Raw genomic sequence first — 56,402 nt, forward strand, 5'->3', positions numbered from 1 at the left:
TCGGGTGTCCCACTCCCGGGCCCGGTAGCCGTTGCGCTGGTTCGTCCGCTCGCTGCTGCGCTCGCCATAGCCGGCCCCGCACTGCTGATCGGCCTGCGACGACATCAACGCGTTCGCCATCGTCGCGATCATCGTCTGCAACAGATCCGGCGACACACCCGCCGAGGCGAGCTCCTCGACAAGCTGGGCAGGGTCCACACTGTGTGGTGCGGCCATCGTGGTGGTCCTTCCTGGAGTTCCTTGGTCGGTACTCGAGAAAGATCACGCGGTGGCCGTCTCACGTCACGACGCCACGCCGCTCACCAGCGACGAACCCGTACACCACCTCCGCGGACGTAACCGGACTGTCCCGGACCTTCGACAGCCGCTCACCTGTGGCTACCAGGACAGCTACTCGGTCGGGCCAGGATTTTGGTTCCGATGGTCCAGGTTCGAATCCTGGCGGCGGAGCAACGTGTCGCGTCCCCGCCGGGGGCTGGAAGCGGGCTCGGCAGCTCCGGGTCAGAGACCGGCGAGGATGTCGAAGTCGGCGCCGTCGGCGGTCGCCAGGTACATGCTCTGCTCCGCGCGCGCCCCACCGAACAGCACCGGGCCGCGCGGGCCCTCGTAGCGGTAGCGCTCCGCGGTCGCCGACAGCCGCCGGACGTCGGCGGACCCGGTCCGGTTCACCAGCCCCGCCAGCATCCGCAGGCCCTCGTAGCAGGACTCACCGGGCCCGTTGAGCACCGGGGCGGCGGGCCCGAAGCGCCGCACGTAGCGGGCGCCGAAGTCGAGGCTCGCCGCGGTGGGCAGCGCCTCGAAGTAACCGGACGCGACGAACACGTCCCGGGAGGACTCGGTGCCGAGCACCCGCAGCGCGCTCTCGTCCATCAGCGTGGAGAACCGCGCGCACTGGTCCTCCAGGCCGTACCGGGCGAACTGCCGGTTGAACTCGACCAGGTCCTGGCCCACCAGGAACATCAGCACGCCGTCGCAGTCGCTGCGCTCGATCCGGCCCAGCACCGCGTCGAAGTCCAGCGTGCCGAGCCCCACGAACTCCCCGACGTCGACGCCGACGTCGTCGCGGTCGCGCAGGAACTCCCGGACCTGCGCGGTGGAGCGGCGCGGCCACACGTAGTCGTTGCCGACCACGAACCAGCGCCGCACGCCGATCTCGTCGGCCATCCAGGTCAGGGCCGGCCACAGCTGCAGCTCCGGGGTCTCGCCGATCGCGAACACCCCGGGCGTGGCCTCGCCGCCCTCGTACAGCGCGGTGTAGACGTACGGGACCCGTCCCCGGGTGCGCGGCGCGATCCGCTGGCGCACCGCCGAGAGGTGCCAGCCCACCACCGCGTCGACGTGCCCGCCGGACACCAGCCGGTCCACCTCGGCGGCCACCCGCTCCGGGGGCGCGCCCCCGTCGACGATCCGCAGGGTGACCGGCCGGGCGAGCACCCCGCCCTCCTCGGTGATCTCCTCGGCGGCGAGCCGGGCGCACAGCACGCAGGACGGCCCGTAGAGCGCCTCCGGACCCTGCAGCGGGACGACCACGGCCACCCGGAACGCCCCGGGAGCACGCGCCGTCACGGCCGTGCCGCCGGGCGTCGGGCCGACGGAGTGCGCATGGTCACGTGAACCCCACGTCCTCCTGCCGCATTCCCCCGATCGGTGCGCTCAGCTCTCGAGCGCGGCGTCCAGCGAGATCTCGACACCGGTGAGCGCCTTGGAGACCGGGCAGCCCTCCTTGGCGGCCTGCGCGGCCCGGGCGAAGCCGTCCGCGTCCAGCCCGGAGACCTCGCCGCGCACCGTCAGCGTGATGCCGGTGAGCTTGAACCCGCCGGCGTCCTTGTCCGGGCCCAGCGACACCTCCGCGGACACCTCCAGCGCGTCCGGGCTGCCACCCGCCTCGGCGACGTTGGCCGAGAGCTGCATCGCGAAGCAGGCCGAGTGGGCCGCGGCGATGAGCTCCTCGGGTGAGGTGTTGCCGCCGGGGTCGTCGGCCGAGCGCGTCGGGAAGCTGACCTGATAGGTGCCGATCTTCGAGCTGCTCAGCTCGACCTGCCCGGAACCCTGCTCGAGGGTGCCGTTCCAGGCGGTGCGGGCGCTGCGTGTGGGCATCGATCCTCCAGTGAGCGACGACGTAGGCCGTGGGACGAGATCGGTTGTGCACTACCGGAATGCCCGATCCTGCCCCGCGCCGGGTCTTCCCGGTGCCGCTGCGCACGAAACGACGCCGAAACGACACCGCGCCGCGGCGAGCGGTACCGCGGGGGCCCGCGCGTCCGCGACGGGCCGAGGCGGGCCCGACCGCGCCCCGTACGATGCCGTACCGGCGCGGGCGATCGGCGCACGTCGACCCGCCTCGTACGCCGAGTGCACGGGCCGCCCGCGCGGCCGCGGTGACCCCAGCAGGAGGACCGAACATGCCCGAGCCCCACCAGGGCGGCACCGGCGGACCCCCCGTCCCCGGTCACGGAGGGGTCGCCGCGGGCGTGGTGCTCGCCGCCGGCGCCGGCACCCGGATGCGCTCGGCGACGCCCAAGGTCCTGCACGACCTCGGCGGCCGCACGATGCTCGGCCACGCCCTGCACGCGGCCTCCGGCGTGCGCCCGGAGCACCTCGTGGCCGTGGTCGGGCACGAGCGCGAACGGGTCACCGAGGCCGTCGCCGGGATCGCCGGGGAACTGGGCCGCGAGGTGGCGACGGCGGTCCAGCACCAGCGGCTGGGCACCGGCGACGCCGTCCGCTGCGGGCTGTCGGCGCTGCCGGCGGAGCTGACCGGCACCGTGCTGGTCACCTACGGCGACGTCCCGCTGCTCGACACCGCGACGCTGGCCGCGCTGGTCGGCGAGCACGAGGCGGCCGGGGCCGCGGTCACCCTGCTCACCGGCGAGCCCGCCGACCCCACCGGCTACGGGCGGATCGTGCGCGACGAGGCCGACCCCGCCCGGCCGGTGACCGCGATCGTCGAGCACGCGGACGCGACCGCCGCGCAGCGCGCCATCACCGAGGTCAACTCCGGCGTCTACGCCTTCGACGCGGCGTTCCTGCGCACGGGCATCGGCGGGCTGGCCGCGCACAACGAGCAGCAGGAGCTCTACCTCACCGACCTGGTCGAGGCCGCCGTGCGCGCCGGACGCACGGTGCACGCGCTGCGCTGCGACGACGAGTGGCTGCTGCGCGGCATCAACGACCGGGTGCAGCTGGCCGAGCTGCGCGCCGAGCTCAACCGGCGGCTGCTGCGGCGCTGGATGCTCGACGGCGTCACCGTCGTCGACCCGGCCACGACCTGGGTGGACGTCCAGGTGGAGCTCGGGACCGACGTCGTGCTGCGCCCGGGCACGCAGCTGCACGGCGCCTGCACGGTCGGCGACGGCGCCGAGATCGGTCCGGACACCACGCTGACCGCCTGCGTCGTCGGGGCCGGCGCGAGCGTCGTGCGCACCCACGGTTCGGAGTCCGAGATCGGCGAGCGCGCCTCGGTCGGCCCGTTCGCCTACCTGCGCCCGAACGCGCGGCTGGGCGCGCAGGGCAAGATCGGCACCTTCGTCGAGGTGAAGAACGCCGAGATCGGCCCGGGCAGCAAGGTCCCGCACCTGACCTACGTCGGGGACGCGACGATCGGCGAGATGAGCAACATCGGTGCGTCCTCGGTGTTCGTGAACTACGACGGCGTCCGCAAGCAGCGCACCGTCGTCGGCTCGCACGTCCGCACCGGTTCGGACACCATGTTCATCGCCCCGGTCACCGTCGGCGACGGGGCCTACACCGGCGCCGGCACCGTGCTCCGCGAGGACGTCCCGCCGGGGGCGCTCGCGGTGTCGGGTGGGACACAGCGCACCATCGAGGGCTGGGTGCCCCGCAAGCGCCCGGGCACCCCGGCCGCCGAGGCGGCCGAACGGGCGGGCTCCGGTCCGTCCGGCAACGGCACCCGCAACACCGTCGACCCCGTCGACACCAGCGGCGCCGCCGACAGCGGCGGCTCCGACACCGGGAACACCAGAGACCTCAGCCGAGGAGGCACCGCACGGTGAGCGCGATCGCAGGCACGCCGAAGAAGAACATGATGCTCTTCTCGGGGAGGGCGCACCCGGAGCTGGCCGACCACGTGGCCAAGGAACTCGACGTCACGGTCACCCCGCAGTCCGCGTACTCCTTCGCGAACGGGGAGATCTTCTGCCGCTTCGAGGAGTCCGTCCGCGGCAGCGACGCGTTCGTGATCCAGGCGCACTCCGCGCCGATCAACGACGCCGTCATGGAGCAGCTGATCATGGTCGACGCGCTCAAACGCGGCTCGGCCAAGCGGATCACCGCGGTCATGCCGTTCTGGGGCTACGCCCGCCAGGACAAGAAGCACCGCGGCCGCGAGCCCATCTCGGCCCGCCTGATCGCCGACATGTTCAAGACCGCGGGCGCGGACCGGATCCTGACCGTGGACCTGCACACCTCGCAGATCCAGGGCTTCTTCGACGGCCCGGTGGACCACCTGTTCGCCCTGCCGGTGCTGGCCCAGCACATCAAGAACACCCGCCCGGACGAGAACTTCGCGGTCGTCTCCCCCGACTCGGGCCGCGTGCGGCTCGCCGAGCGCTGGGCGGACACCCTGGGTGGCACCCCGCTGGCGTTCATCCACAAGACCCGCGACCCGGACAAGCCGAACGAGGCCGTCGCGAACCGGGTGGTCGGTGACATCGAGGGCCGCTGCTGCGTCGTCATCGACGACATGATCGACACCGGTGGCACCGTGGCGAAGGCGGTCGACGTGCTGCTCAAGGAGGGCGCCGCGAAGGTGCTCGTCGCCGCGACCCACGGCGTGCTCTCCGGCCCCGCCACCGAGCGGCTGGCCAACTGCGGCGCCGACGAGGTGATCTTCACCGACTCGCTGCCGATCTCGTCGGAGAAGCGCTTCGACAAGATGACCGTGCTGCCGATCGCCCCGCTGCTGGCCGAGGCGATCCACCAGGTCTTCGAGGACGGCTCGGTGACCAGCCTGTTCGACGGCAACGCCTGACGGGCGTTCCTGCTGCGACTGGACTACCCGCCGAGGGACGCGTGACACTCGGTCTCGACCTGCCGGAACACTCGTCACGGCTTGTCGCCCGCGGTCACGCGCGCCCCGGCCCACCACTGCCCAGGACAGTCCGCACCGGACACGGAGCCCACCTCTCCTGCTGATCAGCCGCGCTCGCCACGAAGGCGGGCCCGGAACACGACGTTGTGAACGTCTACCCGGCCCTGGATCAGCGGGCCGACCCGTGAGCAATGTCCCCCCCGGCGAGCCCCGGGCTCGCACGAGCCGGAGCGGATCGTGGGCTACTCCATCGAGCTGGTCCTCAGCAGGGTCGCCGGTGATCATGTCGGCGAGGCCGCGGATCCTACGGTTGTGCCGCCGGGAGACAGCGAGCAAGGACGCACACGCATCCTCCAGCCGGTCGTGACGAGGTTGCCGGCTCGTTCGTGCCCGGTCGACGGCGGCGGCTACGTCCGGTCCTCCTGGGCGGGCGGGCCGGACCAGATCTCTGCAGCGCTGGAGCGCTTGCGCGCCTGGGTCTGAGCCCTGCGGCGCCGGACGAAGGCCTCCTGCTTGTTCACCGCACCGCAGGCAGCCATCGAGCACCAGACCCCGGAGCCGTTGCGCGAATAGTCGTGGAACGCGGTCCGGCAGCGCGGATCCCGGCACACCTTGAGTCGGGCCCAGACCTTCGGGCCCACCAGTACCGGCCCGGCCAGCACCGTCGCGAGCGCGCCGCGCACGCCCTGCGCGACCGGGGCCAGCCCGGGCGGCTCGGTGACGGCGACCTGCAGGGTCAGCTCGGGAATGACCGCGGCCAGCCGCTCCAGCGCTCTCGCGTCCTCCGGGCGGACCGCGTCGTTGTGCGGGGCCAGCCAGGCCCGCACGCCCTCGCGCACCGTGTGCGCCAGCGCCAGCTGGGGGCCGGTCACATCGGCGTCCTCGACAGCGGAACCGTGCGCCCGGCACCAGGCGACGAGGTCGGCAGGAGTGGCCAGGTGTTCCTCCCCGCCGCCATCGATACGGCCGAACCAGGTGTTGATCAAGTCCTGGGCCGGCACGAGCGCATCCGGCGCGGGCGGCGGGCGATGGGGGATGCTCACACCACCGACGTTACCGGCAAAGGACGTTGACAGGTAACACCTGTGACCGGCAATCTGTGTTCACCGGTCACGAACGTCGTGACCCCGCCACCGGGAGACCTGCGATGTTCCGTGGATTCGCCACCCTCAACCTCTACGCCGACGACGTGATCGCCGCCCGCACCTGGTACGCCGAGGTGTTCGGCGTCGAGGCCTACTACGCCTACCCGACCGAGAACCCGGCCTACGTCGAGTTCCGGATCGGCGACGACGCCGACGAGATCGGCGTGATCGACCGCCGCTATGCCCCGGCCGGCGGCACGGCGCCGGCCGGTGCGGTGATGCACTGGCATGTCGACGACCTGCCCGGCACACTCGCCCGGCTGATCGCGCTGGGGGCCGGCGAATATCAGCCGCTGACCGAGCACGGCGACGGTTCCGGATTCGCGACGGCGGCGGTCGTCGACCCGTTCGGCAACGTCCTGGGGATCATGCACAACCCGCACTGGCTGGCCCGGCACGAACCCGTGGCCGCCGGGGCGACGGCGTGACCGTCGTCGAGGTGGCCGACCCGCGGGAGTGGCGGGCCTGGCTGGACGCGCACTCCGGCACTGCCGACGAGGCATGGCTGGTGATTCCGCACGCCCGCTCCGGGCGGCCGGGACCCACCCATCGCGAGGCCGTCGAGGAAGCGCTGTGCGTCGGCTGGATCGACGGTCTCAGCCGCCGACACGACCCGACGTCCCGGCTGCAGCGGTTCACCCGGCGCCGACCGCGCAGCGCATGGAGCAGCGTGAACCGTGGGCTGGTGGACCAGCTCGTCGAGGACGGTCGGATGGGCCCCGGCGGGCTGGCCGCCGTCGCGACCGCGAAGGCGAACGGGATGTGGACGTTGCTGGCCGACGCCCAGGCCGGGACCGTACCCGACGACCTTCGAGCCGCCCTCGACGCCGACCCGGCCGCAGCCGCCGGCTGGGAGCGACTGACAGCGTCGGCCCGCCGGATGCGGCTGGAGGCACTGGCCCGGGCGACGCGGCCGGACACCCGGCAGCGGCGAATCGCCGCGGCGGTCGCCGCCGGCGGCCCGGACCCATCCGGGGTCAGAGCACCAGCTCCGAGTCGACCGGTGCGGGGTCCGCTGTCAGCGCTCTGACTGTTCATCACTCGATCGACGAGCGCCGCGCAGGACCAGTTCGGTAGCGGTCACCACGGCATCCGCCGGGACCCCGTCCGGATCGAGTGCGCGTCGGATGGCCAGCCCGTCCTCCAGTGCATGCACCACGAGAGCGGGGCAGGACGCCTCCGTGGCATCGATCCCCAACTCGTAGAACATCGCCGAGCTCGGCCCACTACGGATGCTCCACACAGCGGACAGCACCGAGATCCGATGAACCGCTCGACCCGCGGAACCGTGTTGCCAACCGCACGCTCCTGTGGAAGGACGACGGCATGGCAACCATCACGTACGAGGTCGGGCCGGGCGCCTACGGCATGGCGATCGACCCGGCGGGGCGGGCGTGGACCACGCTCGTCGAACGCGGTGAGCTGGCCCGTGTCGACACCGATGGAGCCCTCGACCGGTTCCCGCTCGAGGACCGGAACGCCCGGCCGATGGTGCTGGCGGCCGGCCCCGACGACGCGGTCTGGTTCAGCTGTGGCGACGGGAATCTGGGCCGGGTGGACACCACCGACACGATCTCGATGCGGTCGGTGGCCACCCCGCAGGACTCGCCGTACGGCCTCTGCACCGGCCCCGACGACGCGTTGTGGTTCACCCTGTTGTCCGCCGATCGCGTCGGGCGCCTGGTGCCCGACGGCACGGTGGAGGAGTTCCCGCTGGCGAAGGGCGCCATGCCCTCCCTGATCACCACCGGTCCCGACGGCGCGGTCTGGTTCACCCTCAACCAGGCCGACGCCCTGGGCCGGATCGACCCCGCCGGGCAGATCACGACCTACCCGCTGCCCACCACCGGTGCGGCGCCCGTCGGGATCCACGGCGGGCCGGACGCGGTGTGGTTCGCCGAGATCGGTGCCGGCCGAATCGGACGCATCGAACCGGACGGTCGGATCGAGGAGTTCCCGTTGCCCGACCCGGCCTGCCGCCCGCACGCCGTCGCGGCCACGGTCGACGGCGGGTGCTGGGCGACGTTGTGGGCCACCGGCTCGGTCGTCCGGCTCGACCGCGACGGCCGGATCTCGGCCCAGGAGACATTCGGGCACGGAGCCGAACCGCACGGCCTGGCGGTGGCCGCCGACGGCTCGGTCCGGGTGGCGCTGCAGTCCGGTCAGGTGGCGCACGTCGTCGCCGACTGATCCGAGGGCACGGCCGGCATTGCCCGACGGCAACGACGGCGGCTCGTCCCAGAAACACGATCGTCTGCCGACGCCCGTCCGCCGGCGGTGAACATCAGTGCGAAAGCGCCCACCCGGTCTCTAGCGTCCGCTGTCATGACAGAGGTGACGACACGCTCGGTCGAGTACCCGGCCGACGGCCTGACGATGGTGGGGCATCTCGCGCGGCCGGCCGGTGTCGGCCGCCGGCCCGCGGTCCTGGTCGGCCCCGAGGGGACGGGGCTCAACGACTTCCAACGCCGCCGGGCCGACGCGCTCGCCGAGCTGGGGTACGTGGCGCTGGCCTTCGACATCCACGGCGGGCGCTGGTTCAGCGACCCCGAGGAGATGCTGGCGCGCTGCATGCCGCTGCTCGCCGACCCCGACCGGATGCGGGACATCGGCCACGCGGCACTCGACGTGCTGCACGCCGAACCGCGCACCGACCCGGACCGGATCGCCGCCATCGGTTACGGCACCGGGGGCGCCATCGGGCTGGAACTCGGGCGCGCCGGCGTCGACCTGCGCGCGATCGGGACGATCAACGCCGTGACCACGGGCCGGCCGGGCGAGGCGGCTCGCATTCGCTGTCCGGTGTGGGCCGGGGTCGGGTCCGAGGACCCGATCATGTCGCCCGCACAACGGGACGCGTTCGCCGCCGAGATGCAGGCTGCGGGCGTCGACTGGCGCCTCGTGGTCTACGGCGGTGCCCTGCACGCCTTCCACCACCCACCCACCGATCCGGACGGCACGATCTCGGCCGACGGCACGTACGGCCAGGCTCTGGTTCCCGGCGTCGCCTACCACCCGCAGCACGCGCAACGGGCCTGGCGCGACGTCGTCGGCCTGCTCGCCGAGTGCCTGCCGGTGGCGCCGTGAGCGGGGTGCACACCGCACGACGGATCAGCGGGGAAGCACGAACGCCGGCTGCTCCCGTACGGTGACCTGGTGGTCGCACGCTCCGCGGTTCAGGTGGAGACGCGGCCGGAACCTGCGCTGCGGCCCTACGTCACCTCCTACGTCGGCTTCGAACTCCGCGGGTTCCCACCGGGCATCCACCTCGGCACGCCCGGCCGTTCGCTCACGGTCGTCGTCAGCCTGTCCGAGCCGCTCGACGTGGTCGCGCAGGACGGTGCCATGCCGCGCAGCGGCCGGTTCGGGGCGCTCGCCGGCGGCCTGACGTCGAGGTCGGTGGCGATCCGGCACGACGGCAACCAGCACGGCATCCGTCTCTCGTTGACCCCGCTCGGGGCGAGAGCGATCTTCGGGATGCCGTCGGCGGCACTGGCGCACGACCTGGTCGACCTCGATGACGTCCTCGGCCGGCCCGGCGCCGAACTCGTCGACCGGATGCGCAGCGCCGCGACCTGGCCGGAACGCTTCGGCACGCTCGATGCCGTCCTGACCCGCGTGGTGGCTCGGCAACCGAGCACCGGCACCCGAACCGGGGGTACCGGGCAGCCGATCCGGCCCGAGGTCGAGGAGGCCTGGCGCCGGCTCGTCGCCCACCGCGGCCGGGTGCGGATCGGGTCCCTGGCGGCCGATCTCGGGTGGAGTCGACGGCACCTCGGTGACAACTTCCGCACGGAGATCGGGCTCTCGCCGAAGGAGGTCGCCCGCATCCTGACCTTCGAGCACGCCCATGAGCTGGCGACCGCGACAAACCCTCGGTCGTGGACCGCCGTATCAGCCGCCGCCGGCTACGCCGACCAGGCACATCTCGTGCGAACCTGGCGCGAGTTCACCGGTCGTGCGCCCACGACCTGGCGTCGCGGCGAGGTGCTCCCGGCGTAGGAGCACCGGGGCCACGATCACCGCGGGCGGTGCTCCGTGCCGACGCCCGGGGTGATCGTCAGAATGCGGGCGGCCCCGTCGACGTCCACCGCGTGCCACACACCGGCCGGGTTCACGGTGGCCTCGCCGGGGCGCAGCACGACCTGCTCGGCGGGCCCCCCGACGTCACGCACCACGGTGACCGTGCCGCTGACGCACACGACGACCTCGTCTCCGGCCGGATGGCGCTCCCAGTGGTCACCCGGCCCTTCCTCATCGATCAGGACCACCATGCGGCCCTCGATGCCGTCCTCGGCGACGGCGTCGCCGTAGGCCTGGAGCACGGCGGGGTCGAAGGCGAACCCGTCGATCGGCCGAGCACGGGAACCGAGGCCGAGGTGCAGCGGCGTGGTCGACAGGTCGATGGCGTTGCGTTCGTCGTCGAGGAGCTTCATGCGCTGCAGCATCGCAAGGCCACTCCCGCGCGGCCTTGAACAAATGGGAGGCGCCGGGCGACGATCGGCACCCGGCTCGCGCCACCCGCCGGCGGCACCGGGTCACCCCGCCTCACACCGAGCGGCGACAGGCACCGTCCGCGCCGTTGCGGGCGGGGGCCTCAGGGTGTAGTGGAGCGGTCGCGTAGACTCCTCCCATCTCCGCGGCGAGGGCGGGTGCACGCTGACCCGCCGTGATCGACGTGGGCCGATCCCGGTCGGCTCCTCGCCGCGCGCCCTTCCGCAGCACGATCGACGAGGAGCACTCCCGTGGCCCAGACCCGCATTCCCGCCGAGACCCGGACCGAGTTCGGCAAGGGCGCCGCCCGCCGCACCCGCCGCGCCGGCAAGATCCCCGCCGTCCTCTACGGGCACGGCACCGACCCGGTGCACCTGTCGCTGCCGTCGCTCGAGTTCGCCGCCGTGGTCCGTGAGCAGGGCCGCAACGCCGTGCTCGAGCTCGACGTGGCCGGCAGCAGGCCGCAGCTGGCGCTGACCAAGACCGTCGTCGTGCACCCGCTGCGCCCCTACGTCGAGCACGTCGACCTGCTCGTGATCAAGCGGGGCGAGAAGGTCGAGGTCGAGCTCGACGTCGTCGTCACCGGCGACGCCGCCCCGGGCTCCCTGGTCACCCAGGACATGAACACCGTCGTCGTCGAGGCGGACGCGCTCAACATCCCGGAGAACATCGAGGTCTCCGTCGAGGACGCCGAGATCGGCACCCAGTACTTCGCCAAGGACCTGGTCCTGCCGAAGGGCGTCGAGCTGCGCACCGACGAGGAGTACCTGGTCGTGCAGGTCGTCCCGGCGCCGACCGAGGAGGACCTCGAGGCCGAGGTCGACACCGAGGGTGCCGGCGTCGTCGAGGAGCCCTCGGACGACGAGCAGGCCGCCGAGGCCTCGGAGCAGGCCGAGGCCTCCTCCGAGGAGTCCTCCGAAGGTTCCTCCGAGCAGTGAGTCCCGCGCCGGGCCCCGCTCTGGTGGTCGGGCTCGGCAACCCGGGCCCGGAGTACGCCGAGACCCGGCACAACGTCGGTACCCACGTCGCCGCGCTGCTGGCGTCGCGGGCCGGCGCGGGCCGGTTCTCGGTGCACAAGCGGACGAACTCCGACGTCGCCCAGGGCCGGCTCGCCGGCCGGCCGGTGACCGTGGCCGTCCCGCGGACGTACATGAACGTCTCGGGCGGCCCGGTCGCCGGGCTCGTGAAGTACTTCTCGGTCCCGCCGACCGAGGTGATCGTCGTCCACGACGAGCTGGATCTCGAGTTCGGCGTCGTCCGGCTCAAGCGCGGCGGCGGCGAGGGCGGGCACAACGGCCTGCGCTCGATCAGCCGCTCGCTGGGGACGAAGGACTACCTGCGGGTGCGGTTCGGGATCGGGCGCCCGCCGGGGCGCCAGGACCCGGCGGACTACGTGCTCAAGCGCTTCTCGGGCGCCGAGAAGCGCGAGCTCGACCTGGGGCTCGACCTGGCCGCCGACGCCGCCGAGGCGTTGCTGGCCGACGGGCTGGAGCCGGCGCAGAACCGGTTCCACCCGCTCTCCGGCTGAGCAGGGCACGCCCGGCGCCCAGCCCTCCCGGCCCGCGCGCCGTCCCGCGCCCGCCTCCCCGCCCCGGCTGTTCCGGCTCCCAGGGGCACCCTCGTAGCGCCATGTGCCCCGAGGGTGCCCCCGGGAGCAGGGCCGGAGGGCACGCGGGCCCGCTCAGCCCCGGGTGCTCAGCAGGTCGGCGGTCGCCGCGCGGCGCACCTTGCCCGACGGCGTCTTCGGCAGGCTGCCGGGCGCCAGCACCGCCACCTCGGCCGGGCGCACCCCGACCGCCGACACCACGCGCCGGATGACCTCGTCGCGCACCGCCTTCACCGCCTCGGCGTCGTCGACCGCCTTCGCCTCGACGGCGACGGCGAACGACTCCCGGTGCCGGCCCTGCCCGGCGGCGATCCGGACGGCGACGGTGTTCCCCGCGCGCACGCCGTCGGCCGCACCCGCCGCCCGCTCGATGTCGGTCGGGTAGATGTTGCGCCCGCCCATGATGATCACGTCCTTGGTGCGGCCGCAGACGACGACGGCACCGCCGGGGGTCAGGTACCCCTCGTCTCCGGTGTCGAACCAGCCCGCACCGTCCTGCGTGGACACCGGGCCCTCGACGGTCAGGTAACCGGGCGTCACCGCCTCCCCGCGCAGGTGCAGCGCACCGACCTCGCGCGGGCCCAGCTCCCGCCCGCCGGGGCCGACCACCCGCACCTCGATGCCCGGCAGCGGCGGTCCGAGCTCCGGGAACGCGCGGGCCGGGGCCGAACCCGCCGGCGTCGCCCGCCGGTGCGCCTCCAGGGACTCGGCGTCCACCCGATCCACCACCAGTCCGGTGTGGACGGGCGCGAAGGCGACGCCGAGCGCGGTCTCGGCCATCCCGTAGGCGCAGAGCACCGACTCCGGCCGCAGCCCGAACCGGGCTCCTGCCGTGGTGAAGGCCTCGACGGCGTCCGGGTCGACCGGCTCGGCGCCGTTCAGCGCGATCCGCAGCGAGGACAGGTCGAGCTCGCCGTCGTCGACCCGGGCCAGCTGGCGGGCCAGCACGGCGTAGGCGAAGTTCGGGGCGGCGGTGACCGTGCCGCCGTAACGCGAGATCAGCTCGGCCCACAGCCGGGGCCGGCCCAGGAAGTCGGCCGGGGTGACCGTGACCAGGTCCAGCCCGACCGTCATCGGCACGGTCAGGAACCCGACCATCCCCATGTCGTGGAACAGCGGCAGCCACGACACCATCCGGTCGGTGGCGACGTCCAGTTCGGACGCGGCGACCATCGCGGTGATGTTGGCGTGCAGGTTGGCGTGGGTGATCCGCACGGCCTTCGGCGTCGCGGTCGAGCCGCTGGTGAGCTGCAGCAGCGCCGTGTCGTGCTCGTCGGCCACCTCCGCCGACGCGGTGAACGCCTCCGCGTCGCCGGCCAGCGAGTCCAGGGTGCGGAACGGGATGCCCTGCTCGGTCAGGACCGGGGCGAGCGCGTCGAACGGCGGGCCGAGCAGCACCAGCGACGCGTCGATCATCTTCAGGGTGGCGACGGTGTCGGCCGCCCATTCCGCGAGGTCAGTGCGGGGGGTGGGCTGGTGCAGCATCGTCACGCTGCCCCCGCACAGCCACACCGCCTGTGCCACCGGCGCGATCGACGCCGGCTCACCGGCCAGCACGCCGATCGCCCCACCGAACGGGAGCGCCGGTTCGTCCGCCTCCCCGGGCCTGCGCAGCGCGTCCGCGGCCGCCCGGGCCTCGCGGTGCACCTCGGCCCAGGACCGCCGCACCGGCTCGTGCGGCTCGCCCGTCGTCATTCCGCGCAGATCCCGGTCGGGACCGGTCGCGGACTCCAGCAGGGTCGCCAGGAAGCGGGACATGGCCCCGACAGTAGCGACGAACCGTGCCCGCCCACCGCACCCGCACCCCCGACGGCCGGGGCCACGAGCGCTCCGAGGGGCACCCCCGGGGCACCCGGCGCCCCCCGGGGCACCCCCGCGGAACCGGCCCTCGGGCACCCAGCGCTTCCGGGGGCGCCCTCGAGGCACCCGGCGCCCCCAGGGGCACCCCCGCGGAACCGGCCCTCCCGGCGCCCAGTCCCCAGGGGCACCCTCGGGGCACCCAGCGCTCCCGGGGGCACCCTCGGGGCACCCGGGCGCGCTCCGGAGTGCCCCCGGAACGCTCGGCGAGCCCCGGGGTGTCCCCTCGCGAACCCGGCCCGGCGCGGCGGGGCGAGGAGGCGGCGGGGGCGGGCGCGCGGCGTAGCATCCGGTCCCATGGCAGGTCAGCAGAGCACCCCACCGCCCGCCGAGCTCGCCGAGGCCGTCGCGGCGGTGCTGCCCGGGGCGCGGACCGATCTGGAGACGCTGGTCCGCATCCCGAGCATCTGGGCCGACCCGGCGCACGCCGAGGACACCCGCCGCAGCGCCGAGGCCGTCGCCGGGCTGGCCCGCGACGCCGGTGCCGCCGAGGTCCGGACCATCGCCGCGGAGGGCGGCGCGCCCGCCGTCGTCGCGCACTGGCCCGCCCCCGAGGGCATGCCGACGGTCATGCTCTACGCCCACCACGACGTCCAGCCCACCGGCGGCGACGACCAGTGGAGCAGCCCGCCGTTCGAGCCGACCGAGCGGGACGGGCGGCTCTACGGCCGCGGCGCCGCCGACGACAAGGCCGGCGTCATGACCCACCTCGCGGTGCTGCGCGCCTACGGCGGCACGCCGCCGGTCGGGGTCGTGCTGTTCGTCGAGGGCGAGGAGGAGTCCGGCTCCCCCACCCTCACCGCGCTGCTGGAGCAGCACCGCGACCGGCTCGCCGCGGACGTCATCGTGATCGCCGACGCGGCCAACCCGGCCGTCGACGTCCCCGCGCTGACGACCAGCCTGCGCGGGCTGGTCGACGTCGTCGTCGACGTGTCGATGCTGGAGCGCCCGGCGCACTCCGGGGTCTACGGCGGCCCGGTCGGCGACGCGCTCACCGCGCTGTGCCGCACGCTGGCCACCCTGCACGACGACAAGGGCGACGTCGCCGTCCCCGGCCTGGTGCGCGGCAGCTCCGACGCGCCCGACCCGGACGAGGCGACCTACCGCAGCGATGCCGGCCTGCTCGACGGCGTCGAGTTCCTCGGCACCGGCAGCATCCCGGACCGGGTCAACCACGCCCCGGCCGTCGCGGTGCTCGGCCTCGACGCCCCGCGGGTCGCCGAGGCCGCGAACGTGCTGATCCCCCGGGCCCGGGCGATGGTCAGCATGCGGCTGGCCCCCGGCCAGGACGCGCTCGAGGCCCGGCAGGCCCTGACCGAGCACCTGGAGCGGAACGTGCCGTGGGGTGCGCACGTGTCGGTGACGCCCGGCAGCGGGGTCGCCGAGCCGTTCAGCCTCTCTTCCACCGGCGAGGTGTACGACCATGCGCGGGCGGCGTTCTCCTCCGCCTACGGCACCGCGGCGGTGGAGACCGGGATCGGCGGCTCGATCCCGTTCATCGCCGAGTTCGCGCGGTCGTTCCCGGGTGCGGCGGTGCTGGTGACCGGGGTCGGCGACCCGGCCAGCCGCTGGCACGGCATCGACGAGAGCCTGCACCTGGAGATGTTCGGCAAGGGCGTGCTCGCCGAGGCGCTGCTGCTGCACCGGCTGGCCGGCCGGGCCTGACGACCGGCCCGGGACGGCCGCCCGCATGCGGCGCGGCCCGACCGGGTATCCAGGACCCATGAGATTCGGCATCGCGACGTTCGTGACCGACGAGGGCATCCGGCCCGGGCCGCTGGGGCGGGCGCTCGAGGAGCGCGGGTTCGACTCGGTGTTCCTCGCCGAGCACTCGCACATCCCCACCAGCCGGGAGTCGCCCTACCCGGGCGGCGGTGACCTGCCGCGGGTCTACTACCGCACCCTCGACCCGTTCCTCACGCTCGCCGCGATGGCCGAGACGACGACCGAGCTGCTGCTCGGCACCGGTATCGCCCTGCTGCCGCAGCGCGACGTGATCCACACCGCGAAGCAGACCGCGACCCTGGACCTGGTCTCGGGCGGGCGGCTGCTGTTCGGCGTCGGCGCGGGCTGGAACCGCGAGGAGATGCGCAACCACGGCGTCGACCCGGCGAAGCGCGGCCCGCTGATGACCGAGCAGCTGCACGCGATCAAGGCACTCTGGACCGAGGAGGAGGCCGGGTTCGACGGCGACCACGTCCACCTCGAGCGCTCGTACTGCTGGCCGAAGCCGGTCCGGACCCCGCACCCGCCGATCTACCTGGGCGGGGAGAGCGAGGCCGCGCTGAACCGGCTCGCCGAGGTCGGTGACGGCTGGCTGCCGCGGGCGCACCTGTCGTTCGACGAGATCCGCCGGGTGCGGGCCGACCTGGCGGAGCGGGGCAAGCCGGACGTGCCGACCACGGTGTTCGCGGCACCCGCGGACGCGGAGACGATCGCCGGGTACGCCGAGGCCGGCGTCGAGCGGGTCACGTTCCTGCTGCCCACCCGCCCCGAGGCGGAGAGCCTCACCAAGCTCGACGAGCTGGCGCAGGTGGCCGAGAAGGCGCGCTGACCGGCCGGGAACCCGGCCCCTCGACATGACGACGGCCGGCCCCCGTCACCGTCCCCCCGACGAGCGGTGACGGGGAACCGGCCCGTTCCCCCCGCGTCCCGGCGACGCTCCCCGCCCGCCGTGACGCGTGCACCACGGTATCGGGCCCGGCGGGCGGTCCGGATCGGTCGAACTACTGATATCCGGGGCCGGTCGTCTCCTACTACGGGAGGAGACGCCCTAACCCAGACCTAGCCTTCGGCCCGCTCCGCGGCGTCCAGCCACTCGATCTCCACCGACTCCCGCTCGGCGACGACGACCCGCAGCTCGCGGTCCAGCTCGACCAGCCGGGACGGGTCGGTCGCCGCCTCGGCCAGCCGAGCGTGCAGCTTCTCCTCCTGCGCGGTGAGCTGCTCCATCCGCCGCTCGAGGCGCTGGGCGTCCTTGCGCGCGGCCCGCTGCGCGGCGGCGTTCACCTTGGGTGCGTCCGGCTTCGCCGCCGGTTCCCCGGCCGCCGGCGGCGCGGTCGGCGCCGCCCCGGACGGGCCACGCCCGGCGGCCGCGCGCCGGTCCAGGTACTCACCGATCCCGCCGGGCAGATGGGTGAGCTTCCCGTCCCCGAACAGCGCCAGCACCTGGTCACAGACGCGCTCGGTGAGGTACCGGTCGTGGCTGACCACCACGAGGGTGCCCGGCCAGCCGTCGAGCAGGTCCTCCAGCCCGGCGAGGGTGTCGACGTCGAGGTCGTTCGTCGGTTCGTCGAGCAGCAGGACGTTCGGCTCGTCCATCAGCAGCCGGGTGAGCTGCAGCCGCCGCCGCTCGCCACCGGACAGGCGCCCGACCGGGGTCCACTGCCGCGACGCCGGGAACCCGAGCCGCTCCAGCACCTGCGAGGCGGTCATCTCCTGCTTGCCGAACCGCACGTACTTGGCGACCGCCTCGGTCGCCTCCAGCACCCGCAGGTCGGCGGGCAGGTCGACCAGCTCCTGGCTCAGCTGCGCCATCTTCACGGTGCTGCCCTGCACCCGGCGCCCGCCGTCGAGCTCCCGCTCGCCGGACAGGGCGCGCAGCAGCGTCGTCTTGCCCGAGCCGTTGACGCCGACGATGCCGATCCGGTCCCCCGGGCCGAGCCGGTAGGTCACCCGGTCCAGCAGGGTGCGGCCGGCGACCCGGACCGTGGCGTCCTCCAGCTCCAGCACGGTGCGGCCGAGCCGGTTCGTGGCGAACTGCATCAGCTCGACGGTGTTGCGCGGCGCCGGGACGTCGGCGATCAGCGCCTCGGCCGCCTCGATCCGGTACCGCGGCTTCGAGGTGCGGGCGGGCGGGCCGCGGCGCAGCCAGGCCAGCTCCTTGCGGGCCAGGTTGCGGCGGCGCTGCTCGGCGGCGTCGGCCTGGCGGCTGCGCTCGGCGCGGGCGTAGACCCAGTCCGCGTAACCGCCGAGGTAGGACTCGACGTTGCCGTTCGCGACCTCCCAGGTGCGGGTGCAGACGGTGTCGAGGAACCAGCGGTCGTGGGTGACGACGACGAGCGCGATCCGCCGGTCGACCAGGTGCTTCGCCAGCCAGCCGATGCCCTCGACGTCGAGGTGGTTCGTCGGCTCGTCGAGCACGACGAGGTCGAGGTCCCCGACCAGCGCGGCGGCGAGCGACACCCGGCGCTTCTCGCCACCGGAGAGGCCGTCGGTGGACCGCTCCACGTCGGTGATGCCCAGCCCGTCGAGGACGTCGCGCACCCGCGGGTCGGCCGCCCACTCGTGGTCGGCGTCGTAGTGCTGCAGCACGATGTCACGCACCCGGGACCCGGGCGGGAAGCGGTCGTGCTGGGCGAGGTGGGCCATCCGCAGCCCGCCGACCCGGCTGATCCGGCCGCCCTCGACCGGGCGCTCGCCGGTGATCACGTCGAGCAGGGTGGACTTGCCGCCGCCGTTCAGCCCGACGACGCCGATCCGGTCGCCCTGCTCGACGCCGAGCGACACGGCGTCGAGCAGCACGCGGGAGGCGTCACCGGGCACGTGCGCGGTGACGTTCTCGAGGTTGAGCAGGTTCGCCATCTCTTCAGATCACTCTCATCAGGCGCGAGCGGGGGGCCAGGAGCCCGACGTGGACGGCCCGCCGCGGTCGGGCGGGTGCTCGTCGTCGTCGACCACACGGGCCCCGTTCACCGGCCCGTGTGCGACGCGGACGGTGCGGCACACGCCCATCCCGGCCAGCTCGGTGGCGACGTCGACGGCGGAGTCGGCGTCGGCGCACAGGAACGCGCACGTCGGCCCGGACCCGGACACCAGCCCGGCCAGCGCGCCGGAGTTGACCCCGGCCCGCAGCGTGCGGCGCAGGTCCGGGGCCATCGACACGGCCGCGGCCTGCAGGTCGTTGCCCAGGTTCAGGGCGAGCTGGCGCGGATCGCCGCCGGCGAGCGCCTCGAGGACCGGCTCGACCGGGCGCTCCGGGATGTCCCCGTCGCCGCGCAGCCGGTCCAGCTCCCGGAACACGCCCGGGGTGGACAGCCCGCCGCGGGCCAGCGCGATCACCCAGTGCAGCCGGTGCCGGGCCAGCACCGGGATGATCTGCTCGCCGCGGCCGGTGCCGAGCGCGGTGCCGCCGTGCAGCCCGAACGTGACGTCCGAGCCCAGCTCGGCGGCCAGCTCCGAGAGCTCGTCGCGGCCCAGCTCCATGCGCCACAGCGTCGACAGCGCGACGAGCGCGCCCGCGGCGTCGGCCGAGCCGCCGGCCATCCCCCCGGCGACCGGGATGCCCTTGCGCAGGGTCACCCGGACGTCCGGGTCGCGGCCCGCCTTCTGCGCCAGCAGCTCGACGGCGCGCCAGGCCAGGTTGGTGGCGTCGAGCGGGACCTCGGCGACGCCGTCGCCGTGCACGTCCAGGGTGGGCTCGTCGGCGCGCTCCACCGAGACCTCGTCGAACAGGCTCACCGCGTGGAAGACCGTGACCAGGTCGTGGAAGCCGTCCGGCCGCACCCCGCCGACGGCGAGGTGCAGGTTGATCTTCGCGGGTACCCGGACGGTGACCGGTCGCGGCACGGCGGACAGCACCGCTCAACCCTACGGCCCGCGCGCCGGGCTCCGCCGCCGCCCGGCCGGTCGAGGTGGGCCGGTTCACTGTGCACGCCGGAGCGGGCGGGCTAGGCCCCCGCCACGGGCGCATCGGCGGTCCGGTCGCGGCGGGCGAGCAGGTGCTGGGGCGTGGCGAAGCAGGCGACCGCGACCAGGCCGACCACCAGCACGGCGGCGGGCAGCAGCACCGACTCGGCCATCGCCTGCGCGAACGGCTCCCGCACGGCCTCGGGCAGCGGGCCGCCCGCCGCGGCGGTCTCCGGCGAGCCCGAGCCCGAGCCCCCGGCGCCGGGCAGCAGCGCGGCGAGCCGGGCCTGCATCAGCACGGCGATGCCCGCGCTGCCGAGCACGGCGCCGACCTGCCGCGTGGTGTTGTAGACGCCGGACCCGGACCCGGCCTGGTCCATCGGCAGGTTGCGGGTGGCGCTGGTGGAGATCGGCGCCCACACGCACGAGTTCGACACGCCGAGCAGCGCGATCGGCAGCAGCAGCTGCCACACCGGGGTGTCCGGGCCCATCGCCAGCGCCAGCCAGACCAGGCCGAGCACGAAGGTCGACATCCCGAACCCGCCGATCAGCCGCGGGTGGATCCGGTCGGTGAGCTTGCCGGTCCACGGCGCGAGCCCGCCGGAGAGGATCGCCAGCGGCGCGAGCAGCAGCGCGGCCTCGGTCGGGGTGAACCCGCGCACGCTCTGCGCGTAGATCATCAACGGGAAGCCCTGCGCGGTGATCGCGAACCCGACGCTGCAGATCGCGATGTTGGCCAGCGAGAAGTTGCGGTCCCGGAACAGGCGCAGCACCACCAGCGGCTCGCTGCCGGTCTCCCGCCGGCCCAGCACGGACTGCCACCACACGAACACGACGAGCACCAGGGCCCCGACGACGATCAGGGACCACACCGGGACCGGCCCGACGATCGGGCCCCAGTCGTACTTCTGCCCCTCCTGGATGCCGAAGACGAGCAGGAACATCCCGGTCGCCGAGAGCACCACGCCGACCAGGTCGAACCGGCGCCGCGACACCGCCAGCGACGGCACCAGCCGCCACGCCGCGACGAACGCGACCGCGCCGAACGGCACGTTCACGAAGAAGATCCACTGCCAGCCGAGGCCCCCGACGAGCAGCCCGCCCAGGATCGGCCCGGTGAGGGTCGCGAACCCCGCGACCGCACCCCACAGGCTCATCGCACGGCCGCGCTGGGCGGCCGGGAAGGTCCGGGTGATCACGGCCATCGTCTGCGGCGTCATCATCGCCGCGCCGAGACCCTGCGCGACGCGGGCGACGATCAGGCCACCGATCGTCGTCGTCAGGCCGCACCACAGCGAGGCCAGCGTGAACACCGCGAGCCCGCCCAGGTAGACGCGCTTGGGCCCGAACCGGTCCCCCATCCGCCCGGTGATCAGCAGCGGGACGGCGTAGGCCAGCAGGTAGGCACTGGTCACCCAGACCACGGAGTTGACGTCGGTGCCGAACGCGAGCAGCAGCGCCGGGGTCGCGACGGTGACGATGGTGGCGTCGACCAGGATCATGAAGAACCCGATGACCATCGCCCAGAGCGCCGGCCAGGGACTCGTCCCGTCCGTGCCGACCACGCGTTCCCTCGACAGTGTCACCACGTCATCATGCGCCTGTGACGCCCGCGCCCGGGCAGGTGGGCCCGGCCGCTACCGGTCCCCGGCCCCGGGGCGGGCGGCCGCGACCCGGGCGAAGTCGGCGACCGAGAGCCGCTCGGCGCGCGCCGTCGGGTCGATGCCCGCCGCCCGCAGCGCGGCCTCCGCGGCGGGCGGGGACCCGGCCCAGCCGGCGAGCGCGCCGCGCAGGGCCTTGCGCCGCTGCGCGAACGCGGCCTCGATCACCGCGAACGTCGCCGCCCGGTCCGCCCCGGCGGGCGGGTCGTGCCGGCGGAAGGCGAGCAGTCCGGAGTCGACGCCGGGGACCGGCCAGAACACCGCCCGCGGGACCGGGCCGGCGCGGCGGGCGTCGGCGTACCAGGCCAGCTTGGCGCTCGGCGCGCCGTACTCCTTCGAGCCGGGCCGGGCGGCGAGCCGGTCGGCGACCTCGGCCTGCACCATCACCAGCCCGCTCTCGATCCCGGGCAGCTCGGCCAGCAGGTGCAGCAGGACCGGGACGGCGACGTTGTAGGGCAGGTTCGCGACGATCACGCTCGGCAGCGCGGTCCCAGCGGTCCCGGCCCGGTCCGGTCGGCCGGGGACGGCGAGGTCGGCGGCGCCGATCCGCAGCGCGTCCGCGGCGGTCACGGTGAGCCGGTCCGCGAGATCGGGGGCGCGGTCGGCGACGGTGTCGGCGAGCTGCCCGGCGAGCACCGGGTCGATCTCGACCGCGTGCACGCGGTCGGCCACCGGGAGCAGGGCGAGGGTCAGCGACCCGAGGCCGGGGCCGACCTCCAGCACGACGTCGTCACCGTCCACCCCGGCGACCTTCACGATCTTGCGGACCGTGTTGGCGTCGTGCACGAAGTTCTGGCCGAGCTTCTTGGTGGGGCTCAGACCGAGCCGGTCGGCCAGCACCCGGACGTCGGCGGGGCCCAGCAACCGGGCGGTCCCGTTCTCGCTCACGCGTCCATTCTCGCCGGGGGCGCCGCGTGGCGCGGCGCAGGCCCCGGTGCTCAGCTCAGGCCGAGCTTGCTCGAGCAGGACGGCCAGGCGCCGTAGCCGCCGCGCTCGTCCTTCACCTTCTCGGCGATCGCGATCTGCTCCTCGCGGCTCGCCTTGCCCGCGGTGGGCGCGTACTCGTCGCCGCCGTAGGACTGCCAGGTCTGCTTGTCGAACTGCAGGCCGCCCGAGTAGCCGTTGCCGGTGTTGGTCGACCAGTCGCCGCCGGACTCGCACTCGGCGAGCTTGTCCCAGACGGCGCCGTTCCCGACGGCCGGGGCCGACGACGACTTCGAGGAGTTGTCCTCGCCGTCGGCGGCGTCGGGGGCGACCTCCTCGACCTTCTTCTTGGTGCCGACCTTGACCACCCGCGGCTCGGCCGGGGTGTCCTGCCCGGCGCCGATCCGCTCGCGCCCGACCTCGCGGCCCTGGTCGTAGGACACGCGCCAGATCACGCTGCGCTCACCCTCGCGGCCCGGGTCGACGACGGTGCGGGTGCCCTCCTCCAGGTTCGGGTCCTGGACCTCGCGCTCGGTGACCGGGAGCTTCTGCGACTCGACGACCTGCGCGTCGACGATGTCCGACCCGGTGGTCGGTGCGGCGACCGGCGCGAACGATGTCGGCGACGACGAGTGCCGGTCCAGCGTCATCGACGCGGCACCGAGGTCGCTGGCGCTCGACGCCAGCCCGGCGCGCAGCGTCTGGGTGTCCTCTCCGGACTGCGGCGCCATCACGGCGACGGCGAGACCACCGGTCGGCACGGAGAACAGGGCCGCGGCGGCGACGGTGCGGGCACCGGTCATGGAGCGGACGGCACCGCCGCGGTGCCGTCCCTCGTAGCTGACGTACCCGTCCCCGGCGCCGGAGAGCCCGGCGGGGGCAGCGGCACCGGACACGGGGAGAGGACGCGTGGCGTCGTCCGCGAAGAGGTCGTCGCCGACGTGCTGACCGACGTTGCGCTCGAACATGATGTCCCGGTGGCTCGGCTGGCCGGGCAGGGGGCGTGACCGGCGGGGACGACGACCGGCGCGGAGCCGGGGAGCGGAACCGCTGCTGGGGAGCGGCCGGTCGTCGTCCCGCAGGTCGGGGGGAGCGACCCCATCCCGGCGGGTACGGGGCCGAACGTTAGCGGACCGTGACCGGCCATCAAGGACCCGGGGACCGGCACGGCGGTGAGCGGCCCGTGATCGACGCCGAACGACGGCAACCCCGCCGTCGGCATCGACGGGCGGCGTCAATCGGTTGCGCGCGTCCGGAACACCCGCTCGGCGTTGCGCCGCGCCAGCTCGGCGACGCGGGCTTCCGTCTCCCCGCGCGTCGCGGCCATGCCGCGCACCGTCCACGGCAGCACGTACGGCTCGTTCGCCCGGCCGCGGTGCGGGTGCGGGGTGAGGAACGGGGCGTCGGTCTCCACCAGGAACCCGTCCTCGGGCACCAGCGCCGCGGCGGCCCGCAGCTCGTCGTTGCGCTTGAACGTGACCGGCCCGGCGAAGGAGAGCACGTAGCCGGCGTCGACGCACTCGCGCGCCATCGCCGCGTCACCGGAGAAGCAGTGGAAGACCACGGTCTCCGGGGCGCCCTCCTCGCGGAGGATGCGCAGCACGTCGTCGTGCGCGTCCCGGTCGTGGATCATCAGCGGCTTGCCGGTGCGCTTGGCGAGTCCGATGTGCCAGCGGAACGCGTCCTGCTGGGCCGACGGCGGTGCGTGGTCCCAGTAGTAGTCCAGCCCGGTCTCGCCGACGGCGACCACGCGGTCGTCGCCGGCCAGGCGCTCGATCTCGGCCAGGTCGGCGCCGGTGACCGATGCGGTACGGGTGGGGTGCAGCGCGACCGCCGCCCACACCCGCTCGTCGGTGTGCGCGGCACCGACCGCCCAGCGTGCGGCGGCGAGGTCGTCGGCGATCGTGACCGCTCCGGTGACCCCGACCGCCGCCGCGCGGTCCATGGCGGCGACGACGTCGTCCGCGGTCTCGCAGCCGCACGCGTCGAGATGGGTGTGGCTGTCGATCGTCGGGGCCGCCAGGGGCTCCGGCGGTTCCGGGCGGGGACGGCGACCGTGGGGAGCGGTCCCGGTGCTCGCCGCCGGCTCGCTCGCTGCCGGTTCGCTCACTGCCGGCTCGCTCACTGCTGGATCGGAGCCCACTCCGGACCCGTCTCCCCCAGCTCCGGCGCCAGCTTGCTGAAGATCGGGGTCGGCTTGGCCAGCGGCCGGCCCACCTCGACCGGGGTGGAGCCCCAGTGCGCCTGCTCGCCCGCGTAGTCCCCGGTCAGCACCGGGTAGGCCGGCCCGTCGCCGAGGTCGTCGACCTCGCGCCGCTCCGGCTGCGCCGCCCACACCCCGGTGCCGCCGAGTGCCTCGTGCACCTGCTGTGCCGCGTGCGGCAGGAACGGGGTGAGCAGCGTGTTCGCGTCCTGCACGACCTGCAGCGCGGTGTGCAGGATCGTGTCCCGGCGTTCCGGGTCGTCCTTGCGCTTCCACGGCTCCTGGTCGGACAGGTACCGGTTGGCCGCGGTGACCACGCGCATCGCCTCGCCGGCCGCCTGCTTGAACCGGTTGCGGGCGAGCAGCCCGCCGACGGTGTCGAAGCCGGCCTTCGAGTACGCGAGCAGCTCGGCGTCGGCCTGCTGGGGTGCGGCCGGCCGCGGGATCGCGCCGACGTTCTTGTGCGCCATCGAGACCGAGCGGTTGACCAGGTTGCCCCACTCGTTGGCCAGCTCGAAGTTGACCCGGCGGACGAACTCGTCCCAGGTGAAGTCGACGTCCTGGTTCTCCGGCCCGGCGACGGCGATGTGGTAGCGCAGCGCGTCCGGCCCGAACTCGCGCAGGAAGTCACCGACGTAGATCACGGTGCCGCGGCTGGTGGAGAACTTCGACCCGAGCATCGTCAGGTACTCCGAGGACACGACCTCGCTGGGGAGGTCGAGGGTGCCGTACGGGCCGGGCTCGCCGCCGCGGTCGCCCTGCCCGTTCTGCCCGAGCAGGATCGCCGGCCACATCACCGAGTGGAAGGTGATGTTGTCCTTGCCCATGAAGTAGTACGCCTGGGCGTCCGGGTCGGTCCACCACTGCTTCCAGGCGTCCGGGTCGGGACCGCGGCGGGCCCACTCCACCGACGCGGACAGGTAGCCGATCACCGCGTCGAACCAGACGTAGATCTTCTTCATCGGGTTGTCCGACCAGCCGTCCAGCGGCACCGGGACGCCCCACTCCAGGTCGCGGGTGATCGCCCGCGGCTTGAGGTTCTCGGCCAGGTTCGCCGAGAACTTGAGCACGTTGGGCCGCCAGTCGGTGCGGGTCGACAGCCACGACCCGAGCGCGTCGGAGAACGCGGGCAGGTCGAGGAAGAAGTGCTCGGTCTCGACGAACGACGGGGTCTCACCGTTGATCTTCGAACGCGGGTTCTTCAGGTCGGCCGGGTCGAGCTGGTTGCCGCAGTTGTCGCACTGGTCGCCGCGGGCGCCGTCGTAGGCGCAGATCGGGCAGGTGCCCTCGATGTAGCGGTCCGGCAGGGTCCGCCCGGTGGACGGGCTGATCGCGGCGAGCTGGGTGCGCGGCACCACGTAGCCGTTCTTGTACAGCGCCGTGAACATGTGCTGCACGACCTCGTAGTGGTTCGAGGTCGTGGTGCGGGTGAACAGGTCGTAGGACAGGCCCAGGCCCTGCAGGTCCGCGGTGATGACGTCGTTGTACTTGTCGGCCAGCTGCCGCGGGGTCAGGCCCTCGGCGTCGGCCTGCACCTGGATCGGCGTGCCGTGCTCGTCGGTGCCGGAGACCATCAGCACCCGGTCCCCCGCCATTCGCCGGTACCGGGCGAACACGTCGGAGGGCACACCGAAACCGGAGACGTGGCCGATGTGCCGGGGACCGTTGGCGTAGGGCCACGCCACGGCGGTCAGCACGGCTTTACTCATGCGTCCAGCGTATGCGCACGCCCGGGAGCGGGCCGCGCCGCCCGGTCAGATCTCGGCGGAACCGTCATCCCAGGTCAGGTGCAGGACACCCGCACCGGTCCGCAGCTCGACCTCCAGGGTCTCGAGCCCGAGCACACCGCCGGTGGCCTGCACCGGCAGCAGCCGCCCGCCGACGGAGCGGAAGACCTCGGCCCGCCGGTCGCCGGGGTGCACGACGAGCAGCTCCCGGACGCCGGCCGCGGCGTAGAAATCGATCTTGTCGTAGGTCTCGTCCCCGGCGGAGCGGACCTCGACGACCAGCTCCGCACCCTCCGTGCCCCGCTCGGAGAGGTGCTCGGGACGGCAGTAGGACTGGTCCGGGACCCGGTAGTCGGTGGCCGCACGGAACAGGCCGGTCTCCATGTGCGGGACCAGCCCGTGCCGCTCCGCCAGCGGTCCGAGGGTCATGGTGAGCCGGGTCGACAACCGCTGGTGCGGCCCCCCTGCCGGTGGAACCACGTGCAGCACCCCGTCCCACATCTCGTCCCGGTGGTCCAGGCCGAGGCGGCGACGCTCCTCGAGCATCGCCTGCGGGGCCTCCAGCATGACGACCTTCACACCGGTCAGGGTAGCGATCCGGCGCCCGGGCGTACCGTTGCAGTGTGAACGTGGACGTGACACCACTTCCCGGGATCGGGGTGCGCAAGGAGATCGAGCTGCGCGACGGGCGGCGGATCGGGGTCATCTCCCACCGCGACGGCCGGACCGCACTGATCCTCTCCCGCGCCGACGACCCGGACGCGTGCGTGGCCGAGCTGCCGCTGACCAACGAGGAGGCCGGCGCGCTGGCGAACCTGCTCGGCGCCCCGCAGCTGGTCAACCAGCTCAACGACGAGCACAAGGACCTCCCCGGCATCACCACCCGGCGGTTGCCAGTCAAGTCCCACAGCCCGTACGACGGCCGCCCGCTCGGCGACTCAGCGCTGCGCACCCGCACCCAGGTGTCGGTGGTCGCGGTGATGCGTGCCGGGCAGGTGCACCCGTCGCCGACCCCGGACTTCGTGCTGGCCGGCGGGGACGTGCTCATCGCGGTGGGGCTGAACGAGAAGCTGGACCAGGCCGCCGACGTACTGGCCCGCGGCTGAGGCGGGCGGGTCGGACGGACCGTGGACCACGTCGCACTCGAGCTGCTCGAACTCGGTGCCGTCTTCTTCGGCCTCGGCCTGCTCGGCCGGCTGGCGCAGCGGATCGGGCTCTCCCCGATCCCGCTGTACCTCGTCGGCGGGCTCGCCTTCGGCTCCGGAGGGATCTTCCCGCTCGGCGACATCGGTGACTTCACCGCGCTGGCCGGCGAGGTCGGTGTCGTCCTGCTGCTGTTGCTGCTCGGCCTGGAGTACTCCGCGGCCGAGCTCGTCACCGGGCTGAAACGCTCCTGGGGCGCGGGCGTCGTCGACGCCGTGCTCAACGCGGCCCCGGGCGTCGCGGTGGCCCTGATCCTCGGCTGGGGCGCGGTCGGGGCGATGGTGCTCGGCGGCGTCACCTACATCTCGTCGTCGGGGATCGTCGCGAAGGTCCTGTCCGACCTGGGACGCCTGGGCAACCGGGAGACCCCGGTGATCCTCTCGGTGCTGGTGTTCGAGGACCTGGTGATGGCCCTCTACCTGCCGATCCTCACCGCGCTGCTGCTCGGCGTGACCCTGTGGGGCGGGATCGGCGCGGTCGCGATCTCGCTGGCGGTGATCTCCGTCGTGCTGGTGGTCGCGCTGCGCTACGGCCGCTACGTCTCCGCGATCGTCGACTCCGACGACCAGGAGGTCTTCCTCCTCAAGGTGCTCGGTGCCGCGCTGCTGGTGGCCGGGTTCGCGCAGGCGATGCAGGTCTCCGCCGCGGTCGGCGCGTTCCTGCTCGGCATCGCGATCTCCGGGTCGACCGCGGTGAACGCGACCCGGCTGCTCGAACCGCTGCGGGACCTGTTCGCCGCGGTGTTCTTCGTGGTGTTCGGGCTGTCCACCGACCCGGCCGCGATCCCGCCGGTGCTGGGGTGGGCGCTGGTGCTGGCCGTGTCCACCGCCGCCACCAAGTACGCGACCGGGTGGTGGGCGGCCCGGCAGGCCCGGATCGGTCCGATGGGCCGGGCCCGGGCCGGGGCCGCGCTGGTCGCCCGCGGCGAGTTCTCGATCGTCATCGCCGGCCTGGCGGTCGGGTACGCGGCCGTGCCCGCGGAGCTGTCCGCGCTGGCCACGGCGTACGTGCTGATCATGGCGGTGCTGGGCCCGATCACGGCCCGCTGCGTCGAGCCCGTCGTGCGGGCGCTGCCGTCGCGCACACCGGCCGGGGCCTGAACCACGCCCCGGCCGGTCGCGGGCGGCGGCGGTCAGTCGCGAGCGGCGACCGAGGCGTTGTAGAGCTCCCGCTTCGGCACCCCGGCGGCCTCGGCGACGGCGGCGACCGCGTCCTTGAGCCGCTCGCCGTCGTCGGTGCGCTCCCGGACCGCGCCGACCAGGCTCTCCACCGGCGGTGCGGCCCGTTCCTCCGCTCCGGCCAGCACGATCGTCACCTCGCCGAGAACGTCCCCGTCGGCGGCCCACCCGGCCAGCTCGGCGAGGGTGCCCCGCACCACCTGCTCGTGGGTCTTGGTCAGCTCCCGGCACACGGCGGCCCGCCGGTCGGTGCCCAGCACGGCGACGGCGTCGGCCAGGGTGTCCGCGGTCCGCCGGGGCGACTCGAAGAACACGGCCGCGCGCCGCTCCTCGCGCAGCGTCTCCAGCCAGCGGCGCCGCTCCCCCGGCCGGCGGGGCGGGAAGCCGTCGAAACAGAACCGCTCGCAGGGGAGCCCGGACAGCACCAGCGCCGTCGTCACCGCGGACGGGCCGGGCACGCAGGTCACCGGCAGCTCCTCGGCGGCGGCCGCGGCCACCAGCCGGAACCCGGGGTCGGACACCGCGGGCATCCCGGCGTCGGACACGACGAGCACCGTCGCGCCCTCGCGCACCGCGGCGAGCAGTCCGGGCAGCCGCTCGGCCTCGACGGCGTCGTAGTGGCTGACGATCCGGCCGGTCCAGGTGGCCCCCAGCGACGTCGCGAGGGTCCGGAACCGGCGGGTGTCCTCGGCCGCGATCACGTCCGCGGTCCCGATCAGCTCCCGCAGCCGGGGCGAGGCGTCCCGCGGATCGCCCAGCGGCGTCGCGGCCAGCACCAGGACGCCGGTGTCGGCGGCGGGGGTCTCCTCGCGGTCGGAGGCATCGGCGGGCGGCACGGCGCCCAGCCTACGATCGAGGCGATGGCCACCTCGACCGGCGACCCCGGGAGCAGGGTCGCCGGAGCGGCCCCGGAACCGGGACTGACCCCGATCGGCGTCCCGCCACCGCTGCGCCGGGCCGATCCCGGCCCGGCGGCCCGCCTCGGCGTCCCACCGGCGTCCGACCGGCTGCGCGGGTGGCTGGTCACGGCCGGGGTGGTCCTGATCGCGGCGCTGCTCCGGTTCTACGACCTGGGCGACCCGACCGACCGCGGCACCCCCGTGTTCGACGAGAAGCACTACGTGCCGCAGGCCTGGGAGATGGTCCGCAACGGCGGCGTCGAGAACAACCCGGGCTACGAGAAGATCGTCCATCCGCCGCTGGGCAAACAGCTGATCGCGCTCGGGCAGCTGGTGTTCGGCTACGACGGCGTCGGCTGGCGGGTCGCGGCCGCGCTGGCCGGGGTGGTGACCGTGCTGCTCGTGGTGCGGGCCGGGCGGCGGCTCACCCGCTCGACGGCGCTCGGCGGGCTCGCCGGGCTGTTGCTGGCCGCCGACGGGCTCTCGCACGTGCAGTCCCGGATGGGGATGCTCGACGCGTTCTCCGCGGTGTTCGTGGTGGCCGCGTTCGCCGCGCTGCTCTGCGACCGCGACGACGTGCGGGCCCGGATGGCCCGGGTGGTCGCCGAGGGCCGCGTCGGCGACACCCCCTTCGGACCACGCTGGGGGGTGCGCTGGTGGCGGCTGGGGGCCGGGGTGTGCCTCGGCCTGGCCTGCGCGGTGAAGTGGAACGGCGCCTACTACGTGGCCGCATTCGGGCTGCTCTGCGTGCTGTGGGACGTCTCGCTGCGCCGCCGCGCCGGGGTCGCCCGGCCCTGGGCCGGGACCGCCGCCCGGGACCTGACCCCCGCGCTGTGGGCGCTGGCGCTGGTCCCGATGCTGACCTACGTGGCGTCCTGGTGGGCCTGGTTCGGCAGCGAGAACGCCATCGACCGCTACCAGGTCGGACGCGGGATCGGCACCGGCGGGCCGTTCTCCTGGCTACCGGACGCGGTGCGCTCGCTCTGGTACTACCACGGTCGCGCGCTGGCCTTCCACGAGAACCTGACGACCGGCTCGGCCGGGGCCCACCCGTGGGAGTCGAAGCCGTGGTCGTGGCCGATGGGGCTGCGGCCGATGCTCTACCGGTTCTCCGACGACGCGACCGGCTGCGGCGGCTCGGACTGCGTGTCCGCGGTGATGCTGGTCGGCACCCCGGCGCTGTGGTGGGCCGCGATCCCGGTGCTGCTGTGGGGGCTGTGGCGCGCGGTGACCCGCGGCGACTGGCGGTGGACGGCCGTGCTGGTCGGCTACGGCGCCGGGTTCCTGCCGTGGTTCTTCAACCTGGACCGGCAGATGTACTTCTTCTACATGATGCCGGTGGTGCCGTTCCTGGTGCTGGCGGTCGTGCTGGTGATGGGGCGGCTGCTGGGTCACTCCGGGCAGACCGAACGACGACGCCGGGTCGGCCTGCTGGCCGTCTCGGCCTGGGTGGCGCTGATCGGGGTCAACTTCGTGTGGCTGTGGCCGATCCTGGTCGGGGACCCGATCACCCAGGCGCACTGGCAGGCGGAGCTGTGGCTGCCGTCGTGGCGATGACCCGCCCGCCGGGTCCGGCGGCTCCGCCGAACAGGTGAGTACGGCGCCGCTCCGGAACCCTGGGGGGTTCCGGACCGACCGATACTGAGTGAGCACCGTTCTCCCCACCGCCGGCCGCGTCGCCGTCGTCCTGCTGGCCGGCGCCGTGGCGCTGCTGGCCGGTGCCGCGCCCGCGTGGGCGCACACCGAGCTGGAGTCCAGCACCCCCGCCGCCGACGCCCGGGTCACGCAGGCCCCGACCGAGGTGACCCTGACGTTCACCGAGGACGTCCCGGCCGACCGCGCGGAGGTCACGGTGACCGGCCCGGCCGGCACCGACGCCGCGACCGGCACCGACCACGCGCGCGGCCCGATCACCGCTGCCGGCGGCACCCTGACCGTGCCGCTGGAGCCGCTCGGCGACGCCGGCGTGTACGAGATCGAGTACCGCGTCGTCTCCGACGACGGCCACCCGGTCTCCGGCACCGTCCCGTTCACCCTGACCGCGCCCGGCCCGGGCGCCGGCGCACCCGCGCCCACCCCGGCCGCGCCCGCCGGTGCCCCGGACACGACCCCGGCACCGGCCGGCGACCCCGCCGCCGACACCGGCACCGATTCCGCCTCCGGGGACACAGCCGACACCGGCATGCCGGTCTGGCCGTGGCTGCTGGTCGCGGTCGTCGTGCTCGGCGGCGGCGCCGCGCTCGCGCTGCGCCGGACACGGAACTGACCTCCGCCGACGCGCCGGCGCGGGAACCGGCGCCGCGGGTCGCGGCGTGGGCCGCCGTCGCGCTCGGCGCGGCCCTGGGCACCGCGGTGCTCACCGGCGGGATCGGGCCGGGCGGCCTCGGCCCCGACCTCGCCCGGACCCTGGCGCGGGCGGTCGCCGACCTCGCGGCGCTCGCCGTCGCCGGGGCGGCGCTGGCCGCGGTGCTGGCGCCCGGGCGGGTGCCGGGCGCCGACCGGGTGCCGCCCGTCGCGGTGCCCGTCTGGTTCGCCGCGCTGCTGGTCGACGCCGTGGCCCGCGGTGCGCTCCTCGCCGGGGTACCGCTCACCGCGGTGGCCGCCGGTGACGTCACCGGCTACCTGACCGGGTTCCGGGCCGGTCAGGGCCTGCTGCTCGCCGGGGTGGTCGTGCTGGTGCTGGCCGGAGCGGTCGCGGGGCGGCCCGTGCGCCCCGGGCGGGGCAGCGGGCCGCCGCTGCTCGTACTGGCCCTGACGCTGGCCGCGGCAGCCGCCCCCGCCGCGACCGGGCACGCGGCCGCGTCGGCCCGGGCGGTGCTCGCCGTCCCCGGGGTGGTGCTGCACGTGGTCGCGGCGCTGCTGTGGGTCGGCGGGCTCGGCGCGATGCTCGTGCTGGCCCGCGACGGCGCCGTGCTGCGCGCGGCACTGCCCCGGTTCTCCCGCCTCGCCGCCGTGAGCATCGTGGTGCTGGCGGTGTCCGGCCTGCTCGCCGCGACCGCCCGGCTGGCCTCGCCGGTGGACGTGGTCACCACCGCCTACGGCGGGGTGGTCCTGGCGAAGGCCGGGCTGCTCGCCGGGGCGGGGGCGCTCGGCCTGCTCACCCGCCGCCGGCTGCAGGCCGGCCGGCTGCCGGTGCTGGCCTGGGCGGCGGCCGAGATCGTGCTGCTTGCCGCCGCGGTCGGTGCCGCGGCGACGCTCACCCACACCGCGTAGCCGCTACCACCAGCCCGGACCCCGCGCCCAGAACGCCGTGAGCGCGGCCGCCACCTGCCCGGGCCGGGTCACGGCGAACGCATGGTCGGCGCCGACCAGCAGCACCTCCCGGGTCTGCGGCAGCAGTATCCGCAGCCGCTCCCGCACGTCCGCCACGATCGGCATCGACGCGGTCCCGGCGACGGAGAGGACGGGCCGGTCCAGCACGGCGGCGCGTTTCGGCTCGAACGACCACGCGCGCAGCGCGGGCAGGTCGCTGTCGAAGATCAGCGCGGCGTCCTTGTACAGCTGCGCCACGCCACCGGGGATCCGCTGCTCCAGCCGTGCGGCCCAGTCCGGGCCCCAGACGGCGGCCTGGAAGTCCGCGGCCGCCCCGGCCGCGTCCCCCGCGGCGCGCCGGGCGAACAGCGGGGCGAGGACCTCGCCGAGCCCGGCGGCGCCGGGGACCTGCAGCAGGGCCGGTTCGAGCACCGCGACGTCGAGGACCCGCCCGGGTGCCCGCGTCGCGGCCTCGAGCACGACCGCCCCACCGTGCGACCAGCCCACCAGGTGGGCCCGTTCGATCCCGAGGGCGTCGAGCACGCCGAGGCAGTCCGCGGCATCCCGGCCGACCGAGACCGGCCCGGGCCGTCCGGCGCTCCCGGCGTACCCGCGGCGGTGGTGGCGGACCAGCCGGTACCCCGGCCCCAGCTCCCCGGCGACCGGGGCGAACGAGTCCGCGATCAGGCCGCCGTGCACGAACAGCACCGGCTCGCCGGCGCCCTCGTCGGACACGGCCAGCTCGGCGCCGTCCACACCACCGGCTGCATCGGCTCGGGAGGTGCCGGGGGCACCGGCATCGTCACGGCCGTACCCCCGCTCCGTCCGCGGGCGGGATGTTCTGGTTGAGGTGGAAGACGTTGTCCGGGTCGTAGGCCGCCTTGGCCCGGCGGAGCCGGTCGTAGGTGCGGCCGTAGTTCGCCGGGGCCCGGTCGGCGTCGTCGGCGGCCACGAAGTTGACGTAGCCGCCCTCGGTGCCGGAGTGGGGGTGTGCGGCGGCGTGGTAGTCGCGCGCCCACCGGATGTTCGCCTCGTCGTCGGCCGGGTCCGGCCAGGCCGCGAGGATCACCATGGCGTAGGTGGCGTCGCGGTGGCCGAAGGCGCTCTCGTCGGTCCCGGTCCGGTGCACCGCCCCGTTGATCGGGTACAGGTGCATGCCCGAGGACACGGTCGGGACGGTGGGGCCGCGCTCGGCGTGCACGGCGACGGCCTCGGGGCTCAGCCCGGTGACGAAGTCGCCCTTCCAGTACTGCCGGATCCCCGCCGGGAACATCGCGTCGAAGGCGGTGTTGAGCGCGGGATAGGGCATCGGGCCGACGAACTCGGCGACGACGGGGGCGACGTCGCGGAACGGCTTGATCGCCTTCTCGCCCTCCTCGGGCCGCCCGCTCCAGCACGGCACGACGGCGCAGAACGGGTCCCCGTGCCGGTCCTCCGGGATGAACGGCAGCGGCGGCGCGAGGTGCCAGCCGACGAACCCGCCGAGCTGCTCGGACGCGGTGCCCAGGTACTCGTCGAAGGCCTGCATGACCGCCGGCGCGTCGGCGGGCTCGTAGAACATCGGGCCGCCGTAGACGGTGTCGACGTCGTGCAGCGCGAACTCGAGCGAGGTGACCACGCCGAAGTTCCCGCCACCGCCGCGCAGCGCCCAGAACAGCTCCTCGTTGTCGAACCCGCTCGCGCCCAGGATCCGGCCGTCGGCGGTCACGACCTCGGCGCCGACCAGGTTGTCGCAGGACAGCCCGCACCGGCGCGCGAGGTAACCGATGCCGCCGCCGAGGGTCAGGCCGGCGACGCCGGTGGTCGAGATGATGCCGCCGGTCGTGGCGAGGCCGTAGGCGTGCGTGGCGTGGTTGACATCGCCCCAGGTGGCGCCGCCACCGGTGCGGGCGGTCTTGCGGACCGGGTCGACGAAGACGTTGTTCATCGGCGACAGGTCGAGCACGACGCCGCCCTCGCAGGTGCCGAACCCGGGCCCGCTGTGCGCACCTCCGCGCACGGCGAGCTCGAGGCCGGCCTCGCGCGCGTAGCGGATCGTGGCGACGACGTCGGCGGTGGCGGTGGCGCACACGACGAGCGCCGGGCAGCGGTCGTGGAGGCCGTTGTGCACCCGGCGCCGCTCGTCGTAGCCGTCGTCGGCCGGTTCGACGACGGCGCCGCGGACTTGTTCGCGCAGTTCGGTGACGGTGGTCATGGTGCGGTCTCCTCCCGGTGCGGTGGACCGGCGCACCCTGGACCGCGCGGCGTTCCCGGGCCGTTCCCGATCAGCGGCCACCGAGCCGGTGGAGTGTGTGCCGGGCGCGGTCGCGCAGCCACGGCGCGTCCTGCGTCTCGGCGACGGTGATCGCGCGGTGCGCGGCCGCCACGGCGGCCGGGCCGTCGCCGGTCCGGACGAGCAGCTCGGCGTCGACCCGGTGCAGCTCCGCGAGCAGGTAGTACTGCCCGGTCCGGGCGGTGCGGGTCAGCGCGTCCGCGACGATCTCCCGCCCGGTGCCGGGGTCACCGGTGAGCAGGTGGGCACGGGCGAGCAGGCTGAGCCCGAGGGTCAGCTGCAGCGGCTGGTCGTCGCGCTGGGCCTCGACGGCCGCGCGCAGCGTCGGCAGCGCCCCGGGTACCCCGGCGAGGACGTCCCGCCAGCCCGCCAGCATCCGCGCGGTCGTGTCGAAGAAGTCGATGTGCATCGGGGAGGTCACCGCGTCCAGCTCGGCCACGGCCCGGTCCAGGTCCCCGCCGCCCGGGTCGTCCCCGTCCGGGGCCCAGCTGTCCGGGGTTGGGGCGCTCCCGGCGTCGGGGCGGGTCAGGGTGGCCCGGATCGCCTCCCACGCCAGGACGTAGCCCGAGGTCATCGGGTGGTCGAGCTCGGCGGCGGCGCGCAGGGCGCGGCGCATCGTCGCCGCCGCGTCGGCCGGCCGCCCGCGGAACAGCTGGGTGAGGGCGAGCCGGGACAGGCACACCGCGTTCGGGTCCTGCGCGAACTGGGCGACGTGGACCGGGCTGTCCTGGCCCCGGTAGGTGGTGACCGCCGAGCCGAGATGGTGTTCGGCGGCGGCGAACTCGCCGCACCAGAAGCGGGTGACGCCGAGGACGTAGTCGCCCTCCACCCGGGCGAGCCGGTCGCCGTCGCCGGCGGCGAGCAGCTCGTGCCCCAGCTCCGCGGCCCGCTGGAACCGGCAGGTCACGACGGCGTGCAGCCCGAGCCCGCGGAGCACGGCCGGGCCCGGGCGGGTGCCGAGCCTGCGGTGCAGGGTCAGCGCGCGGGTGTAGCAGCGCCCGACCGCGTCGGCGCCGTAGCCGCGCCGCGCGACCAGCGGGACCCCGAGCGCGGTGCGCAGCCGCAGCTCGACCTCGTCGCGCTGCGCGCCGCGCGGGGTGCCGTCGAGCAGGCGCAGCGCGCGCTGCGACAGGGCGATGCCGTCGTCGAGGGCGAACACCCGGTACGCGTGCGCGGCGGCACGCTCGTAGGCCGCGACCGCCCGCTGCTCGAGCCCGGCGGCCTCGTAGTGCGCGGCGAGCCGGGCACTGACCGGGCCGAGGTCGGTGTGGTGGCTTTCGAGGGCCTCGGCGACCGCGCGGTGCAGCATCCGGCGCCGGGCCGGGCCGATCGCGTCGAGCACGACGTCGCGGACCCGGTCGTGCTGGAAGTCGTACCCGGCCCCGCGTTCGCGCAGCACGTGCCGGTGCCAGAGCTCGTCGAGGTCGTCGACCAGGTCGTCCTCCGACCGGCCCGCCGCGGCGGCCAGCACCGTGGGACCGGCCGCCCGGCCGACCGTCGCCGCGACCTCGGCGAGCCGGCGCGCCCCCGCCCCGAGCCGATCGAGCCGGGCGGCGACGACGGCGTGGATGGTGGGGGTCAGCCCGTGCCCGGCGACGGCGCCGAGACCGGCCCGCACCGCCTCCACCACGAACAGCGGGTTCCCGTCGGTCTCCGCCCAGAGGCGGTCGCCGGCGGTCGCGTCGAGGTCGCGGCGGACCAGTGCCGCGGCCATCCGCAGCGTCGCCGCGCGGTCGAGCGGGCCGAGCACGACCGTGACCGCGGCCCGGGCGGCGGCCAGGCGCCGGCGCAGCGCCACCAGCGGGTGGTGGTCGTCGGCCTCGTCGTCGCGGGCGGTGCCCGCGACCAGCAGCCGTGCCGGCGGCGAGGCCCGCACCAGGTACTCGCACAGCTCCAGGGTGTCCGGGTCGCACCACTGCAGGTCGTCGAGCACCAGCAGCAGCGGCTCCCCGGCCGCGAGCAGGCCCCGGCGGGCGGCCTCGAGCAACCGGTGCCGCCGCGCCGCGCCGGTGGTCGCGGCCCCCGCCCGGCGCCCGGCGGCCAGCTCCGGCAGCAGCCGGCACAGCTCGTCGCGCCACACGCCGGGCAGGCGGTCGAGGGCCGGGCGCACGGTGTCCGACCGCAGCCAGTCGAGCACCGGACCCCACGGCAGCCCGCCGGCGGCCTCGTAGGCCCGGCCGGACGCGACCGCGGCCCCCTCCGCGCCCGCCCGGGCGGCGAGCTCCTCGACCAGGCGGGTCTTCCCGATGCCGGCCTCCCCGGTGACCAGCAGCAGCCGGGGCTGCCCGGCCCGCGCCTGCCGCCACGCCCGGTGCACGGCGGTCCATTCGTCGCGCCGGCCGTGCAGGGTCCCGTACCCGGGTGCCGGGGCGCCGGTCAGCGGGCGGGCGGCGGCGACCGTCGCCGGGTCGGGTTCGGCGCCGAGCTCGCGCAGCGCCGCGGTCAGCCGGTGGTAGGTCCGCAGCGCCTCCCCGCGCTCGCCCCGCCGGACCAGCGCCCGGAGCAGCAGCCGGCAGCCGGGTTCGTGTCCCGGGTCCAGCCGCAGCAGCGCGTGGGCCCGGGTGACGACGGCGTCGGTGTCGCCGGCCTCGGCCGCGGCGGTGACCAGGTCGGCGAGCGCGCCGACCGCGAGCCGGCGCAGCTCCTCGCGCGCCACCAGCACCCAGTCGTCGTCGCAGCCGGGCAGCAGGTCACCGCCGTAGTGCCGGACGCCGCCGGCCGGGTCGCCGCGGGCCAGCGCGCGCCGGAAGGCGAGCACGTCGACGTAGGCGGCCGGCCCCGCGGCCCAGCGGATCGTCCACCGGTCGATCGCGACCGCGCCGTCCGGGAGCCTGCCGCGGACCTCGTGCAGGAGCTTGCGCAGGTTCGTGCGGGCCTGCCCGGCGGCGGAGCCCGGCCAGAGCTCGGCGGCGAGCCGGTCGCGTGACACCCCGCCGTCGGCCAGTACGAGCCGGGCCAGCAGCCGCTGCCCGCGCGGCCCGGACACCTCCGGGACGGGGTGCCCGTCGACCAGCACGCCGGTGTCGCCGAGGACCCGCAGCACCAGGCGCGCGGCCACCGGGTCGGGGTCACCCGGTCGCGGCTGTGCTCGGTCCACCGGTCCCCCTCGGCCGGGGTGCGGGTCGGCGTCCATTGGACTCCCCGTCCGGCGCCGTCACGACGTCCGTCCGGCCCAACCCGCGCCCGCATCCGGGTTCGGCTCCGGTTCAGGTGCTCCGGCGCTCCCCGGAGCCGAAGCCCAGCCAGGTGTGCCGGTTGTTCCACCAGCACCAGCCGACCTTGGGGGCGTCCCGGCGCTCCGTCCCGTCCCGCCCGGTCCCGTTGGAGATCCACACGGCGGGGGTGCGGGCGTCGAACCGGCCGGTCGGCTTCCGCAGCCGGGAGCCGGTCGTCATGAAGCAGTGGTTGCGCTCGAGCACCTCGGGCACCTGCAGCACCCACTGGACGCCCTCGGTGAGCAGCATCGGGACCCGGCCGCGCGCGGCGAACCGCTCCTCCGCCTCGGCCGGGGAGGCGTTCTGCAGCTCGTCACCGCGTTCCGGGGCCTCCAGCAGCCACACCGGCGCGTCGGGGACGTCGGTGACCGGGGCGAACGCGTCGACGTCGTCCATGTCCCCGACCACGAACCCGGGCCGGCCGGCCCGGCGCATCAGCGGGGCGATCGCCGACGGCGCCAGGCCGGCGACGACGAGCAGTCCGGGCCGGGTGGGCAGCCCGGCCGCCTCCTTGCGCAGCAGCTCCGGGGTGAGGGGGCCGGTGGCCCCGATCTCGATCAGCTTCTCGGCCTGGTCGGCGACGGACGGCAGGGCGGGAACGGGCACGCGGGACCTCCGGGTCGGTGCGGACGGCCGGTCAACGCCGGCCCGGGCCGTCCTGTTCCCGGCCGGCCCGCGGCCGTCCCGCCTCCGTGGGCGGTTCCCCGCCCGCGCCACCGTCGGCCGGCGCGAACTGCTCGACCCCGAGCACCGCCAGCAGCTCCAGCCGCTCGCGCGTCTCGGCGTCCGCCGGGGTGAGCACCAGCAGCAGCTGACCGAGGTCCGGGGTCACCAGGGTCTCGCAGTCCATGAGCAGCGCACCGACGCGCGGGTGGCACAGTGTCTTCCGGTCCATGCGACGCACTGCGACCCGGTGGTCGTCCCAGAGCCGCCGGAACTCCGCGCTCACCGTCCGCAGCCGCTCGACGAGCCGGACGACGTCGGCGTCGCCGGGCCGGCGCCCGGCCACCGCGCGCAGGTCCGCGACCAGTGCGCGGCCGTGCCGCTCCTGTTCCTCGGGGGGATGTATCGCACGGACCCCGGGCTCGGTGAACCAGCGGTACGCGAGGTAGCGGCGGTCGCCGGTGAACTCCCGCTGGTCCCCGAACAGCAGCGTCGACATGCGGTTCTGGGCGAGCGCCTCGCCCACGTCGGACATCACGGTCGCCGGCGTGTCACCGAGCAGGCCGAGCATCCGGACCAGGCCGGCACGGGCGATGCGGGCGGTCCCGGCCGCGGGCGACGGTTCGTGCCCGGCCAGGCGGAACAGGTGGTCGCGCTCGTCGTCGGAGAGCTGCAGCGCCCGTGCGAGCGCGCCGAGCAGCTGGGTCGACGGCCGGCTGCTGCGGGCCTGCTCGAGGCGGACGACGTAGTCCACGGACATGCCCGCGAGCATCGCCACCTCCTCCCGGCGCAGCCCGGTGGTACGGCGGCGCGGGCCGTCGGCGAGCCCGACCTCGGCCGGCCGGACCGCCGCACGGCGCCGGCGCAGGAAGTCGGCGAGCTGGTCGCGCTGCATCCGTCCAGCCTCCTCCCGGTCGCCGCGCGGATCCAGGGAGCGGCCCTCCCACGATCGACGCTCGCTGCCACCGGCGCCGCGGCCGACGCAGGGTGGGTCCATGCGCACACGAACCCTCGGCCACACCGGACCCACCGTCTCCGCCCTCGGCCTGGGCGCCATGAGCATGTCCGGCATGTACGGCCCCGCCGACCGCGGGGAGAGCATCGCCACCGTGCACGCGGCACTCGACAGCGCGGCACTCCACAACGGAGTGCTGATCATCGACACCGGCGACTTCTACGGGATGGGGCACAACGAGCTGCTGCTCGCCGAGGCGCTGCGCCGGCGGAACCGGGACGACTACCGGCTCTCCGTGAAGTTCGGCGCGCTCGCCGGGCCCGGGCTGTCGCCGTCGGGCCACGACTGCCGCCCCGAGGCGGTCAAGAACTTCCTCGCCCACTCGCTGACCCGGCTCGGCGTGGACCACATCGACATCTACCGGCCCGCCCGGCTGGACCCGGCGGTGCCGATCGAGGACACGGTCGGTGCCGTTCACGAGCTGATCGAGGCCGGGTACGTGCGCCACCTGGGGCTCTCCGAGGTCGGGGCCGACACGATCCGTCGCGCCCACGCCGTCCACCCAGTCGCCGACCTGCAGATCGAGTACTCGTTGATCTCGCGGGCGGTCGAGGCGGAGGTGTTGCCGACGCTGCGGGAGCTGGGGATCGGCATGACCGCCTACGGGGTGCTGTCGCGCGGTCTGCTCTCCGGCACCTTCACGCCCGGCAGCCCCGGCGACCTCCGCTCCGTCAGCCCGCGCTTCTCGGCCGAGAACCTGACGCACAACCTGACGCTGGTGGACGCGCTGCGCCGGGTCGCCGAGGCCCGGGGCTGCACGGTCGCCCAGCTCGCCATCGCCTGGGTCGCGGCACAGGGTGCGGACATTGTGCCGCTGGTCGGGGCCCGCACCCGCGAGCGGTGGGCCGAGGCGCTCCCGGCCGCCGACCTGGAGCTGGGCGAGGCGGACCTCCGGGCGCTCGACGAGGCGGTCCCCCCGGGCTCGGCCCGCGGCGACCGGTATCCGTCCGCCTTCATGAGCGCCCTCGGCGTCGGCAACTGACCCGGACGACGACAGAGCCACCCGTCGCAGGACGGCCGGCCCTGTCGTTGGCGTGTCCGGAGTGGAGTGAGGCCGGAGCTTCTCGATCGTCCACATCTGGCACAGTTCGCCCGGACGTAGCGCAGGGTCAGGAATATCGAACAGCGCGTCAGGTGTGTGGACCGACGGGGGCCGGGAGTGGCAACGATCTTTGTAGGGGACCGGCTCATCTCGGCCGGGCAGATACTGCCCGACGGTCAGGATGCGGTGCGCGTCTCGCGTGGCCGCATCGAGGCGGTGGGAAGGACTGCAGAGCTCATCGCCGGCGCCCCCGAGGCGTCGGTCTCCCGGTTCGCCGGCTGCAGCATCACGCCCGGTCTGATCAACAGCCACGTGCACCTGGCCGGTGACTGCAGCACATCGTCGTTCACCACTCTGTGCTCCGGCGCGCCGGACGAGGTACGGGCGGTGATCCGACGCAACGCCCGCGCATGCCTGCGGGCGGGCTGCACGACCGTGCGGGATCTCGGCGACGCCCGGGGCTACGTCGCCCGATTCCGGGACGCGACAGCAGATGTGGACGGCGTACGCCCGCGGATCCTGTCCGCAGGTTCTCCACTCACGATCTCCGGCGGACACTGCTGGTATCTCGGCGGGATCGCCGATACAGCCACGGAAATCCGCGACGCCATTGATCGCGCAGCCGAGACCGCCGACCTCATCAAGATCATGGCGGGCGGAGGCTACGTGACATCCGAGGGACCCACGCCCTTCGACGCGCAGTACTCCACGGAGCTCCTCCGAGTCGCTGTCGACCACGCGGCGCACTACGGCCTCACAGTCGCAGCCCACGCGCACGGAACAGAACCGATCGTCCGGTGCATCGAGGCCGGAGTGCACACGATCGAGCACTGTGGGTGGCGGTCCGGGCCCGGAAAGCGGGACCAGAACGACTGGGCGGTCCGGCAGATGGCGCAGCAGGGATCGGCCGCCGGCGACACGACCCCGGCCGTGTGGCGGAAGATCGCCGAACACGTCACGACGCCCGAGTACCAGTACGGTGGTCAGCTGACCTGGATGGCCGAGAACGATGTGACGATCCTGGTCGGGACGGACTCCGGAGTTCCCGGTACGGCGTTCGATCAGCTGACACTGAGCATGGAGCTCTACGAAGAACTCGGCTTCCCGCGCAGCAGCATCATCGACATGGTCACCACCGGGGCAGCGCAGACCCTCGGGCTCGGCGACGAGACAGGAGACCTCCGGGCGGGGCTGGCCGCGGACCTGCTCATCGTCACCGGCAACCCGCTCGACGACCTCGGCGCGCTACATCGTCCGCATCGGATCGTCGTCCGGGGCACCGCGTACTCCCAGGACGAACTCGACTGAGGTGGGGCCGGCGCTGAGCCCGGCGTGAGCCTGCGGCGGTGAGGAGGTTGCGGTCGATGAGCGGCACGAGCACGCCCGGTTCCGGCACGGGCTCGGAGGGCGCGGCACCGCACGAGGTCGCGGTGCTGGTCCGGCCCGGTGTGCTGCCGATGGAGCTCGGTCTGGTCCACCAGATCTTCAGCCGGGCCCGCGCAGCGGACGGGCGGTACGGCTACCGAGTCCGCACCTGCGCACCCCGGCCGGGGACCGTCACCACCGACGCCGACTTCACCGTGGGTGTCGAGCACGGCACCGACGTCCTCGACACGGCCCACACGGTGATCATCCCGGCGTCGCACGCGGCCGACGAGGGCGCCGACGTCCTCGGCGACGGCATGCGGGAGGCGCTCGCCCGCCTGGGTCCGCAGACCCGGATCGCCTCGATCTGCACCGCGGCCTTCGTCCTGGCCGAGGCGGGGCTGCTGACCCGGCAGCGCGCCACCACGCACTGGCTCGCCGTCGAGCACTTCCGCAGGCGGTTCCCGGACGTCCTGCTCGATCCCGACGTCCTGTTCACCGACAACGGACGCGTGCTCACGGCCGGGGGTGAGGCGTCCGGCATCGACCTGTGCCTGCACCTCGTCCGCCAGGACATGGGCTCCGCGGTGGCGAACGAGGTGGCCCGTCGGACCGTCGTCCCACCGTTCCGGCACGGCGGCCAGGCCCCGTACATCCCGTACCCGGCACCGGAGAACAGCCACTCGCCCGGCACCGCGGAGCTGCGCGAGTGGATGCTGTCCACGATCGACCGGCCCGTCACCCTCGCCGCGCTCGCCGCGCAGGCCCACGTCAGCGTCCGCACCCTCACCCGCCGCTTCCAGGACGAGATCGGCATGAGCCCGCTGGACTGGCTGCTGCGCCAGCGCGTCGGGCTGGCCCGCGAGCTCCTCGAGACCTCCGACCTGCCGGTCGAGCAGATCGCCGCCCGCTGCGGCTTCGGGACCGCCGCGGGGATGCGCAGGCACTTCATCGCCGCCATCGGGGTGTCGCCCCGCTCCTACCGGGCCACCTTCCGCGGCCCCTGACCAGCTCGCGGACCCCGGGAGCGGCGAGCCACAGGGTCACCGCCGCCACCGCGGCCCCCAGCAACGGCACCGACACCGGGCCCAGTACGGACGCCGCGACGAGCGGCAGCCCGATCACCGACAGGGCGAGGGCCGCGCCGCGCACGGACACCGCGACCGGGTCGGCCGCGGGCGTGAGGACCGCCGTCAGAGCCCCGGACACGACGAGCGCGCACACCGCGAGCCCGAGGACCACGGCCGTCGGGACCGGCGGCAGCGTGGCCGGCACCAGGACCGTCGTCCCCAGGATCACCGCGATCGGAGCACGCAGGCCGGCGGGCCGTCCGGTCGTCGTACGAGCGGGTCGTTCCCTGCACTCGGAAGTCGTCATGGCTCTACGCTCGTCCGCCGCGGGAGGAGCCGACAGTGACCGACGGGCCGCCCACCGTGCAGATCCGGCCACTCGGCCCAGCAGCGGCCCGAGCGGTTCCTCCTGCTCCCGCAGGAGCGCGAGCAGATCCGGCTCGCCGTGCCCGGACAGAGCCATCATCGAGGCGGGCGCGGCGCTGACCGAGACCGTCACCGAGACACAAAAAAGCCGCCGGGGCGAGGCCACGGCGGCAATGACCACATCGGTGTGTGGTCCGGTGAACTTGTGGTGGAGCTGAGGGGAATCGAACCCCTGACCTTCTCGATGCGAACGAGACGCGCTACCAACTGCGCTACAGCCCCGCGGCCCGCCCTCTCGGGCTGACCTGGAGAACACTAACAGACCCCTATTCCCCCACCGCACGCCGGTGGGGGGTCAGGTCCTCGAGCACGTCCGGTTCCTCCTCCGCGTCCACGTCGACCAGCGTTGTTCCGGCCGGGACCGGCGGCGGCGGGGCCGCCACCAGCCGTGGCAGCGACGACTCGTGCTCGGTGCTGGCCGGGCCGTCGACGGTGCGGCGGCGCCCCGGGAGGACGCCCAGCGGCTCACCGGTCCCGCGGACGCGGGTGGGCTCACCGTCATCGGCGGTCCAGTCCACCTCGTCCTCGGCGTGCTCGGCCGCGGCGTCGCCCCGGCCGGCCGAGGTCCTGCCCGTAGCCCGGTCGTCGCCGTGCACGCTGCCGTCGTGCTCGCTGTCGTCGTGCACGCTGCCGTCGTGCTCGCCGTCCTCGTCCTCGTCCTCGTCACCGGACTGCTCCGGCCCGAACTCCGCCTCGGCGTCGTCGTCCACGGGTGCGCGGCGGCCGGAGAGGCGGGCGGCGCGGCGGGCCCGGATCGACTCCTCGATCCGCACCTGGCGGCGCAGGTAGGTCAGGTACCCCACCAGCCCGAGCCCCAGCGCCCCGGCGACCCACCAGAACAGGGTGGAGACCAGAAGCGCGGTGGCTCCCGCGGCGACCAGCAGGACCAGCAGGGCGAGGACGACCCGCTGGCGGAACGCGTACTTGGCGTGTGCCGCGGCGGCCGCGGCCTCGGGGTCGAACCCGCCCCGGCCGGGCCGGTAGCGGGCGGGTGGGTGGTCCCACTCCTCCTCCGGCTCGAGCTCGTCGGCAGGGTCGTGACGGGCGGCGGAGCGGCCGGGCTCGTCGTCCGCCGGCTCGTCGTCGTCCGCGAGCCCGTCGGCCTCGAACTCGTCGTCCCTGCGTTCGTCGTCCCCGAGCTCGTCGCCCCTGAGTTCGTCGCCCGCGAACTCGTCGGCCTCGTCCAGGTCTTCGAGCTCGTAGGCATCGGCCTCGTGGTCGTCGGGCTCCCGGTAGTCGTCGAACCGGCCGTCGAGCCGGTCGTCCGGGCCGGCCTCGGAGTCGCCGTCCGCCACCGCAGCGGCCTCGGCGTCTCCCCCGGCACCGGCGGCGGGCCGGGGGTCGCGCTCCCGGCCGTTCCGCCCGGTGCCGGGGCCGTCCACCGCACGGCCGCTGGCGGCGCGCTCGGCCGCCGCACGGTCGTCGAACCCGTCGTCGCCGTCGTCGCCGTCGTCATCGTCGTCGTCGTCGAGGCCGTGCACCCGGCCGTCGTCGTCGATCTCGGCATCGAACTCGTCGTAGCGGTCGTAGCCGTCGTCACCGCGGTCGCGCGGGTCCGGGACGTCGTCCCGAACCTCGACGAGCTCGCCGACGGTGCTCGGAGCCGAGCGCTCCATCAGGTCCACCTCCGGGTATCGGTGCCGCATCGGACGTTCCAGGACCCGCCCGGACAGCAACGCCGGACTGAGCCGGCGCACCTCCTGCTGGCGGCGGGCGACGGTCGGCACGAGGATCAGCAACCAGAGCACGATCAGTCCGACGAAGATCAGAGAGCTGGGCACGGCTGCCTCCTCCCCGACCGGCGCAGTCCACCCGGTGAACGGCCCCGACCCCGCTCACCCTCACTCACCATAAGAGGGGGTGGGCGCGGGACCCGGCCGCGACGCGCCGTGCACCCCCGGACGGACCGAGCGAAACCAGGGACACGCGGTACGCATGTGACTCCGGTGAGTCACAATCCATCCTGGATCGCTCACCGAACGTGACGGTCAGGCCCGGGCCGCGCGCCCGTCCCGGATCAGCTTCGCGACGAAGCCGCCCGGCGGGACCTCCTCCGCGGTCAGCGCGTAGCCGTAGTGGTCACGCCAGGCACCGTCGACGTCGAGGTAGCGGCGCAGCAGCCCCTCGCGCCGGAACCCGAGCTTGACCAGCACGGCGATGCTGGCGACGTTCTCCGGCCGCACGGTCGCCTCCACCCGGTGCAGCCGCACCGCGCCGAAGCAGTGGTCGAGCACCAGCGCGACCGAGGCCGTCGTGATGCCACGGCCGCCGAGCCGCGAGTCCACCCAGTACCCGACGTAGGCCGAGAGCAGCGGCTCCCGCACGACGTTGCCGACCATGACGTGGCCGGCCAGCGCACCGTCCACGACGATCGCGAACGGCAGGGTCAGGCCGCGCCGGGCCGACGCGCGCAGCAGGTACCAGCGGCCCGGCCACTCGACCGCCGAGTTCCGGCGGGACCAGCCGCCGTGCGTGGTCGGCTCCCAGGGCCGCAGGTACTGCTCGTCGCGCAGCCGGATGCGGGCCCAGTCGCCGCCGTCGCGCAACCGGACCGGGCGGAGCCGGACGTCGTGCTCCCCCACCCGCACGGGCCCCAGCCGCGCCGGCCACCCCGGGTGGCTCCCCGGCGGCTCCGGGACGACGGGCGGCGGGGGCACGCGGTCAGCCGCGTCCGCGGGCGACGAGCTCGACCTCTTCGCCGACGGTCAGCTCGGTGACCTCCTCCGGCACGATCGCGAGCGCGTTGACCTCGGCCAGCACGGCGAGCAGGTGCGTGCCCGAGGCCCCGAGCGGCTGGGCGAGCAGCTCACCGCCGGTGTCCTCGCGCAGCAGCCGGGCCGGGATGTAGGACCGCCGGCCCTCCGGCGAGACGACCGGGGAGGTCAGCCGGGCGGTCCAGGTGCGGCGGTGCGGCTCCTGGCCGAGGGCGAGCCGGACCAGCGGGCGCACGAACACCTCGAACAGCACGAGCGCGGTCGCCGGGTGCGAGGGGAACAGGAACACCGGCACGGCGTCCGGCCCGAGCCGGCCGTACCCCTGCGCGGAGCCGGGGTGCATGGCGATGCGGGTGTCGTCGATGCCGCCGAGCTCGGCGAGCCCGCTCGTGGCCTCGGCCGCGGCCGCGCCGCCACCGGCCCCGCAGATGACGACGATCTCGCTGGCCGGCAGCAGGTCCTCCACCGCGGCCCGGATCTCGCCCGCGCTGCCGCCGACGGTGCGGGCCCGGTTGGTCTCGGCGCCCGCCTCGCGCGCGGCGGCGATCAGCGCGTGCGAACAGACGTCGGCCACCTGCCCCGACGCCGCCGAACGGCTCACCTCGACGAGCTCGTCGCCGACCGCGACCACCGACACCCGCGGGCGCGGGTGCACCAGCAGCTTGTCCCGGCCGGCCGCGGCGAGCATCGCCACCTGCGCGGAGCCGACGATGTCGCCCTCGCGGACGGCGACGTCACCGGACTGGACGTCCTCCCCCACCCGGCGCACGAAGCCGGCCGAGGGCACGCCGCGGTGCACCGTCAACCGGGCCGTGCCGCCGTCGGTCCAGCCCACCGGGGCGACGGCGTCGGCCAGCGTGGGCAGCGGCGCCCCGGCCGCGACCCGGACGGCCTGCCCGGGCTGCAGCCGCAGCGGCTGGCGGGAGCCCGCGGCGATCTCGCCGACCACCGGGACGGTGATCGGGGCCGCCTCGCCGGCTCCCGCGACATCGACGCTGCGCACCGCGTAGCCGTCGATGGCGGCCTGGTCGAACACCGGCAGCGGGCGCGCGGCGACGACCTCCTCCGCACTGCGCAGCCCCTGGGCGTCGGCGATCGCGACCCGCACCGGCGCGGGCCGCACGGCCACGTCCAGGATCCGGGTCAGGTGCTCGGTGACCGTTCGCACGTCAGTCCTTCAGGCGGTCGTTCAGCCAGCCGCGCAGGCTCGCGCCGTACTCGGGGTGCGCCAGCATGTGGTCGACGTAGGCACGCACGTACCCGGCCGGGTTGCCGAGGTCGTGCCGTCCGCCGCGGTGGACGACGACGTGCACCGGGTGTCCCTCGTCGATGAGCAGCGCGATGGCGTCGGTCAGTTGCAGCTCACCCCCGGCGCCCGGGCCGATCCGTTCCAGGGCCTCGAACACCGCCCGGTCGAGCAGGTAGCGCCCGGCGGCGGCGAACGTCGAGGGGGCCTGGTCCGGCTCGGGCTTCTCGACCATGCCGTGCACCCGCTTGACGTCGGCGTCGTCGGTGCCGGTCACGTCGAAGACGCCGTAGGCGGAGATCTGCTCGCGCGGGACGTCGAACGCGCACAGGACGGTCCCGCCGTGCTCGGTGCGGACCTGCGCCATCCGGGCGAGCACCCCGGCGTCGTCCCCGTCCGGCCCGAAGACCAGGTCGTCGGGCAGCAGGACGGCGACGGCCTGCTCGTCGTCGCCCAGCGCCGGTCCGGCCTGGGCGACGGCGTGGCCGAGGCCTTTCGGCTCGTGCTGGTACACCGAGTCGACCTCGAGCAGGCCCGGCGCCCGGCCGACCCGCTCGGCCAGCTCGTCCTTGCCCCGCTTCCGCAGGGTCGCGACCAGCTCCTCGTCCGGGCGGAAGTAGTCGGCGACCGAGTCCTTCCCCGGGGAGGTGACGATCAGCAACCGCTGGGCGCCCGCCTCGGCGGCCTCGGCCGCCACCAGCTCGATGCCCGGCGTGTCGACGACGGGGAGCAGTTCCTTCGGCACGGCCTTGGTGGTCGGCAGGAACCGTGTCCCGAGACCGGCCGCGGGCACCACGGCGGTCCGGAACGCCCCGGCCGCGCTGGGGGTCTGCGCGCTCATGGTCGGCGAGCCTATCCACAGCATTACCCTGGTGCCGTGACGGCTCGCGCGGAGGGCACCGACCGATCCCCTGATCAGGGGCGGTCCGTCGACGACGCCAAGCGGGCGGTGCGCCGCCGGCTGCTGGACGCGCGCGCCGCGCGGTCCCCGGAGGACCGGGCCACGGCCACCGCGGCGCTGTGCGAGCACGCGGTCGCCCTCGCGGCGGGGATCCCGGGCCCGGTCGCCTGCTACCTGCCGGTGGGCGGCGAGCCGGGCGCGCTCGGCTCGGGGACGCGCACGCTCCCGGACGCGCTGCTCGCCGCCGGGCACGAGGTGCTGGCCCCGATCGTGCCGGCCGAGCCCGGGCCGCTGGACTGGACCCGCTACACCGGCCGGGAGGACCTGGCCCGCGGCCCGCTCGGCGTCAGCGAACCGGCCGGGGCACGGCTGGGGGCGGCGGCGCTGCGGTCCGCGGGGCTGGTGCTGGTCCCGGCGCTGGCCGTGGACCGCCGGGGCCGGCGCATCGGCCGCGGCGGCGGCTACTACGACCGCACGCTCCCGCTGCTCGCCCCGGACGCCACGACCGTGGTGCCGCTGCACGACGACGAGCTCGTCGACGAGCTGCCGGCCGAGCCGCACGACGTCGGGGTCGCCGCGGTCGTGCTGCCGACCGCCGGCGTGGTGCAGGTCTCGCCCTGACGGGGCACCCTGACCGCCCGGACGGGTCGGAGACGGCGGACCCGCGGAGTATGCTGGCACTCGCAGTGGTGGAGTGCCAGCTGCCGAGCGCCAAGCCGTCCGGAGGAACTTGTGCCGACCTACCAGTACGCATGCACGGCGTGTGACCACCGCTTCGAGGCGGTACAGGCGTTCTCCGACGACGCCCTCACGACCTGCCCGAACTGCGAGGGCAAGCTGCGCAAGGTCTTCTCCTCGGTCGGGATCGTGTTCAAGGGCAGCGGCTTCTACCGCACCGACTCGCGGTCGGGCTCGGTGAGCAGCAACGGCTCCTCGGAGTCGTCGAACTCGGAGAGCTCGTCGGGATCGTCCTCGTCGGAGTCCTCCGGGTCCTCGTCCGGGTCGTCCTCGGAGTCGAGCTCGTCCGGATCGTCGAGCTCGTCCGGGTCCTCGAGCTCGTCGAAGTCCGACAGCTCCTCGTCGTCCTCGTCCTCGTCGAAGGCCGCCGCCTCCTGACTCCCGCGGCTCCGTCCACAACCGGCCGAGTTGTCCACAGGCCGGTGATCGGAGCCGGGAACGGCCCGCTCCCGCCCTAGCGTCGAGACGACGAGGGCGGAGGTGCGGGCGTGGACGACGGAGAAGACCCGGCACGGCGGGCACGACGCCGGTGGGACGCGTTGCTGCGCGGCCCCGCCTGGTCGCGTCTGCTGCTCCTGCGCCGGGTGACCGCCGCGCTCCTGGCCGTCGCGGCCGTGGTGGTGGCCGTGTCACCCCGTCCCGCGGACGAGCGGGCCGCGGTGCTCGTCGCGGCCCGCGACCTCTCCCCCGGTATCGCCCTGCAGCCGGCCGACGTCACCGTCGCGGCCTGGCCACCCGGCCTCGTGCCCGGCGGTGCGCTGCGTTCCGCCGACGACGCGGCCGGCCGCGTCCCGGCCGGTCCGGTACGGGCCGGTGAGCCGCTCACCGACCTGCGGCTGATCGGCCCCGAGCTCGCGGTCCGGGCCGGCGGCCCGGACGCGTCCGCGGTGCCGTTGCGGCCCGCCGATCCCGCGGTCGCGGCCCTGCTCAGCCCCGGCGCCCGGGTCGACGTGATCGCCGGTGGGCCCGAGGGCCCACGGGTACTGGCCGCCCGGGCCGGGGTGCTCGCCGTGCTGCCGTCCGCGCCGGGCGGGGTCGCCACCGGATCCGGATCCGGGCCACTGGTCCTGGTGGCGCTACCGGAGGCCGAGGCCACCGCGGTGGCGGCGGCGACGCTGGCCGGTGAGGTCACGGTGACCCTGCGGTGACACGGCAGCGAAGCGAGGACGGGCCACCGTGCCCTCAGGGCGTCAGCCCCCGTGGTGCGGTGGCCGGTTCTCGGTGAACCAGCGGTCGGCGTCGCCGGACTCGCGTTCCTCGGCGGACCCGCCGTCGGAGCGTTCGTCGGCGGTGGTGGCCGGGTCGTCGCCGAAGATCTCCTCGATCCGCCGGCGCAGCCGGTCCACGGGTTCGGTCATGCCTCCATGGTGCCGTGTCCGCTGTGCCGGTGTGGCGGGTGCCGGTGTGCCGGCCGCGTCACCACACCGCGCTGCGGCCTCGGCGCCCCACGAGGACGGCGTCCGGTGCCACCATGGAGCCAGGACTGCAGGAGGAGGACCGGTCATGGGTTGGATGGACAAGGCCCGCGAGGCGCTGGAGAAGGCGGGACCGCACCTGGAGAAGGCACGGGAGAAGGCCGGCCCGCACCTCGAGAAGGCCAAGGAGAAGGCGGGACCGCTGGTGGAGCGGGCGGCCGAGAAGGTCGACCACGCCACCGGCGGCAAGTACAGCAACCAGATCGACGGGGTGAAGGGCCGGGTCGAGGGCGCCCTCGGGCACGACGGCGGGGCCGCGCCGGGTGCGGGGACGCACTCCGACTCGGTGCCGCCGGTGCCGCCGGCCCCGCCGGGCGGCGACACGCCGCGCCCGCAGGGCAACCCGGCCGCGTCGCAGCCGCCGGCGACCCCGCCGCCGGCCGCGGACGACCGGAAGGACGGCGGCATCCCGCCGGTGCCCCCGGCGAACTGACCCGCGCGCACGACGGGCCCGGCCGGAGCTCCTCGCTCCGCCGGGCCCGTCCACGTATGGGGCTCTGTCAGTCCTCCAGGCCGGACAGCTCGGAGATCACGTGTGGGACCAGCGGGGTGAGCGTGGCCATCCCGTCCCGCACGGCGGCCCGGGAGGCCGCCAGGTTGACCACGAGCGTGCTGCCGGAGACGCCGACGACACCGCGGGAGACACCGGCGTCGACCGCGCCCGCGGCGAGCCCGGAGGCGCGCACGGCCTCGGCGATGCCGGGCACCGGCCGGTCCAGGACACCGGTGGTGGCGTCGGGGGTGACGTCGCGCGGCGAGACCCCGGTCCCGCCGACCGTCACCACCAGGTCGACGCCGCCGATCACGGCGGTGTTGAGCGCGCTGCGGATCGCGACGACGTCGCCGGGGGCGGTCACCACGCCGTCGACGACGAAGTTGGCTTCCTCGAGCAGCTCGGTGACCAGCGGGCCGGTGCTGTCCGCGCGTTCACCGCCGCTGACCCGGTCGTCGACGATCACCACGAGGGCACGGCCGATCTGCGGACCCGGCATCTCCATGGTCGTCACCCTAGTGGCCGGACGGGCCCGGGCTCGGAGAGGCCGTGCCGGTACGGGGAGGGGGAGCCCACACCGGCACGGCGCTCGGGTTGCACTCGGCGGGGCACCACCGAATACCTGCTCAGCCCACCACGAGGGTCTTTCACACGTCAACGAGGTGCGCTGCGCCGACCAGGCACGTCGTGACGCTTCTCACTGCTCGCCGAGGGTCACCTGCACGGTCCGGTCCCGCAGCTGCAGCTCGACCGTCGCACCGGGCGGCTGCGAGCGGACCGCGGCCTGCAGGTCGGTTCCGGTGGCGATGCGCTGGTCCCCGAGCCGGACCACGACGTCGTTCGGCCGCAGCCCGGCCGCCTCCGCCGCACCACCGGGGGTGACCGTCCGGACCAGAGCTCCGCCGAGCTGCGGGTCGTCGGTGACCTCGACGCCGAGGACGGCGTGCGTGGCCGGCCCGCCGGTGCGCAGCTGGTCGGCGACCCGCCGGGCCTGGTTGACCGGGATGGAGAAGCCGACGCCGATGGAGCCGCCACCGGGGCCAGCCGTCGCGATCGCCGAGTTGATGCCGACGACCCGGCCCTCCATGTCGACCAGCGGGCCACCCGAGTTGCCGGGGTTGATCGCCGCGTCGGTCTGGATCGCGTTGAGCACGGTGGACGCGTTGCCCGCCTCGCCGCCGACGCTGACCGCCCGGTCCAGTGCGGACACGATGCCGGTGGTGACCGACCCGCCGAGGCCCAGCGGCGACCCGATCGCGGTGACCTGCTGCCCGACCCGGACACCGTCGGAGTTGCCCAGCTCGACCGGTGTGAGCCCGGCCAGCTGCACCCGGACCAGCGCGACGTCGGACTGCGGGTCCTGGCCGACGATGGAACCGACCGCGACCCGGCCGTCCTGCAGGACCGCGCGCAACGTCCCGCCGGACGCGGCCGGCTCGACGACGTGGTTGTTGGTGAGGATCAGCCCGTCCTCGCTGATCACCATGCCGGAGCCCTCCCCGCGGTCACCGGTGTTGCCGGCACCGCCCTCCACGGTCAGCTGTACCACGCTCGGCAGCACCCGCGCGGCGACCGCCTCGACCGGTGTGACGGGCAGGTCCGACTCGACCTCGGGAACCGGTTCGGCGAGCACCCCGCCGCCCGACGCCGAGGAGCGGGCGATGTCGGTGCCGATCGCGCCACCGACGGCGCCGGCGACGAGCGCGAGAACGAGACCGCCCGCGACCAGCGCGATCGTCCGCCGGGACCGGCGCGGCGGGGGCGCCCCGACCTCGCCGGCGTGCGGGTACGGCTGCTGGGCGCCGGCCGGGGGGTACTGCGCGGTGCCCGGGTACGGCGGCGTCCCGTACGCCCACGGCGGCGGCTGCGCCGGGTCCTGCGGGCCGGCCCAGGACGGATCGTGCGGTCCGCCCGCGCCGGGTGCCGGTCCGGCGGCCGCGGCCTCCGGCGCGGAGCCCGGGCGGGCCCACGGGCTGACCGGCACGGTCCAGCGGTCGGTCGGCGGGTCCTGGGTGGAGACGGGGTCGGCGTCCGGCCCGGCACCCGAGTCCGCGGGAGTCGGCGCACCGGTCCCGGCCGGTGCGCCGTCGGGACCCGCGGCACCGGTCCCGCCGGCTCCCGGCACGGCGTCACCGGGCGCACCCGCACCGGTCACGGCGTCGCCGGACGTGCCCCCGCCGGGGCCACCACCACCGGGCGCGCTCCCGCCGGACCCGGAGTCACCGGGCGGCACCCCGCCGGAGGCGTCCTCGCCGCCGGACGCGCCGGCACCGGGCGCCGCACCGTCGGAGGCGCCCGCATCGCCGGCGGCGCCCGCATCGCCGGCGGCACCCCCGCCGTCCGCCGCGGAGGTCGTCGATCCGCCCGAGGCGCTGTGGTCCGGGGCGCTGTGGTCCGGGCCAGGGGGCGGGGCCGCAGCGTCCGGCGCCGTCTCCCCCGGCGTCGCGCGTTCCGCGGAACCGTGCCCGTCACCGGCGCCGGCGGCTTCCGATGCACCGGCACCGGCATCGGACGCCGTCGCCGCGTGCCCGTTCCCGTCCTGCCCCGGTGCACCCCGGCCGGCGTCACCGGTACCGGGCTCGCCCGGACGCGCGGCTCCCGCCGAGCCGGACCCGTCGGACGCCGGCTGCGCCCCGGTTCCGTCGTCGGGCGGGTTGTTCTCGGCCATGCGTCCACCGTCCGTCACGTCGCGTGCACGGCCCGCCGTCCCGGACCGTCCCTCCAGGCTATGGGCTGCCCGGCTCCGCCACGTGACGACCCGGCAGCGCCATCGACAGCAGCGCCCCGCCCTCGGGGGCACGCCCGGCGCGCACCTCGCCACCGTGCCGGGCCGCGGCCTGCGCGACCATCGACAACCCGAGCCCCGAGCCGGGCATCGTCCGGGACGCGTCGGCCCGGTAGAAGCGGTCGAACACGTGCGGCAGGTCCTCCACCGCGATGCCGCCACCGGCGTCGGCGACCTCGATGACCAGCCACTCCGGCGAGATCGGCACCATCGACAGCCGCACGGTCCCGCCCGGCGGGCTCCACTTGACCGCGTTGTCGAGCAGGTTCAGCACCGCCCGCTCGAGGGCGCTGGCATCGCCGTCGAGGATCCAGGGGGTGAGCCGGACGTCGAACTCGATCTCCCCGGCCCGCCGGCGCACCCGGGACAGCGCCCGCTCGACGATCTCGGTCAGCTCCAGGGCCTCGGTGGTCATCGTCGGCGAGTCGTCGCGGGCCAGCTCCACGAGGTCGCCGACCAGGTGAGACAGCTCCTCGACCTGGGCGCGGACGTCGGTGAGCAGCTCGGCACGGTCCTCGGCGGGCAGGTCGGGCGCGTCCGGGGCGGCGGCCGCGGCGAGCAGCTCCAGGTTGGTGCGCAGCGAGGTCAGCGGGGTCCGCAGCTCGTGCCCGGCGTCGGCGACCAGGCGCCGCTGCTGCTCGCGTGAGGCGGCCAGCGCCCCGAGCATCGCGTTGAAACTGATCGTCAGCCGGGCCAGCTCGTCGGAGCCGGACACCGGGATCGGCCGCAGGTCACCGGTGGTCGCGACGCGTTCGGTGGCCGCGGTGAGCCGCTGCACCGGCCGCAGCCCGGTCCGGGCGACGGCGACCCCGGCCAGCGCGGCCAGCACGACGCCGCCGAGCCCGACCATGGGCAGCGCGGTGCCCATCCGGGCCACCACCCGGGTGATCGTGTCCAGCTGCTGGGCGATGACCAGGGCGCGGCCGTCCCCGGCCTGCACCGCGACGATCCGGTACTGGACGCCGCCCAGCGCCTCGGTCCGCCCCGGCTGGGTGGGGCCGCCCTGCGCGACCTCCAGCTCCGGCTCGCCGACCGGCGGCATCGACGACGGGTCGGCCGAGGTGGCCAGGCCCGAGGAGTACACCAGCGCGATGTGCAGGTCGGCCGCCCCGAGCACGGCCGGGGGCAGCGCGGTCAGCAGCTGCGGGTTGCTCAGGTCGCTCTGCGCGGCGAGGTAGGCGCGCTGGCGCAACGTCTCGTCGAGCGAGCTGGTCAGGTTCTGCCGGACGACCAGGAACGCGGCCGCCGAGACGATCAGCACCATGGCGGCCGCGACCAGCGCCGCGAGCACCCCGATCCGGGCCCGCAGGGTGAACCGCTCGCGGTCCGGGGAGCGGTCGCCACGCAGCCGCCGCCACCACCGCTCGACCCGTTCCTCGCGGGTGGTGAGCTGCTGCGCGCCGCTCAGCTGAGACCGGCTCACGGAGGCGACTCCCGCAGCACGTAGCCGACCCCGCGCACGGTGTGGATCAGCCGCGGTTCGCCCTCGGCCTCGGTCTTGCGGCGCAGGTACCCGACGTACACCTCGAGCGCGTTGCCGCTGGTCGGGAAGTCGTAGCCCCACACCCGCTCGAGGATCTGGGCCCGGGTCAGCACCCGTCGCGGGTTCGCCAGCAGCAGCTCCAGCAGGGAGAACTCGGTGCGGGTCAGGCTGATCGGCCGCCCGTCGCGGGAGACCTCGCGGGTGTCGGGGTCCAGCGACAGGTCGGCGAAGGTCAGGGCGGCACTGCCCACGGCCTCGTCGCCGCCGGGCTCGGTGCGTCGTCGCAGCAGTGCCCGCAGCCGCGCGAGCAGCTCCTCGAGGGCGAACGGTTTGGGCAGGTAGTCGTCGGCGCCGGCGTCGAGGCCGGCGACCCGGTCGGACACCGCGTCCCGGGCGGTCAGCACGAGGATCGGCAGCTCGTCGCCCGCGCTGCGCAGCCGGCGGCAGACCTCGAGGCCGTCGACCCGCGGCATCATCACGTCGAGGACGAGCGCGTCCGGCCGGTCGGTGAGCAGCTTGTCCAGCGCGACCTGGCCGTCCTCGGCGAGGTCGACCTGGTAGCCGTTGAAGGCCAGCGACCGGCGCAGCGAGTCCCGGACCGCCTTGTCGTCGTCGACGACCAGAATGCGCATGACGCCCAGTCTCACCCAGCAGCCTGAGAGTGTTCTGAGC

At 74.9% G+C, this 56,402-nt stretch carries 54 protein-coding genes, 1 tRNA gene and 1 pseudogene; 23 read left to right on the forward strand and 33 right to left on the reverse strand.

The window, feature by feature from the left end; all coding sequences use genetic code 11:
* The 3 genes from BM093_RS26350 to BM093_RS26360 form a co-directional block, all read right to left on the reverse strand.
* Nucleotides 1-216 (reverse strand): transposase (locus tag BM093_RS26350; protein ID WP_177238721.1); only part of this gene is annotated, 216 nt, incomplete at its 3' end.
* 285 nt (nt 217-501) lie between these two features.
* The gene (locus BM093_RS26355) at nt 502-1,566 is read right to left on the reverse strand and encodes a substrate-binding domain-containing protein (RefSeq protein WP_245773818.1); all 1,065 of its coding nucleotides are present in this window, start codon (nt 1,564-1,566) and stop codon (nt 502-504) included.
* Nucleotides 1,567-1,653: 87 nt separating this feature from the next.
* Entirely contained in the window at nt 1,654-2,097 is a 444-nt protein-coding gene (locus BM093_RS26360) for an OsmC family protein (RefSeq protein WP_093351600.1), read from the reverse strand.
* Nucleotides 2,098-2,402: 305 nt separating this feature from the next.
* Here BM093_RS26360 and glmU point away from each other — a divergent pair, with 305 nt between their 5' ends.
* Together glmU and BM093_RS26370 are read left to right on the forward strand one after the other, a co-directional pair.
* Nucleotides 2,403-4,013: a bifunctional UDP-N-acetylglucosamine diphosphorylase/glucosamine-1-phosphate N-acetyltransferase GlmU gene (gene glmU / locus BM093_RS26365; protein WP_093351604.1), complete on the forward strand. Its 1,611-nt coding sequence runs from the start codon at nt 2,403-2,405 to the stop codon at nt 4,011-4,013.
* Complete coding sequence (locus BM093_RS26370) at nt 4,010-4,990, forward strand: ribose-phosphate diphosphokinase (protein ID WP_093351609.1); 981 nt, start codon at nt 4,010-4,012, stop codon at nt 4,988-4,990. The genes glmU and BM093_RS26370 overlap by 4 nt, the downstream gene beginning before the upstream one ends.
* A gap of 467 nt (nt 4,991-5,457) precedes the next feature.
* Here BM093_RS26370 and BM093_RS26375 read toward each other — a convergent pair whose 3' ends face one another.
* The gene (locus BM093_RS26375) at nt 5,458-6,093 is read right to left on the reverse strand and encodes a CGNR zinc finger domain-containing protein (RefSeq protein WP_093351614.1); all 636 of its coding nucleotides are present in this window, start codon (nt 6,091-6,093) and stop codon (nt 5,458-5,460) included.
* 104 nt (nt 6,094-6,197) lie between these two features.
* Here BM093_RS26375 and BM093_RS26380 point away from each other — a divergent pair, with 104 nt between their 5' ends.
* Nucleotides 6,198-6,623: a VOC family protein gene (locus BM093_RS26380; protein ID WP_093351618.1), complete on the forward strand. Its 426-nt coding sequence runs from the start codon at nt 6,198-6,200 to the stop codon at nt 6,621-6,623.
* Nucleotides 6,620-7,225, forward strand: coding sequence for a YdeI/OmpD-associated family protein (locus BM093_RS26385; protein WP_093351623.1), 606 nt, complete (start codon nt 6,620-6,622; stop codon nt 7,223-7,225). Before BM093_RS26380 ends, BM093_RS26385 begins: the two co-directional genes overlap by 4 nt.
* On the opposite strand, the gene BM093_RS26390 is transcribed toward BM093_RS26385, so the two are convergent.
* A complete protein-coding gene (locus BM093_RS26390) occupies nt 7,214-7,405 on the reverse strand; it encodes a hypothetical protein (RefSeq protein ID WP_093351628.1) in 192 nt (63 codons plus the stop codon). The two genes, BM093_RS26385 and BM093_RS26390, sit on opposite strands and share 12 nt — an antisense overlap.
* 116 nt (nt 7,406-7,521) lie before the next feature.
* On the opposite strand from BM093_RS26390, the gene BM093_RS26395 reads away from it, so the two are divergent.
* The 3 genes from BM093_RS26395 to BM093_RS26405 all read left to right on the forward strand — a co-directional run bounded on the left by BM093_RS26395 (nt 7,522) and on the right by BM093_RS26405 (nt 10,197).
* A complete protein-coding gene (locus BM093_RS26395; protein ID WP_093351633.1) occupies nt 7,522-8,385 on the forward strand; it encodes a Vgb family protein in 864 nt (287 codons plus the stop codon).
* Between the two features lie 135 nt (nt 8,386-8,520).
* Nucleotides 8,521-9,282 carry a dienelactone hydrolase family protein gene (locus BM093_RS26400; protein ID WP_093351638.1) on the forward strand — a complete coding sequence of 254 codons (762 nt, stop codon included), beginning with the start codon at nt 8,521-8,523 and terminating at the stop codon, nt 9,280-9,282.
* A gap of 69 nt (nt 9,283-9,351) precedes the next feature.
* A complete protein-coding gene (locus tag BM093_RS26405; protein ID WP_093351643.1) occupies nt 9,352-10,197 on the forward strand; it encodes an AraC family transcriptional regulator in 846 nt (281 codons plus the stop codon).
* 17 nt (nt 10,198-10,214) lie between these two features.
* On the opposite strand, the gene BM093_RS26410 is transcribed toward BM093_RS26405, so the two are convergent.
* On the reverse strand, nt 10,215-10,631 hold the full coding sequence (locus tag BM093_RS26410) for a cupin domain-containing protein (RefSeq protein WP_093351826.1): 417 nt from the start codon (nt 10,629-10,631) through the stop codon (nt 10,215-10,217).
* 309 nt (nt 10,632-10,940) lie between these two features.
* Between BM093_RS26410 and BM093_RS26415 the strand changes: the two genes are divergently transcribed.
* Both BM093_RS26415 and pth read left to right on the forward strand, forming a co-directional pair.
* The gene (locus BM093_RS26415; RefSeq protein WP_093351648.1) at nt 10,941-11,627 is read left to right on the forward strand and encodes a 50S ribosomal protein L25/general stress protein Ctc; all 687 of its coding nucleotides are present in this window, start codon (nt 10,941-10,943) and stop codon (nt 11,625-11,627) included.
* Nucleotides 11,624-12,217 carry an aminoacyl-tRNA hydrolase gene (gene pth, locus BM093_RS26420; protein WP_093351653.1) on the forward strand — a complete coding sequence of 198 codons (594 nt, stop codon included), beginning with the start codon at nt 11,624-11,626 and terminating at the stop codon, nt 12,215-12,217. Before BM093_RS26415 ends, pth begins: the two co-directional genes overlap by 4 nt.
* 153 nt (nt 12,218-12,370) lie before the next feature.
* Here pth and BM093_RS26425 read toward each other — a convergent pair whose 3' ends face one another.
* Nucleotides 12,371-14,053: a fatty acyl-AMP ligase gene (locus tag BM093_RS26425; protein WP_093351658.1), complete on the reverse strand. Its 1,683-nt coding sequence runs from the start codon at nt 14,051-14,053 to the stop codon at nt 12,371-12,373.
* Between the two features lie 396 nt (nt 14,054-14,449).
* On the opposite strand from BM093_RS26425, the gene BM093_RS26430 reads away from it, so the two are divergent.
* Together BM093_RS26430 and BM093_RS26435 are read left to right on the forward strand one after the other, a co-directional pair.
* On the forward strand, nt 14,450-15,817 hold the full coding sequence (locus BM093_RS26430) for a dipeptidase (RefSeq protein WP_093351663.1): 1,368 nt from the start codon (nt 14,450-14,452) through the stop codon (nt 15,815-15,817).
* 58 nt (nt 15,818-15,875) lie between these two features.
* A complete protein-coding gene (locus tag BM093_RS26435; protein WP_093351668.1) occupies nt 15,876-16,706 on the forward strand; it encodes an LLM class F420-dependent oxidoreductase in 831 nt (276 codons plus the stop codon).
* 230 nt (nt 16,707-16,936) lie between these two features.
* On the opposite strand, the gene BM093_RS26440 is transcribed toward BM093_RS26435, so the two are convergent.
* The 8 genes from BM093_RS26440 to BM093_RS26475 all read right to left on the reverse strand — a co-directional run bounded on the left by BM093_RS26440 (nt 16,937) and on the right by BM093_RS26475 (nt 26,874).
* Nucleotides 16,937-18,736, reverse strand: coding sequence for an ABC-F family ATP-binding cassette domain-containing protein (locus tag BM093_RS26440; protein WP_093351677.1), 1,800 nt, complete (start codon nt 18,734-18,736; stop codon nt 16,937-16,939).
* A gap of 18 nt (nt 18,737-18,754) precedes the next feature.
* Nucleotides 18,755-19,732 carry a 4-(cytidine 5'-diphospho)-2-C-methyl-D-erythritol kinase gene (locus tag BM093_RS26445; protein WP_093351680.1) on the reverse strand — a complete coding sequence of 326 codons (978 nt, stop codon included), beginning with the start codon at nt 19,730-19,732 and terminating at the stop codon, nt 18,755-18,757.
* 89 nt (nt 19,733-19,821) lie between these two features.
* Nucleotides 19,822-21,366 carry a DHA2 family efflux MFS transporter permease subunit gene (locus tag BM093_RS26450; protein ID WP_245773819.1) on the reverse strand — a complete coding sequence of 515 codons (1,545 nt, stop codon included), beginning with the start codon at nt 21,364-21,366 and terminating at the stop codon, nt 19,822-19,824.
* A 51-nt stretch (nt 21,367-21,417) separates the two neighbouring features.
* Nucleotides 21,418-22,329, reverse strand: coding sequence for a 16S rRNA (adenine(1518)-N(6)/adenine(1519)-N(6))-dimethyltransferase RsmA (gene rsmA / locus BM093_RS26455; protein ID WP_093351685.1), 912 nt, complete (start codon nt 22,327-22,329; stop codon nt 21,418-21,420).
* Nucleotides 22,330-22,379: 50 nt separating this feature from the next.
* Nucleotides 22,380-23,333 (reverse strand): resuscitation-promoting factor, encoded by a 954-nt coding sequence (locus BM093_RS38025; protein WP_093351689.1) that lies wholly within the window; start codon nt 23,331-23,333, stop codon nt 22,380-22,382.
* Nucleotides 23,334-23,599: 266 nt separating this feature from the next.
* Complete coding sequence (locus BM093_RS26465) at nt 23,600-24,475, reverse strand: TatD family hydrolase (RefSeq protein ID WP_093351692.1); 876 nt, start codon at nt 24,473-24,475, stop codon at nt 23,600-23,602.
* An 11-nt stretch (nt 24,476-24,486) separates the two neighbouring features.
* Nucleotides 24,487-26,277 carry a methionine--tRNA ligase gene (gene metG, locus BM093_RS26470; RefSeq protein ID WP_093351695.1) on the reverse strand — a complete coding sequence of 597 codons (1,791 nt, stop codon included), beginning with the start codon at nt 26,275-26,277 and terminating at the stop codon, nt 24,487-24,489.
* 45 nt (nt 26,278-26,322) lie between these two features.
* Nucleotides 26,323-26,874, reverse strand: coding sequence for a Uma2 family endonuclease (locus BM093_RS26475; protein WP_093351700.1), 552 nt, complete (start codon nt 26,872-26,874; stop codon nt 26,323-26,325).
* Between the two features lie 44 nt (nt 26,875-26,918).
* Between BM093_RS26475 and BM093_RS26480 the strand changes: the two genes are divergently transcribed.
* Together BM093_RS26480 and BM093_RS26485 are read left to right on the forward strand one after the other, a co-directional pair.
* On the forward strand, nt 26,919-27,401 hold the full coding sequence (locus tag BM093_RS26480) for a cation:proton antiporter regulatory subunit (protein WP_093351706.1): 483 nt from the start codon (nt 26,919-26,921) through the stop codon (nt 27,399-27,401).
* 21 nt (nt 27,402-27,422) lie between these two features.
* Nucleotides 27,423-28,598 (forward strand): cation:proton antiporter, encoded by a 1,176-nt coding sequence (locus tag BM093_RS26485; RefSeq protein ID WP_093351712.1) that lies wholly within the window; start codon nt 27,423-27,425, stop codon nt 28,596-28,598.
* A 32-nt stretch (nt 28,599-28,630) separates the two neighbouring features.
* On the opposite strand, the gene rsmI is transcribed toward BM093_RS26485, so the two are convergent.
* Entirely contained in the window at nt 28,631-29,512 is an 882-nt protein-coding gene (gene rsmI / locus BM093_RS26490; RefSeq protein ID WP_093351716.1) for a 16S rRNA (cytidine(1402)-2'-O)-methyltransferase, read from the reverse strand.
* 24 nt (nt 29,513-29,536) lie between these two features.
* Between rsmI and BM093_RS26495 the strand changes: the two genes are divergently transcribed.
* The 3 genes from BM093_RS26495 to BM093_RS26505 all read left to right on the forward strand — a co-directional run bounded on the left by BM093_RS26495 (nt 29,537) and on the right by BM093_RS26505 (nt 32,788).
* Entirely contained in the window at nt 29,537-31,132 is a 1,596-nt protein-coding gene (locus BM093_RS26495; RefSeq protein WP_093351720.1) for a dolichyl-phosphate-mannose--protein mannosyltransferase, read from the forward strand.
* A gap of 88 nt (nt 31,133-31,220) precedes the next feature.
* Entirely contained in the window at nt 31,221-31,841 is a 621-nt protein-coding gene (locus BM093_RS26500) for a copper resistance CopC family protein (protein WP_093351724.1), read from the forward strand.
* Nucleotides 31,772-32,788 (forward strand): CopD family protein, encoded by a 1,017-nt coding sequence (locus BM093_RS26505; protein WP_093351729.1) that lies wholly within the window; start codon nt 31,772-31,774, stop codon nt 32,786-32,788. Before BM093_RS26500 ends, BM093_RS26505 begins: the two co-directional genes overlap by 70 nt.
* A gap of 3 nt (nt 32,789-32,791) precedes the next feature.
* Here the strand turns inward: BM093_RS26505 and BM093_RS26510 are convergent, their stop codons facing one another.
* The 5 genes from BM093_RS26510 to BM093_RS26530 all read right to left on the reverse strand — a co-directional run bounded on the left by BM093_RS26510 (nt 32,792) and on the right by BM093_RS26530 (nt 39,872).
* Nucleotides 32,792-33,583 carry an alpha/beta fold hydrolase gene (locus BM093_RS26510; RefSeq protein ID WP_093351732.1) on the reverse strand — a complete coding sequence of 264 codons (792 nt, stop codon included), beginning with the start codon at nt 33,581-33,583 and terminating at the stop codon, nt 32,792-32,794.
* A 46-nt stretch (nt 33,584-33,629) separates the two neighbouring features.
* Nucleotides 33,630-35,021, reverse strand: a complete 1,392-nt coding sequence (locus BM093_RS26515) for an FAD-binding oxidoreductase (protein ID WP_093351736.1) — start codon at nt 35,019-35,021, stop codon at nt 33,630-33,632.
* A 70-nt stretch (nt 35,022-35,091) separates the two neighbouring features.
* On the reverse strand, nt 35,092-38,196 hold the full coding sequence (locus BM093_RS26520; protein WP_177238722.1) for an ATP-binding protein: 3,105 nt from the start codon (nt 38,194-38,196) through the stop codon (nt 35,092-35,094).
* 109 nt (nt 38,197-38,305) lie between these two features.
* Complete coding sequence (locus BM093_RS26525) at nt 38,306-38,920, reverse strand: DUF5701 family protein (protein ID WP_093351746.1); 615 nt, start codon at nt 38,918-38,920, stop codon at nt 38,306-38,308.
* Between the two features lie 31 nt (nt 38,921-38,951).
* Nucleotides 38,952-39,872, reverse strand: coding sequence for a helix-turn-helix transcriptional regulator (locus BM093_RS26530; RefSeq protein WP_093351834.1), 921 nt, complete (start codon nt 39,870-39,872; stop codon nt 38,952-38,954).
* Between the two features lie 100 nt (nt 39,873-39,972).
* On the opposite strand from BM093_RS26530, the gene BM093_RS26535 reads away from it, so the two are divergent.
* The 3 genes from BM093_RS26535 (at nt 39,973) to BM093_RS26545 (ending at nt 43,406) form a co-directional block, all read left to right on the forward strand.
* The gene (locus BM093_RS26535; protein ID WP_093351750.1) at nt 39,973-40,974 is read left to right on the forward strand and encodes an aldo/keto reductase; all 1,002 of its coding nucleotides are present in this window, start codon (nt 39,973-39,975) and stop codon (nt 40,972-40,974) included.
* A 276-nt stretch (nt 40,975-41,250) separates the two neighbouring features.
* On the forward strand, nt 41,251-42,342 hold the full coding sequence (locus tag BM093_RS26540; protein WP_177238723.1) for an amidohydrolase family protein: 1,092 nt from the start codon (nt 41,251-41,253) through the stop codon (nt 42,340-42,342).
* Nucleotides 42,343-42,398: 56 nt separating this feature from the next.
* Nucleotides 42,399-43,406 carry a GlxA family transcriptional regulator gene (locus tag BM093_RS26545; protein ID WP_093351758.1) on the forward strand — a complete coding sequence of 336 codons (1,008 nt, stop codon included), beginning with the start codon at nt 42,399-42,401 and terminating at the stop codon, nt 43,404-43,406.
* Here the strand turns inward: BM093_RS26545 and BM093_RS26550 are convergent.
* The 6 genes from BM093_RS26550 to BM093_RS26575 all read right to left on the reverse strand — a co-directional run bounded on the left by BM093_RS26550 (nt 43,348) and on the right by BM093_RS26575 (nt 48,696).
* Nucleotides 43,348-43,776: a DUF4175 domain-containing protein gene (locus BM093_RS26550; RefSeq protein ID WP_143105534.1), complete on the reverse strand. Its 429-nt coding sequence runs from the start codon at nt 43,774-43,776 to the stop codon at nt 43,348-43,350. The two genes, BM093_RS26545 and BM093_RS26550, sit on opposite strands and share 59 nt — an antisense overlap.
* Nucleotides 43,777-44,041: 265 nt before the next feature.
* Nucleotides 44,042-44,117 (reverse strand) — tRNA-Ala (locus tag BM093_RS26555).
* A gap of 44 nt (nt 44,118-44,161) precedes the next feature.
* A complete protein-coding gene (gene sepX, locus BM093_RS38400; RefSeq protein ID WP_093351768.1) occupies nt 44,162-45,676 on the reverse strand; it encodes a divisome protein SepX/GlpR in 1,515 nt (504 codons plus the stop codon).
* Nucleotides 45,677-45,883: 207 nt separating this feature from the next.
* Complete coding sequence (locus BM093_RS26565) at nt 45,884-46,552, reverse strand: GNAT family N-acetyltransferase (RefSeq protein ID WP_245773820.1); 669 nt, start codon at nt 46,550-46,552, stop codon at nt 45,884-45,886.
* 4 nt (nt 46,553-46,556) lie between these two features.
* Nucleotides 46,557-47,777, reverse strand: coding sequence for a molybdotransferase-like divisome protein Glp (glp, locus tag BM093_RS26570; protein ID WP_093351774.1), 1,221 nt, complete (start codon nt 47,775-47,777; stop codon nt 46,557-46,559).
* A gap of 1 nt (nt 47,778) precedes the next feature.
* Nucleotides 47,779-48,696: a UTP--glucose-1-phosphate uridylyltransferase gene (locus BM093_RS26575; protein ID WP_093351778.1), complete on the reverse strand. Its 918-nt coding sequence runs from the start codon at nt 48,694-48,696 to the stop codon at nt 47,779-47,781.
* Between the two features lie 36 nt (nt 48,697-48,732).
* Here BM093_RS26575 and BM093_RS26580 point away from each other — a divergent pair, with 36 nt between their 5' ends.
* Both BM093_RS26580 and BM093_RS38235 read left to right on the forward strand, forming a co-directional pair.
* The gene (locus BM093_RS26580; protein ID WP_093351782.1) at nt 48,733-49,377 is read left to right on the forward strand and encodes a 5-formyltetrahydrofolate cyclo-ligase; all 645 of its coding nucleotides are present in this window, start codon (nt 48,733-48,735) and stop codon (nt 49,375-49,377) included.
* 111 nt (nt 49,378-49,488) lie between these two features.
* Nucleotides 49,489-49,581: pseudogene (locus BM093_RS38235) on the forward strand (FmdB family zinc ribbon protein); the annotation flags it as partial.
* 62 nt (nt 49,582-49,643) lie between these two features.
* Here BM093_RS38235 and BM093_RS38240 read toward each other — a convergent pair.
* The gene (locus tag BM093_RS38240; protein ID WP_342743043.1) at nt 49,644-49,910 is read right to left on the reverse strand and encodes a hypothetical protein; all 267 of its coding nucleotides are present in this window, start codon (nt 49,908-49,910) and stop codon (nt 49,644-49,646) included.
* A gap of 72 nt (nt 49,911-49,982) precedes the next feature.
* Here BM093_RS38240 and BM093_RS26590 point away from each other — a divergent pair, with 72 nt between their 5' ends.
* Nucleotides 49,983-50,642 carry an SAF domain-containing protein gene (locus tag BM093_RS26590; RefSeq protein ID WP_245773821.1) on the forward strand — a complete coding sequence of 220 codons (660 nt, stop codon included), beginning with the start codon at nt 49,983-49,985 and terminating at the stop codon, nt 50,640-50,642.
* 42 nt (nt 50,643-50,684) lie between these two features.
* Here BM093_RS26590 and BM093_RS36210 read toward each other — a convergent pair whose 3' ends face one another.
* Nucleotides 50,685-50,852 (reverse strand): hypothetical protein, encoded by a 168-nt coding sequence (locus tag BM093_RS36210; RefSeq protein WP_177238724.1) that lies wholly within the window; start codon nt 50,850-50,852, stop codon nt 50,685-50,687.
* A gap of 145 nt (nt 50,853-50,997) precedes the next feature.
* Between BM093_RS36210 and BM093_RS26595 the strand changes: the two genes are divergently transcribed.
* Nucleotides 50,998-51,402, forward strand: coding sequence for an antitoxin (locus tag BM093_RS26595; RefSeq protein ID WP_177238725.1), 405 nt, complete (start codon nt 50,998-51,000; stop codon nt 51,400-51,402).
* A 67-nt stretch (nt 51,403-51,469) separates the two neighbouring features.
* On the opposite strand, the gene BM093_RS26600 is transcribed toward BM093_RS26595, so the two are convergent.
* The 4 genes from BM093_RS26600 to BM093_RS26615 form a co-directional block, all read right to left on the reverse strand.
* Nucleotides 51,470-51,961, reverse strand: coding sequence for a MogA/MoaB family molybdenum cofactor biosynthesis protein (locus tag BM093_RS26600; RefSeq protein ID WP_093351844.1), 492 nt, complete (start codon nt 51,959-51,961; stop codon nt 51,470-51,472).
* A 198-nt stretch (nt 51,962-52,159) separates the two neighbouring features.
* Complete coding sequence (locus BM093_RS26605; protein ID WP_093351797.1) at nt 52,160-54,130, reverse strand: S1C family serine protease; 1,971 nt, start codon at nt 54,128-54,130, stop codon at nt 52,160-52,162.
* A gap of 58 nt (nt 54,131-54,188) precedes the next feature.
* Nucleotides 54,189-55,595, reverse strand: a complete 1,407-nt coding sequence (locus tag BM093_RS26610; RefSeq protein WP_425439202.1) for a HAMP domain-containing sensor histidine kinase — start codon at nt 55,593-55,595, stop codon at nt 54,189-54,191.
* Nucleotides 55,596-55,666: 71 nt separating this feature from the next.
* Nucleotides 55,667-56,362, reverse strand: a complete 696-nt coding sequence (locus BM093_RS26615; RefSeq protein WP_093351807.1) for a response regulator transcription factor — start codon at nt 56,360-56,362, stop codon at nt 55,667-55,669.
* Between the last annotated feature and the right edge of the window lie 40 nt (nt 56,363-56,402).

This window comes from Pseudonocardia ammonioxydans (assembly GCF_900115005.1).
Classification (GTDB): Bacteria; Actinomycetota; Actinomycetes; order Mycobacteriales; family Pseudonocardiaceae; genus Pseudonocardia; species Pseudonocardia ammonioxydans.

Excerpts from the sequence above, each read along its gene's own strand:
- BM093_RS26440 (WP_093351677.1), bottom strand. The coding sequence starts at position 18,736 with ATGGCGAACCTGCTCAACCTCGAGAACGTCACCGCGCACGTGCCCGGT.
- BM093_RS26410 (WP_093351826.1), bottom strand. The coding sequence starts at position 10,631 with ATGAAGCTCCTCGACGACGAACGCAACGCCATCGACCTGTCGACCACG.
- BM093_RS26380 (WP_093351618.1), top strand. The coding sequence starts at position 6,198 with ATGTTCCGTGGATTCGCCACCCTCAACCTCTACGCCGACGACGTGATC.
- BM093_RS26550 (WP_143105534.1), bottom strand. The coding sequence starts at position 43,776 with ATGACGACTTCCGAGTGCAGGGAACGACCCGCTCGTACGACGACCGGA.
- metG (WP_093351695.1), bottom strand. The coding sequence starts at position 26,277 with ATGAGTAAAGCCGTGCTGACCGCCGTGGCGTGGCCCTACGCCAACGGT.
- BM093_RS26575 (WP_093351778.1), bottom strand. The coding sequence starts at position 48,696 with ATGAGCGCGCAGACCCCCAGCGCGGCCGGGGCGTTCCGGACCGCCGTG.
- BM093_RS26395 (WP_093351633.1), top strand. The coding sequence starts at position 7,522 with ATGGCAACCATCACGTACGAGGTCGGGCCGGGCGCCTACGGCATGGCG.
- BM093_RS36210 (WP_177238724.1), bottom strand. The coding sequence starts at position 50,852 with ATGACCGAACCCGTGGACCGGCTGCGCCGGCGGATCGAGGAGATCTTC.
- BM093_RS26595 (WP_177238725.1), top strand. The coding sequence starts at position 50,998 with ATGGGTTGGATGGACAAGGCCCGCGAGGCGCTGGAGAAGGCGGGACCG.
- BM093_RS26605 (WP_093351797.1), bottom strand. The coding sequence starts at position 54,130 with ATGGCCGAGAACAACCCGCCCGACGACGGAACCGGGGCGCAGCCGGCG.
- BM093_RS26400 (WP_093351638.1), top strand. The coding sequence starts at position 8,521 with ATGACAGAGGTGACGACACGCTCGGTCGAGTACCCGGCCGACGGCCTG.
- BM093_RS26495 (WP_093351720.1), top strand. The coding sequence starts at position 29,537 with ATGGCCACCTCGACCGGCGACCCCGGGAGCAGGGTCGCCGGAGCGGCC.
- BM093_RS26390 (WP_093351628.1), bottom strand. The coding sequence starts at position 7,405 with ATGTTCTACGAGTTGGGGATCGATGCCACGGAGGCGTCCTGCCCCGCT.
- BM093_RS26600 (WP_093351844.1), bottom strand. The coding sequence starts at position 51,961 with ATGCCGGGTCCGCAGATCGGCCGTGCCCTCGTGGTGATCGTCGACGAC.
- BM093_RS38025 (WP_093351689.1), bottom strand. The coding sequence starts at position 23,333 with ATGTTCGAGCGCAACGTCGGTCAGCACGTCGGCGACGACCTCTTCGCG.
- BM093_RS26515 (WP_093351736.1), bottom strand. The coding sequence starts at position 35,021 with ATGACCACCGTCACCGAACTGCGCGAACAAGTCCGCGGCGCCGTCGTC.
- BM093_RS26530 (WP_093351834.1), bottom strand. The coding sequence starts at position 39,872 with ATGCAGCGCGACCAGCTCGCCGACTTCCTGCGCCGGCGCCGTGCGGCG.
- BM093_RS26435 (WP_093351668.1), top strand. The coding sequence starts at position 15,876 with ATGAGATTCGGCATCGCGACGTTCGTGACCGACGAGGGCATCCGGCCC.
- BM093_RS26545 (WP_093351758.1), top strand. The coding sequence starts at position 42,399 with ATGAGCGGCACGAGCACGCCCGGTTCCGGCACGGGCTCGGAGGGCGCG.
- BM093_RS26430 (WP_093351663.1), top strand. The coding sequence starts at position 14,450 with ATGGCAGGTCAGCAGAGCACCCCACCGCCCGCCGAGCTCGCCGAGGCC.
- BM093_RS26615 (WP_093351807.1), bottom strand. The coding sequence starts at position 56,362 with ATGCGCATTCTGGTCGTCGACGACGACAAGGCGGTCCGGGACTCGCTG.
- BM093_RS26425 (WP_093351658.1), bottom strand. The coding sequence starts at position 14,053 with ATGTCCCGCTTCCTGGCGACCCTGCTGGAGTCCGCGACCGGTCCCGAC.
- BM093_RS26535 (WP_093351750.1), top strand. The coding sequence starts at position 39,973 with ATGCGCACACGAACCCTCGGCCACACCGGACCCACCGTCTCCGCCCTC.
- glmU (WP_093351604.1), top strand. The coding sequence starts at position 2,403 with ATGCCCGAGCCCCACCAGGGCGGCACCGGCGGACCCCCCGTCCCCGGT.
- BM093_RS26360 (WP_093351600.1), bottom strand. The coding sequence starts at position 2,097 with ATGCCCACACGCAGCGCCCGCACCGCCTGGAACGGCACCCTCGAGCAG.